The sequence below is a fragment of the Mycetocola saprophilus genome (assembly GCF_000718085.1).
GTDB classification, from domain to species: Bacteria; Actinomycetota; Actinomycetes; order Actinomycetales; family Microbacteriaceae; genus Mycetocola; species Mycetocola saprophilus.
In genome coordinates, this window is record NZ_JOEC01000001.1 from 744,630 (window position 1) to 802,300 (window position 57,671).

Consider the following 57,671-nt stretch of genomic DNA (forward strand, 5'->3'; position numbering starts at 1 on the left):
AAAGCCCGCAAGCGGGCACTCGATATGCTGTACGGCGCGGACGTCCGCGATCAGCCGATCCACGTGATCCTGACCGCCGAGGCCGCGCGCGCCGCGCACGAACCCGCGCGCGAGGCATCGTGGCTGTACGCACGCGAGATCGTGGACGGTGTGTTTGATCACGCCGCCGAGATCGACGAGCAGCTGGAAACCTACGCGCAGGGCTGGACCCTCGCCCGGATGCCCGTGGTGGATCGTGCGATCCTCCGCATCGGCGTCTGGGAGATGCTGTTCAACCCGCAGGTCCCGGTGGCCGTGGCCATCGACGAGGCCGTGGAGGCCGCCAAGCAGTTCTCGACGGATGACTCCGCCGGGTTTGTGAACGGCCTGCTGGGCAAGATCGCCCAGGCCAACGCAGTCAGCTAGGTATCCCGTACATAACGGCGGGCAGGCGTACGTAGCCGATGCCGCGGAAGCTGGTGAAGGCGGACTCGATACCGGTGGCGGCAAAGAGGCGCTCGCGCAGCCCGTCGGCCTCCTCGCGGGTGGACCCGAGGGTGCCCGGGAGTCGAATCAGGCGCATGGCCGGGGCGGGGTCGGCCACCTCGGGTCGGGTGGAGCCCGCGACATGAGGGGCCAGCGCGGCGGCCACCTGGGCGGCCGCCGCCTCGACCCCGGTGGTCATGGCCGCGCGGGCGCGATCCCAACCGAACGTGTGTTCGATAAAATCCACGGCGATCGGTGAGGCCAGGTAGGAGGTGATATCCAGGGTGCCCTGCATATCGAAGCGCTCGGGATAGGGCAGCTCCGCGTTCCAGGAGTCGATCAGCGGCCACAGGTCGTCGCGGTCCTCAGCGGCGGTCACCAGGAGCGCCGAACCGCGCGGGGCCGCCGGCCACTTGTGCAGGTTTCCAAACCACCAATCCGCTCCGGCTACCCGCGCCGCATCGGCGACCAGCCCGGGTGCGTGGGCACCATCCACGAGCACACGGACGCCGTGGGCGTGCGCCAGCGTGGTGAGCGCGGCGGTGGGGAATACCTTGGCCGTGGCCGAGGAGATCTGATCCACCACGATCAGCCGGGTGCGCGGGGTGATCGCCGCGGTAAAGGTCGCCAGGATTTCTTGATCATCGGCCTCCAGCGCGATCGGCACGATGGTGACCCGGGCTCCGGTGCGCCGGGCCAGTCGGCGCACCCCCATCAGCACGGCACCGTAGCCGTGATCGGTCACCAGGATCTCGTCGCCGGCGGCGAGCCGCAGCGCGTTCAAAACCACCGTGGCACCGGCCGAGGCATTGGGAACAAAGACTGTATCGGCGGGGGATGCCCCCACAAATCCCGCCACGGCCTCGCGCGCCAACCGGGTGCGTTCGGCGGCAAACGGGAACCAGCCCACCGCGCTGAGTTCGGCGGTGCGCTGCAGCTCTCGCTGCGCGGCAATGACCGGGCTCGCGACCGCACCGAACGAGCCGTGATTGAGTGGCACCACGCCGGGGGCGAATGCCCAGGCCGTCCGGGCGGGTGTCCCATCGGCGAGGGTGAGCGGGGACAGGAGGGGGAGGTTCACGCGGTGCTCCAGTGCTGAGTGTGATGCGGGGCCCTCGAATGAGCCCGTCAATTTTGATGCTAAACCACCCGGAGTTACGGTGCGAAATTCGCGATTAGAACATGTGTTCGATGGGTGATTTTCCGGGACCCGGGTGGGCAAAAATAACGAAACTATGGCGATTCTGTGGATCTGCTTTGACGCTACGGAGAGTTTGGATTCCGCGCCATAACCTGATCTCATGCGATCCTCTGCCCTTCTTGCCGCCGGTGTGCTGGCCGCCACCGTTTTTCTGACCGGCGGCTGCGCCGTGCACTCGGAAACCATGGGGACCCCCTCGTCCTCCGGCTTGCCGTCGGCAGGTCCGAGCGACCAGCCCTCGGGTTCCCCCTCGCCCTCGGATACCCCGATTGCGCAGCTCCCGCTGCCCACGACAAAGGCGCCGCTTCCCACCGGTGCGATTACCGGGCTGCCCAAGGGTGGGAACTATCTGGCGTGGACGGTGGATGACGGCGCGGATCCCGAAACCGTCGAAAAGTACGTGGACTTTGCCCAGCGCACCGGCACCCGGCTGACGTTTTTTGTGAACGGCCACTATCCCTCCTGGACCCAGGTGGCCGATAAGCTGCGCCCGATGGTGCAATCGGGGCAGATTCAGATTGGCAACCACACCTGGGACCACCCGGCGCTGACCAAGATCAGTGATCAGCAGATCAGGGATGAGCTGACCAAAAACGACGAGTTCATCGAAAAGACCTTCGGGGTGAGCGCCAAGCCCTACTACCGTCCGCCGTTTGGCTACCACAACGCGCACACCGATGCGGTGGCCGCGAGCATCGGCTACACGGTTCCGGTGCTCTGGTACGGGTCGCTTTCGGACTCGGGGCTGATCACGCCCGACCAGGTGGTGAGTTTTGCTGATCAATGGTTCCTGCCCGGACACATCGTGATCGGTCACGCCAACCATACGCCGGTGACCGAGGTGTTTGATCAGCTGGAGAAGATCGTCCAGGAGCGGGGTCTGCGCACGGTGACCCTGCGCGATATCTACCAGGGCTAGCGCCCCACGCGTGATCTCCCCGCGCGTGGGCGGACGAGCCTCGGAAGGGATTGAGCGGGCATCCGCGGCTGAGCCGTTCGGGTGGGATGCCCGCTCTGTTCTAGGGAGGTGAACCTCCCTCCCTGTCTACTGGGAATGGATCACCGCGTGCCGGGGCGCTGCGCGAAACGACAGCCGGTCTGCGCTAAATGGCGCCGAGCGCATCTCGGTCCCCGGCATCATCGCGCAGCGCACGGAACAGGGCCGAGGCGGATCCGAACCCGGTCGCGTGAGCAATCTCGCTCATCGAGAGTCCCGGATTGGCGCTCCGCAGCGTCCGCGCCTCGCTCACCCGGGCTCGACGCAGCGCCCCGCTGACGGTGTCCCCGCGCCGGGCAAACTCGGCCTGCAGCGTGCGCGGGGCCACACCCAGGCGGCGCGCAATCTCGGCGATGCGCAGCGACTGGGCATGGTACTCGACGGCGATCAGGTCGAGAGCGCGTGCATAGGGATCGTCCCGGGCCGGGGCATCGCCGCTGATCAGGCGCACCAGCGATCGGGTGACCTCCTCGGCGACCAGGCGCAGCGGTGCCATCAGCGGTGCCTGCTCGGAATCTACCGCAAACAGTCCGGTGGTGAAGGCCAGCAGCGGTGCCAGCAGCGAGGGGTCCAGGGAGGGAACGTGGGCGCTCGCCGTGGCCAGCGGAATGTCGGCGACCAGTCCCGCGGGCAGGCTGATGTAGAGCACCTCGTTATCGGTGTCGAGAACGTCGATCCACAGCGGCTCGGTGCCCGGCGGAATATAGAACAGTCCGGGCTCACGGGTGAGCAGCGCCCCCTCGGTTCGAACATGTATTCGACCGCCGAGAATGATGACGATGGCTGCCCGATCCGCCGACTGCGCATCCCGGGGCCACTCCATCCGGATGGCCGGCATCGCGACCCGCACGAAGCTCAGCTGCGGAAACTGCGCCAGGCGTAGGCGCAGGGGCGCGTTGTCGTCGAGCTCGTGCAGTACCACGTTGGCCGCGCGCAGGTAGTTCGCCAGCCCGGTATTGGCCGCGAGGGCGCGGGATCCGTGGACGGTGAGGCGCGCGGCATAGAAATCGAGCCCGTCAAAGGTGCGGGCCCAATCCTCACGCCGCCCCGACACGCGCGTCTCGGGGGAAGTTCAGGGGGGTGGGGGCAACCCCGGCGCGTGCCGCCGCGATCACCGCGAGCACCCGTGCGCGGATCGCGTTCGAGCGCTCGGTGAACCCGCGCTGGGCACGCACATACTCGGCCTTGCCCGCATCGGTCTCGATAGTGACGGCCGCATGCCCGTAGGAGGACACGTCGTAGGGGGAGGCCTGCATGTCCAGCGTGCGGATATCCCGGGCCAGCTCGAATGAGTCCAGCAGCAGTTCGCCGGGGACCAGGGGGCCCAGCTTGGCGATCCACTTATAGAGGTCCATGCCCGCGTGCAGGCAGCCGGCCTGCTCCATCTCGGGCTGGTTCTCCCGGGTGGGGGAGAGTCGATTGAGGGGCTCGGCCTCGGGGGTGAAGAATCGATAGGCGTCAAAGTGGGAGCAGCCCACCCGGTGGGATTCGACCACCGCGTCGGTGGCCGACGGGGAGAGGCGCAGCGGGACGCCGTTGTGCCGGATCTGTTCGGGATCCTGCTTATAGACCATCGCCCACTCGTGCAGGCCGAAGCAGTCGAAGCGGGCGGCGCGCTCGCCGGTGCGGGTCAGCAGGAACTCAACAAAGTCGATCAGGCGGGCACGGTCGCGCAGCAGCGAGGTCGCATCCACCGTGATGGTTCCATCGGCCAGGCGCATATACCGAGTGGGAAGCTCGCGATCCTCGGGCCACTCGATCGCGGTGCCCACGCCCGGATGCCAGCGCCGCAGGATGCTGGGCTTGATCGGATAGTACGTGAAGAGGAAGTCCTCGATCGCGTGTTTTTCCCCGCTCTGACGTCGCGCGCGCCAGCCCGCGGTGAGCGTGTCGGCGCGGGTCTCATGGGCGAGGGTGCGCTCACGCTGCACGCCCGGTTCCAGGCGCACCGGCGTGGGGAGCGAAGTCTCGGTGGGCATGGCTCAATTCTACGCCGAGTGCGACGCACGCCCACCCGGATCGCGCACAATCGTCCACCCCGGAGAGCCGAGTGTGCGAGCGCCGAGGTGCTCGGCGGTGCTAGGGTAGAAACGTTGTACACCAGTCAACCTTTAAGGTCGTCCAGAGAGGCGAAGAAGGGAGGCCCTATGAGTGCACGTATCGTGCTTCAGCAGGCTGACATTTCCCGGGCGCTCACCCGTATCGCACACGAGATTCTCGAATCCAATCGTGGCGCGGGTGATCTGATTCTGCTCGGCATTCCCACCCGCGGCGTGTACCTCGCGGCCCGCCTGGCGGCGCTGCTTGAGGAGTTCTCCGGGCAGGAGGTTCCGGTGGGATCGCTGGATATCACCATGTATCGCGATGACCTGGGCCGGATCCCGACGCGCTCGCCGCAGCCCACCAGCATTCCCGCCGGCGGCATCGACGGCAAGACCGTGATCCTTGCCGATGACGTACTCTACTCGGGCCGCACCATCCGTGCCGCCCTCGACGCCCTCGGCGACATCGGTCGCCCCCGCGCCGTGCGCCTGGCCACCCTGGTCGACCGCGGGCACCGCGAGCTGCCCATCCGCCCCGACTTCGTGGGTAAGAACCTGCCCAGCTCGAAGTCCGAGCGGATCAACGTGGAGCTGGTCGAGATCGACGGTGAAGACCGCGTGACCATCGGGGAGAGCCTCTAGTGCGTCACCTCCTGGACACCCGCACCCTCTCCCGTGCCGACGCCCTGAGTATCCTCGATGTGGCCGAGGATATGGCCGACACCCAGCTGCGCGAGGTCAAGAAGCTGCCCACGCTGCGCGGTAAGACCGTGGTGAACCTCTTCTTCGAGGACTCCACCCGCACGCGCATCTCGTTCGAGGCCGCCGCTAAGCGCCTGAGCGCCGACGTCATCAACTTCTCCGCCAAGGGCTCCTCGGTCTCCAAGGGTGAGAGCCTGAAGGACACCGCCCAGACCCTCGCCGCGATCGGTGCCGACGCCGTGGTGATCCGCCATGGTGCCTCGGGGGCCCCGCACACCCTGGCCGCCTCCGGCTGGATCGACGCGGGAATCCTCAACGCCGGCGACGGCACCCACGAGCACCCCACCCAGGCGCTGCTGGATGCCTTCACCATGCGCCGCCGCATCCACGGCGCGGGTGCCTCCCGCGGCCGCGACCTCGACGGCGTGCACGTGGTGATCGTCGGCGACATCCTGCACTCGCGGGTCGCTCGCTCGAACGTCTGGCTGCTGTCGAGCCTCGGTGCGCAGGTCACGCTGGTCGCCCCGCCCACCCTCCTGCCCGTGGGCATCGAGGGCTGGCCCGCCTCGGTGTCCTACGACCTGGACGCCGTGCTGGCAGAAAACCCCGACGTGGTCATGATGCTGCGCATTCAGGGGGAGCGGATGCACGATGCGTTCTTCCCCAATAGTCGAGAATATTCCCGCCGCTGGGGCCTGGACGATGAGCGTCTGGCCCGCCTCACAGGCGATAGCATTGTGATGCACCCCGGTCCGATGAACCGCGGACTGGAAATCTCCTCCGGCGCCGCGGACTCGCCGCGTTCGACGGTGCTTGAGCAGGTGTCGAGCGGGGTATCCGTCCGGATGGCCGCCCTGTACCTGCTGCTCTCGGGAGAACGCGAGGACCAGCGATGACCACCCCCACTCCCACGACTTCGAAGGACACCGCCGTGCAGAACGAGACCTACCTGATCCGTGGCGCACGCCTGTCCTCGGGCGAAACCACCGACCTGATCCTGGAAAACGGCGTCATCGCCGAGCTGGGCAACGGACTCACCCGCGCCGGTGCCACCACCGTGGACGCCGAGGGCCTGATCGCCCTCCCCGGTCTGGTAGACCTGCACACCCACCTGCGCGAGCCCGGCTTCGAGCACAGCGAGACCGTGCTGACCGGCACCCGCGCCGCCGCCTCCGGTGGCTACACCACGGTGTTCGCGATGGCCAACACCTCCCCGGTGGCCGACACCGCCGGCGTGGTGGAGCAGGAGCTCTCCCTCGGTGAGCAGGCCGGTTACGCCCGCGTGCAGCCGATCGGCGCGGTCACCGTGGGCCTGGCCGGAGAGCGCCTGGCCGAGCTCGGCGCGATGGCCGAGTCCCGCGCCAAGGTCCGCGTCTTCTCCGACGACGGCCTGTGTGTCTCCGACCCGCAGCTCATGCGCCGCGCGCTGGAATACGTCAAGGCGTTCGACGGCGTCATCGCCCAGCACGCGCAGGACCCCAAGCTCACCCCCGGTGCGCAGATGAACGAGGGCTCGGTTTCGGCCGAGCTGGGCCTGACCGGCTGGCCGGCGATGGCCGAGGAGTCGATCATCGCCCGCGACGTCCTGATCGCCGAGCACGTGGGCTCACGCCTGCACATCTGCCACCTCTCCACCGCCGGTTCGGTCGAGGTGATCCGCTGGGCCAAGGCCCGCGGCATCAACGTGACCGCCGAGGTTACCCCGCACCACCTGCTGCTCACCGAGGAGCTCGTGCGCTCCTACGATGCACGCTATAAGGTCAACCCGCCGCTGCGTCGCGCCGAAGATGTCCTCGCGCTGCGCGAGGCCCTGGCCGATGGTACCATCGACATCGTCGCGACCGACCACGCACCGCACCCGGCCGAGGCTAAGGAGTGCGCGTGGGCCGAGGCCGCGAACGGCATGGTGGGCCTCGAATCCGCGCTCAGTGTGGTGCACGAGTCGATGGTTGAGACCGGCCTGATCGGCTGGGCGGATGTCGAGCGGGTCATGTCCCGCACCCCCGCCCAGATCGGCCGCATCTCCGGCCAGGGCCTCGCGATCGCGGTGGGCAACCCCGCCGAGATCACCCTCTACGACCCCGCCGCCCGGTCCGACTTTGCCGTCGCAGACCTGCGCGGGCGCTCGATCAACTCCCCGTACCTGGGAACCAGCCTTCCGGGCCGGGTCCAGGCCACCTTCCACCGCGGATACGCCACGGTGCTGGGTGGGGAGCTGGTACCGCTTGAAAAGATCCAGGAATTGGTAGCATCGCATGCCTAACCCGCTCGTCCCCACGCTGATCATCGTTGCCTTCCTCGCGGGACTGTTTGTCCTGATGTGGCTGGGCTGGCGAAAGCGATCGCGACGAGACGGGGGAATCACCCTGAACGGCGTGATTCCCGGAAACCTCACCGAGCTGGCCTCAGCCGACGCGTTCTACGTGGCCTCCACCCGGCCCGGCGCCCCGCTGGAACGACTCGCCCTGAATGGCCTGTCCTTCCGCGCTCGCGCCCGGATCACCGTGAATGCGGAGGGTATTCTCCTCGAAGCCCGAGGTGGAGCCCCCGTGTTCTTTGCCCCCGACACCGTGTACGGCGCACAGACCGCCACCTGGACGATTGACCGCGTGGTCGAACGCGACGGTCTGATCGTGCTCGCCTGGCGCGCACCCGAGCAGGATGTGGATAGCTACATCCGGGTCATCGACCAGGCCGACCACGCCAACATTTTGGCCGCGATTGAAAAGATCGCCGCCGCCCCCACTCCCACCCCCACCGAGAGCGAGATTTCAGCATGACCACCACCGCATTCGGCTCCGCCGAACCGGCCGTCCTCGTCCTGGAGGATGGCACCCGCTTTGAGGGTGCCGCCTATGGCAAGACCGGCACCACCCTCGGCGAGGTTGTTTTCACCACCGGCATGTCCGGCTACCAGGAAACCCTGACCGACCCGTCCTACGCGGGTCAGATCGTCGTGATGACCGCCCCGCACATCGGCATCACCGGCGTCAACAAGACCGACATGGAATCGGATCGGATCTGGGTCTCCGGATACGTCGTCCGCGACCCTTCCCGTCGAGTCTCCAACTTCCGCTCGGAGGGCACCCTCGACGACAACCTGGTCGAGGACAACGTCGTCGGGATCTCCGGCATCGACACCCGCGCCCTGACCCGCCACATCCGCTCGGCCGGTTCGATGCGCGGCGGTATCTTCTCCGGTGCCGACTACTCCGCAGACGCCGAGGCCCTGGTGGCCCAGGTGAACGCGGGGGAGCAGATGGCTGGCCTCAGCCTCTCGGCCACCGTCTCGACCACCGAAAACTACACCCTGCCCGCCACCACCGAGCGGATCGGCTCGATCGCCGTGCTCGACCTCGGTGTGAAGCGCGCAACCCTCGGCTACCTCGCCGACCAGGGCTTCGACGTGATCGTTGTCCCGCAGGACATCACCCCCGATGACCTGCTGGCCCTGAAGACCGACGCGTTCTTCTTCTCCAACGGACCCGGCGACCCCGCCGCGGCCTCCGGCCAGGTGGAGGTGCTGCGTGCGGGTCTGCGTGCGGGGCTGCCCTACTTCGGGATCTGCTTCGGTAACCAGCTGCTCGGCCGCGCCCTGGGCTTCGACACCTATAAGCTGCCCTTCGGCCACCGCGGCATCAACCAGCCCGTGCTCGACAAGGCCACCGGCAAGGTCGAGATCACCTCGCAGAACCACGGATTCGCCGTGGACCTGCCCATCGAGGGCTCGCACGAGTCGCCCGAGGGCTTCGGTCAGGTCGAGGTGAGCCACTACAGCCTGAACGACAACGTCGTGGAGGGCCTGCGCTGCCTGGACATCCCGGCCTTCAGCGTTCAGTACCACCCGGAGTCTGCGGCCGGACCGCACGACGCCCACTATCTTTTTGCACGTTTCCGCGAGGTAGTTCTCGCCGGTAAGGGAGAGTCCAAGTAATGCCCAAGCGCGACGATATTAACTCCGTCCTCGTCATCGGCTCCGGCCCGATCGTCATCGGTCAGGCCTGTGAGTTCGACTACTCCGGCACCCAGGCGTGCCGCGTGCTGCGCGCCGAGGGAATCCGGGTCATCCTGGTCAACTCGAACCCCGCCACGATCATGACCGACCCCGACTTCGCCGACGCGACCTACGTCGAGCCGATCACCCCCGAGGTCATCGAATCGATCATCGCCAAGGAGCGTCCCGACGCGATCCTGCCCACCCTGGGTGGACAGACCGCGCTGAACGCCGCGATCCAGCTCGACGAGCTGGGCATCCTGGAGAAGTACAACGTCGAGCTGATCGGCGCCAAGATCGAGGCCATCCAGAAGGGTGAGGACCGCCAGCTCTTCAAGGAGCTCGTGATCGAGGCCGGCGCCGACGTTGCCCGCTCGCACATCGCGCACACCGTGGAGGAGGCCGTCGAGTACGCCAAGGACCTGGGTTACCCCCTGGTTGTGCGTCCGTCCTTCACCATGGGTGGCCTGGGCTCGGGCTTCGCGTACACCGAAGAGGAGCTCATCCGCATCACCACCGACGGCCTGCAGTCCAGCCCGACCACCGAGGTGCTCCTGGAGGAGTCCATCCTCGGCTGGAAGGAGTACGAGCTTGAGCTCATGCGTGACGGCAGCGACAACACCGTTGTGGTCTGCTCGATCGAGAACGTCGACCCCGTGGGTGTGCACACCGGTGACTCGATCACCGTGGCCCCGGCCCTGACCCTCACCGACCGTGAGTACCAGCGCATGCGCGACATCGGCATCGACATCATCCGCTCCGTGGGTGTGGACACCGGTGGCTGCAACGTGCAGTTCGCGATCGACCCCAGCAACGGCCGCATCATCGTGATCGAGATGAACCCGCGTGTGTCGCGCTCCTCGGCGCTGGCTTCGAAGGCCACCGGCTTCCCGATCGCCAAGATCGCCGCCAAGCTGGCCATCGGCTACCGCCTGGACGAGATCCCCAACGACATCACCAAGGTGACCCCGGCCAGCTTCGAGCCGACCCTCGACTACGTCGTGGTCAAGGTTCCCCGCTTCGCGTTCGAGAAGTTCCCGGCCGCCGACGCGACCCTGACCACCACCATGAAGTCGGTGGGTGAGGCCATGGCCATCGGTCGTAACTACACCACCGCCCTGCAGAAGGCGCTGCGCTCACTTGAGAAGCGCGGATCCTCCTTCCACTGGGGTACCGAGACCCGCTCGGCCGAGGAGCTGCTGACCGTGTCGGCCACCCCGACCGACGGTCGTATCGTCACCCTGCAGCAGGCCCTGCGCGCCGGTGCCACCGTCGAGCAGGCCTTCGAGGCCACCGGCATGGACCCCTGGTTCATCGACCAGATCGCCCTGATCAACGACGTCGCCGACTTCGTGGCCGGTGCCGCCGAGCTGACCGAATCCGTCCTGGCCCAGGCCAAGGACCACGGCTTCAGCGATGCCCAGATCGCCCAGCTGCGCGGCCTCACCGAGGCCGAGGTTCGCGGCATCCGCCACGGTTTCGGTCTGCGCCCGGTCTTCAAGACCGTCGACACCTGCGCCGGCGAGTTCCCCGCCCTCACCCCGTACCACTACTCGAGCTACGACTTCGAGACCGAGGTGGCACCGTCGGACCGCAAGAAGGTTGTGATCCTCGGATCCGGCCCGAACCGCATCGGCCAGGGTGTGGAGTTTGACTACTCCTGCGTGCACTCCTCCTTCGCGCTGCACGACGCCGGTTTCGAAACCATCATGATTAACTGCAACCCCGAGACCGTGTCCACCGACTACGACACCTCGGACCGCCTGTACTTCGAGCCGCTGACCCTCGAGGATGTCCTCGAGGTCATCCACGCCGAAAGCCAGTCCGGCGAGCTCGTGGGTGTTGTGGTGCAGCTCGGCGGCCAGACCGCGCTGGGCCTCGCCCAGGGCCTCAAGGACGCCGGCGTGCCGATCCTCGGCACCACCCCGGAGAACATCGACCTCGCCGAGCAGCGTGGCGAGTTTGCCCGCATCCTCGATGAGGGTGGCCTGCTGGCCCCGCGCAACGGCATCGCCCACAACGTGGAGGAGGCCATCGAGGTCGCCGAGACCATCGGTTACCCGGTCCTCGTGCGTCCGAGCTTCGTGCTCGGTGGCCGCGGCATGGAGATCGTCTACTCGACCGAGGCCGTGCGCGACTACTTCGTGCGCCAGGAGGGTCAGGCCCTGATCGGACCGGATCACCCCCTGCTGGTGGACCGCTTCCTCGATGACGCGATCGAGATCGACGTGGACGCCCTCTACGACGGCAACCGCCTCTACATCGGTGGTGTCATGGAGCACCTCGAGGAGGCCGGTATCCACTCCGGTGACTCGTGCTGCACCCTGCCCCCGGTGACCCTGGGCCGCGCCCAGATCGACCGCGTCCGCGAGGCCACCGAGGCCATCGCCAAGGGTGTGGGCGTGCGCGGCCTGCTGAACGTTCAGTTCGCGATCAGCGCCGGCATCCTCTACGTCCTCGAGGCCAACCCCCGCGCCTCGCGCACCGTGCCGTTCGTCTCCAAGGCGCTCGGCATTCCGCTGGCCAAGGCCGCCTCGCTGCTCATGGTGGGCAAGACCATCGACGAGCTGATCGCCGAGGGTATGCTGCCCGAGGTCGACGGCTCGCGCGTCCCGCTGGACTCCCCGGTTGCCGTCAAGGAGGCCGTGCTGCCCTTCAAGCGCTTCCGCACCAAGGAGGGCAAGGTTGTGGACTCGCTGCTCGGCCCGGAGATGCGCTCGACCGGTGAGGTCATGGGTATCGACCGCGACTTCCCGCGTGCCTTCGCCAAGAGCCAGGCCGCGGCCTCGAGCGCTATCCCGCTGAGCGGTACCGTGTTCGTCTCGGTCACCGACGAGGACAAGCGCGCGATCGTGCTGCCCGCTCTGCGCCTGCAGGAGCTCGGCTACGAGCTGCTGGCCACCGAGGGAACCGCCGAGATCCTGATCCGCAACGGCATCCAGGCTCGCACCGTGCGCAAGCACAGCGAGGGCTCGGTGGACGGCGACCCCACCATCGTGGACCTGATCAACGCCCGCAAGATCGACGTGGTCATCAACACCCCGTCCGGTTCCAGCGCCCGCGCCGACGGCTACGAGATCCGCGCCGCCACGGTGGCCGCGGACAAGCCGCTGTTCACCACCATCGCCGAGCTCTCGGCCGCGGTGAACTCGATCGAGGCCATCCGCAACGGCTTCGAGGTGCGTTCGCTGCAGGACTACGCGATCGACCGCGCCGAGCGCCTGGCGGCCTCGGCTCCGGCCTCCGCGTGAGCGCGGCCGTGACCCCCGGCGGCGAGGGCACCCTCGCCGCCGGGGCAACCGGCACCGGCTTCGGCCAGCGGCTGGCGGAAGTGTTTGCCAGCCGCGGCCGCCTGTGCGTGGGCATCGACCCGCACTCCTTCCTGCTGGAGGAGTGGGGCCTGGCCGACAGCGCCGCCGGTGTGCGCGAGTTTGGTCTGCGCGTGGTCGAGGCCACCGTGCAGGGTGGCGCCGGGATCGTCAAGCCGCAGGTGGCGTTCTTTGAGCGTTTCGGCTCGGCCGGCTACGCGGCGCTGGAGGAGGTCATCCAGACGGCCCGCGCCGCCGGCATCCTGGTGATCGCCGACTGCAAGCGCGGGGACGTGGGTACCTCGGTTGAGGCCTACGGACAGTCCTGGATGGCCGAGGGATCACCGCTGGAATCCGATGCGATGACCATCAGCGCCTTCCAGGGCGTCGGCTCGATCCGAAAGCCCATGGAGCTCGCCCGCGAGCGCGGCAAGGGCCTGTTTGTGCTCGCCGCGACCTCCAACCCCGAGGGTCGCGCGATCCAGCGCGCCCGCGTGGAGGAATCCGGACGCCGGGTATCCCGCCAGATCGTGGACGAGATTGCCGCCTGGAATCTCGCCGAGCCGGGCCCCTTCGGCGGCGTGGGCCTGGTTGTTGGTGCAACCCTGAATTTGGCCGACTTCGATCTGTCATATGATGAAGCTCCCGAGCCGGCGCTGCCGATCCTCGCGCCGGGCTTCGGTGCGCAGGGTGCGCGCCTCGCGGATACCCGTGAAATTTACGGCCCGCTGGCACCCGGTGTGATTGTTTCGGCTTCGCGCAGCGTTCTTGCGGCCGGACCAGGTAACATCACGGGAGCAATTGTTTCTATGACCCAGGAAATCGCCGTGGAGTATGACCGTGCCTAGTACGACCCCGCATCGGCCTCGCCGAGTAGCCCCCCAGTCTCTCGTGGCGTTCGCCGCGGTCGCCACCGTGGTGGTGTCAGCATGAACGCCGCCGAGGCTTCGGCGGTCACCCGTGACCTGCCCGAGGTAGACCGCGTCGCCGCGTCGCGTGCCGCCGTGGCCGCCCGCCGTGCGCGCGCGGCCGTGAAGGCCGAGATCGCCTCGGGTGCTCGTCGCCCGCTGGACGTGCTGGCCGCCGCGACCGCCGAGCCCGAGGGTGTCGAGGGTCGACTGCGAATCACCGACTTCCTGCTGGCCATTCCGGCCATTGGTCGCACCAAGCTCGGTCGCATCCTGGAGGAGCTGAGCATTTCCCCGGCCAAGCGCCTGGGCGGCCTCGGTCGTCACCAGCGTGTACGCCTGGAGGAGTTCCTGCACCAGCGTGCGGCTCTCGGGCGTCACCCGGTCAGCAAGCTCCTGGTGATCGCCGGACCCACCGCCGTGGGCAAGGGCACCGTGGTGCGCCACATTCGCGAGAACTACCCGCAGGTTCAGCTGTCCATCTCGGCCACCACACGCGAACCGCGTCCGGGGGAGACCCACGGCGTGGACTACTACTTCGTGGACAACGCCGAGTTCGACTCGCTGATCGAGCGCGGCGAACTGCTCGAATACGCCACCGTGCACGGCGTGCACCGCTACGGCACCCCGCGCGGCCCGGTCCGTGAGGCCCTGTCTCGCGGAACCAGCGTGATCCTGGAAATCGACATCCAGGGGGCACGCCAGGTCAAGGACGCCATGCCCGAGGCGGCGCTGGTCTTTTTGGCCCCGCCGAGCTGGGAGGAACTCGTGCGTCGACTGACCGGTCGGGGCACCGAATCCGCGGAGGAACAGGCGCGCCGCCTGGAGACCGCCCGCACCGAATTGGCGGCCGCGGATGAGTTCGATTATCAAATTGTCAACGGTGAAGTCGCCGAAGCGGCGGCCGAGGTCGTAGACTTGATTCAGCTTCGCGGTGTCGCCGCGCGCTGATCCGCGCCCGCCGCACCGTTCACCACCGCGCTAACCCCGCGTAAACCACACGAGGAGTGTGAACCACATGGTTGAAAAGCCCAAGGGAATTATCGATCCGTCGATCGACGACCTGCTCACCAAGGTTGAGTCCAAGTACGCTCTGGTGATCTTCGCCTCCAAGCGTGCCCGTCAGATCAACGACTACTACACCGACCTGCACGAGGGTTCGCTGTTTGACAACGTTGGTCCGCTGGTCGACTCGACCATGGAAGACAAGCCGCTGTCGATCGCGATGCACGAGATCAACGAGGACAAGCTCACGATCAAGCCGATCGCCGAGTAACAATCTCCCAATGACCTCCGCGCTCAACATTGTTGTCGGGGTAACGGGCGGCATCGCTGCGTATAAGGCAGTCGGTGTCGTCCGTTTGTTGGTTCGTGCGGGACACCGTGTTCAGGTCATCGCGACCGAGCACGCGCTGAACTTCGTGGGTGCGCCCACCTGGGAGGCAATCTCGCGCCAGCCGCTGGCCACCGATCTGTACACCGACGTGTCCGAGGTGCGTCACGTGGCCCTGGGCCAGCGTGCCGACCTGGTGATCATCGCCCCGGCCACCGCCAACACCCTCGCCAAGCTGGCGGCGGGTATCGCCGATGACCTGCTGGGCAACACCATCCTGGCCACGCGTGCGCCGGTGCTGGTCGCCCCGGCGATGCACACCGAGATGTGGCAGAACCCGGCGACGGCGGCGAACGTGGCGACACTGCGCGAGCGGGGGATTCACGTTGTGGGCCCCGAGAGTGGCCAGCTGACCGGCACCGACAGCGGTCCCGGACGGATGAGCGAGCCGGAGGACATCGTGGATGCGGGCCTCGGCCTGGTGCCCGATGCCGCCGGCGACCTGCGTGGTCGTCGCATCCTGATCACCGCGGGTGGCACCCGCGAACCCCTCGACCCGGTGCGCTACCTGGGCAACCGTTCCAGTGGCAAGCAGGGTATTGCCCTGGCCACCGCCGCCCACCTGCGCGGGGCCGATGTGGAACTGATCACCGCCTCGATCGATGAGGCACTGCCGAATCACGTGCCGAGCCACGGTGTGCAGACCGCCGCCGAGCTGCAGCGCGCGGTGCACACCTCACTGCCCGCCGCCGACATCGTGATCATGGCCGCCGCCGTGGCCGATTACCGTCCGGTGCAGGTGAGTGAAACAAAAATCAAAAAGGAGGAGCGTGGGGACACGCTCACCCTGGAGCTGGAAAAGAACCCGGACATCCTGGCCGGGCTGGTTCCGCTGGCGCGTCCCGAGCAGATTATCGTCGGGTTTGCCGCCGAAACCTCGCGTGACCGGGAGCACCTCCTGGAGCTCGGCCGAGCCAAGCTCGCACGCAAGGGCTGCGACTTCCTGTGCCTGAACGCCGTGGGCTGGAATGACGGATTTGGCGCCGACCGTAACACGGTCATCATCCTCGATGCCACCGGCACTATAGTTGGGGAAGCTTCCGGTTCGAAGCGCGAGGTGGCCGACGCCATCCTCACCGCGATCACCGCCGGATAGCCCGAGTTAACCACCGCGATTTTTATAGTCTCGCAGCACCTTTGAGGAGTATCACCATGACCGATCTGCGCCTGTTTACCTCCGAGTCCGTGACGGAGGGGCACCCCGATAAGATCTGTGATCAGATCTCCGACTCCATCCTCGACGCCCTGATCACCGAGGACCCCACCGCCCGCGTGGCCGTGGAAACCCTGGTCACCACCGGCCTGGTCCAGGTCGCCGGCGAGGTCACCACCTCCGCGTATGTGGAGATCCCGGCCATCGTGCGCGATGTCATCCTGGGCATCGGTTACAACAGCTCGGAGACCGGTTTTGACGGTGCCTCCTGTGGTGTGAACGTCTCCATCGGCGCGCAGTCCCCGGATATCGCCCAGGGCGTGGACACCGCGTTCGAGACCCGCGAGGGCACCAGCGCCGACGCGCTGGACCTGCAGGGCGCCGGCGACCAGGGCATCATGTTCGGGTTCGCCACCACCGAGACCCCGCAGTACATGCCGCTGCCCAGCTGGATCTCGCACCGCCTCGCCGAGCGCCTCTCCGAGGTGCGCAAGAGCGGGGAGCTGGACTACCTGCGTCCCGACGGCAAGACCCAGGTCACCATTGGGTACGAGGGCATCATCCCGCGCACCGTGGAGACCGTGGTCCTCTCGACCCAGCACCGCGACGAGGTGACCACCGAGCGTCTGCGCCGCGAGGTTGAGGCCCTGGTCATCGACCCGGTGCTCGCCGAGCTCGAGCTCGACACGTCGGGCCGCAACACCCTGATCAACCCCACCGGTCGCTTCGTGATCGGGGGACCGATGGGTGACGCGGGACTCACCGGTCGCAAGATCATCATCGACACCTACGGTGGAGCCTCCCGTCACGGCGGCGGTGCCTTCTCCGGTAAGGACCCGTCGAAGGTGGACCGCTCGGCAGCCTACGCGATGCGCTGGGTCGCCAAGAACGCCGTGGCCGCCGGTTTCGCCGAGAAGCTTGAGGTCCAGGTCGCCTATGCGATCGGCAAGGCCGCCCCGGTGGGCCTGTACGTCGAGACCTTCGGCACAAACCACGTGCCCGACGAGAAGATCGTCGCGGCCATTCGCGAGGTCTTCGACCTGCGTCCCGGCGCGATCGTGCGCGACCTCGACCTGCTGCGTCCGATCTACCGTCAGACCGCGGCCTACGGCCACTTCGGTCGCGAGCTTCCCGACTTCACCTGGGAGAAGCTCGACCGGGTCGCCGACCTGCGAAGCGCCGCCGGAATCTAAATGACCTCGGCCAGCATCGCCAGGGTGCTGATCGACTCGCCCCTGCCTCAACTCGACCATCCGTTCGATTTCCGCATTCCGCCGGAACTCGCCGATGTCGCGCTGCCCGGGGTGCGGGTCGTGGTGCCCTGGCGGTCGCTGAAAAATGGGGCCGCCGGCTATATCGTCGAGGTCACCAGCGACGCCGAATTCACCGGCAAGCTCAGCGACCTCGGCGAGGTGGTCTCCCCGGCGCGGGTGCTTACCCCCGAGGTGTGGGCGCTCGCGCGGCGGGCGGCCGATCGTGCCGCGGGCTCCGCCAACGGAATCCTGCGCCTCGCGGTGCCCGGACGTCAGGTACGCGTGGAGCGCGCCTGGATCGCCGAGCACGAGGAGCAGGGTGCGGATGTGGCGCCGCCGGCGCCACAGGTCTCGGCGGTGCCGATTACCGGGTATCCGGACACCCTGGCCGAGGCCCTGGCGGCCCATGAGCGAATCGCGCTGGACGCGCTGCCCGGCGTGCTTCCCGGTCCGCAGGAGGCCCCGGTTGGACGCTGGGCGATCACCCTGGCCGAGGCGGCGCTGGATCGCTATGCGGCGGGGGAGAGCGCGATCCTGGTGGTCCCCGACTATCGGGACCTCGACCAGCTGCTGCTCGCCCTCGAGGAGCGGGTCCCGATCGTGGATATTCTGCGGATGGATGCCAAGCAGCCCAACCCCGACCGCTATCGGGCGTTCCTGGCGGCGCTGGAACCACGGCCGCGGATCATCATCGGCAACCGCTCGGCGGTCTACGCCCCCGCCCACAACCTAGGCCTAATCGCCCTCTGGAACGACGGCGACCCGCTGCACGCCGAACCGCTGGCCCCCTACGTGCACGCCCGGGACGCGGCGCTGATTCGGCAGGAACAGTCGGGGGCGGCGCTGGTGTTTGCCGCGCACTCGCGCAGCGTCGAGACCCAGCGTCTGGTCGAGATGGGCTTTATTCGCCCGCTGGATCCTCAGCCGCGTCAGCGCCCCAAGATCATCGTCACCGAGCAGCAGGATCAGGGTGAGGGTCCGGCCGCCGCCGCGCGTATTCCCTCGGCGGCATGGAAGGCGATCGCCGATTCCGTGCGCGAGGGCCCGGTGCTGGTGCAGGTCTCGCGTCCGGGGTATGCGCCGATGCTCTCGTGCAAGCGCTGCGGGGACGCGGCGCGCTGTACCGCGTGCCACGGTCCGCTCGGTATTCCCTCGCGCGGGGCGACGCCCGCCTGTACGCTGTGTGGTCACCTGGCCGCCGGTTGGGTGTGCGCGACCTGCGAGGGCACCGAGTTCCGCCTGGTGACCCGGGGGACCGGACGCACGGCCGAGGAGCTGGGGCGCGCATTCCCGGCAACCACCGTGATCGTGGCCGACGGGGAGAAGACCGTGCTCACGGTCCCGGATCGCCCGGCGCTGATCGTGGCCACCCGCGGTGCCGAACCCATCGCCCATGGCGGCTACCGCGCGGTGCTGCTGCTGGACGGGGATCGGATGCTCGCCGCCGAGTCGCTGAGCATCGCCTCGGACTGCCTGCGCTGGTGGTCCCATGCGGCGGCCCTCGCCGCGCCCGGGGCGCAGGTGCTGCTGGTGGGGGTGGGCGGGGACCTCGCCCGTGCCTTCGCGACCTGGAACCAGGCGGAGTTTGCCAGCGCCGAGCTCAACGACCGTCGCGCGCTGCGCTTCCCGCCGGCCGTGCGCCTGGCCACGATCACGGGCCAGACCGATGCGATCGGCGAGGTGCTCACGAGCCTGGAGGGCCTGCCCGCGGGTGACATCCTGGGGCCGGTTCCGGTGATCCTGGAGGAGACCGGACGCCCCACCGGGGAATCCCGCGCCGTGGTGCGATTCGACTATGCGGCGGGTGCTCGGGTGGCCAAGGAGCTGCGCGCCGCGGTCATCGAGTACGCGACAAAACGCCGCGCACCGCGCGCGGGTGCGCGTCCGGGCCGCGCGGCCCCTACACTTAAGGTTCGGTTCGATGACCCGGAGATCAGGCTCTAGCCGCCCGGATCGAACCCCGATGCGTGAACTAAATCAGGAGTTTTTACCGTGAAGATCATTTTCGCCGGCACCCCCGAGGTGGCCCTGCCGAGCCTGAAGGCTCTGCTGGAGGGACCCCACGAGGTGGTGCACGTGGTGACCCGACCGGATGCTCCGCTCGGACGCAAGCGCGTCCTGACCCCCTCGCCGGTCGCGGCCCTGGCCGAGGAAGCCGGGGTTCCGACCACCCGCGCCGCCCGCCTGGGTGGCGAAACCGGGGAGGCCCTGGCCCGGATCGAGGCCGACCTGGGTGTCGTGGTGGCCTATGGTGGCCTCATCCGCGAGCCCCTGTTGTCCTCTCCCACACACGGATGGATCAACCTGCACTTCTCCCGGCTCCCCGCCTGGCGTGGGGCGGCCCCGGTGCAGCACGCGCTGATCAACGGCGATACCGAGATCGGCACCGACATCTTTAGGCTCGTGGCCGAGCTCGACGCGGGCGAGATCATCTCCAGCGAGACCCACCCGGTGGATCCCGACATCACCGCCGGCGAGCTGCTGGCGGCCCTGGCCAAGACCGGTGCGGCCCAGCTGGCGCGCACGGTCGATGCGATCGCCGACGGCAGCGCGACCTCCGCTGTGCAGCAGGGCGAGCCGAGCTTCGCCGGCAAGCTCGGCCTGGACGATGCGCTGCTGACCTTCGATACTCCGGCGCACGAACTCTATAACCGCTATCGCGGGGTCACTCCCGAGCCCGGTGCCTACACCCTGGTGGATGGCGCACGCTTCAAGATCCTACGCGCGGCCCGCGCCACGGAAACCGATCTGGAGGCGGGAGCAATCCGCCTGGTCGGCAAGCGCGTGCTGGTGGGGACTCTCGACGGGGCCCTGGAACTGCTGCGGGTTCAGCCCGCCGGGAAGCAGGCGATGGACGCCGGCTCCTGGTGGCGCGGCCTCGGTGCCGATCCCACCCCGCGCGCAGCGCTTTCCTCAGACCTTTCTGCAACCACTTCTACCGAGGGGGAAACCCGATGAGCGAGTACGACGGACGCCCAGGCTCCACCCCCGAGGGCCGCGGCCCCGAGCGACGCGGACCCCGCGGCACCGGACCCGCCCGCCGCGGCCCGAACTCCGGCAAGCCCACCCGCTCAGGTGAGGGCGGCAACGGTTCCGGCGAGCGTCGGGGACCCCGCGGTGCCGGCCAGCGTCGCCCCGGACACGCTCCCGCCGCCAATGAGCGCGCCGGGGACGCCGTCCAGCCCGCCCGCCGGGTCGCCTATGACGTGATCGTCGCCGTGCGCTCGGATGACGCATATGCCAACCTGCTGCTGCCCGTGGCGATCCGCCGCGCGGCCCTCAGCTCGGCCGACGCGGGCCTCGCGACCGAACTCTGCTACGGCAGCCTGCGCCTGCGCGGCTACTACGACCGGGTGATCGAGCTCGCGGCCAACCGCGCCGCCGACCAGATCGATCCCGAAATCCTCGACGTCCTGCGCCTGGGCGTGCACCAGATTCTCGGTACCCGGGTCGCCGCCCACGCGGCGGTAAACGAGTCGGTGTCGCTGGCCCGCGAGGTCGGTTCGCGCTCCTCGACCGGGTTTGTGAACGGCGTGCTGCGCGGCATCACCCGCACCTCGCCCGAGGAGTGGCGTGAGCGCGTGGCCGCGTCGGCCACCAGCGAGGACGAGCGCCTGAGCCTGCTGCACTCGCACCCCGAGTGGATCGTACGTGCGCTGCGCCAGTCGCTGCGCGCCGAGGGCCGGGTCGACGAGCTTGAGGCGGCCCTGGCCGCCGATAACGAGGCCCCGAAGGTTACCTATATCGCGCTGCCCGAGCGGGTCGAGAAGCCCGCCGAGGCCGAGCCCGCCGCCTATTCGCCGCTGGCGTTTACGCTGGGCGGGGGAGACCCCGAGGCCGTCATTCGTGCCGCCGCCGGGCTGATCCGGGTGCAGGATGAGGGCTCGCAGCTCGCGGCCCTGACCCTGACCCGCACACGCGAAATCGCCGCCGGGGAAACCTGGAGCGACCTGTGCGCCGGGCCCGGAGGCAAGGCCGTGCTGCTGGCCACCGAGGCGCTCAACGCCGGGGCCACCCTGGTGGCCAACGAGGTGGTGCCCGCCCGCGCCGACCTGGTGCGCCGCGCCCTCTCGGTGCTGCCCGAAGAGGTTGAGGTCAGCCGTTCGGACGCGCGCGACTGGGGCGAGCGTCACCCGCAGGGCTTCGATCGCATCCTGGTGGATGCCCCGTGTACCGGACTCGGCGCGCTGCGTCGTCGTCCCGAGGCGCGCTGGCGCAAGACCCCCAAGGACCTCGCCGAGCTCGGCGTGATCCAGCTGGACCTGGTGAATTCTGCGGTGGCAGGCACCAAGCCCGGCGGTCTGCTGGCCTACGTGACCTGCTCGCCGCACATCGCCGAAACACGCGGTGTGGTCTCCGAGATCCTGCGCCGTCACCCGGAGGTCACGCTGCTGGACACCCAGGCGCTGCTGAACGGCGTGACCAACACCCCGCTGGACCTCGGCGAGGGGCTGGTCGTGGGGGATGGATCCACCGTGCAGCTCTGGCCGCACCGCCACGGAACCGACGCGATGTTCATCGCGCTGTTCCGCGTGGGGGAGTCCGTCACCGCCTAGCGATCACTCGGTTCGATTCCGGGTCGATTAATTGGGTTAGGTTAGGCTACGCTTAACCGTCCCCCGTTATTTGACCCGGAAGTTACCGTGCCAATTTCTCGTACACTCTCCGCGTGGAGCGCCGCCGGCGTTGCCCTCGCGCTGTTTGCCGGAGGCGCGGGTGCCGTCCTGGCACCCGCCACCTCGGCCCTCGCCGCCCCCGGCGAGGAATCCCCGATCACCACCGCGACCTTCGAGTGGGGCGTTAATGCCGTCTCCCAGGGCACCAGTAACAGCGGTGCCTGCTCGTATTTCGTCGCGGGTATTGCCGACGGCACCGACGCCGACTACCGCACCACCGAGGGCAATGTGACCCTGCTTAAGCGTGCGGCAAACGGCGACGCGCTGAAGGTCACCCGCGACAACCGCTGCCTGCCGATGGTCGGCGATGACTCCCGCCAGCGCGCGCTGTTCACCGCCGGCACCGGCCAGCACAACACCGCGACCGGAGAGGCGCATATCGCCTGGACCGGCGCGTTTACGATCTACTCCTACGGCGGCCTGGTGCCCTGGTACATCCAGGACCCCGTGCTCGACGTGGATGCCTCCGGACACGGTGTGATTCGGGCGACCCTGGGCGGCTCGGCCGGCGATCCCGGCGGATCCGGCGCGACCACCCCGCTGACCCCGGTGAAAAACGCGGTCATCCTGGAGCTGGATAACGTGAGCATCTCGGGCAATCAGATCCGCTCGACCCCGCACTATGCGGGCGTCGACTACTTCCCGCTGACCGACCCGAAAAACCCGGCGTCCCCGCGCAGTAAGGACTCGGCGATCTCCCCGGCCACCAAGGCCGCAAACCCGACCGGCTGGGGATCCTGGCCCACCGACATGGTGGACTTCCACTACCGGTCGGGCCTCACCACCTACTGGCACTCCAGCGGTGGATCGGGGGATGCCAAGAAGGTGCCCTACGGCGTGACCGTCAACCTGGCCGGGGGAGTGCCGGACTATGCCGACATTCAGCCGATCAAAATCACCCAGCAGCCGAGCGGCGTGCAGGCGCTGCCCGGAGATACTGTGACCCTCACCGGCGCGGCCACAACCAACATCCCGATGACCTATCAGTGGCAGCGGGCAAATAGCTGGCGCGGCCCCTGGAGCGACATCGACGGCGCCACCGCCACCAGCCTGGTGTTGGCCGATCGCAAGGTGGGCGACGCCGCCTACTATCGCCTGAGCGTTCAGGCGGGATCGCTCTCGGCGACCACCTCCGACGCGTTTGTGGATGTGCAGGCGCTCGTGCTGCCCTGGGAGGACTCCAAGCCGCGCGACCGCGTGGTCTACGCCGGGTCCCAGGCGTTTGTCACATCGGGCTTCACCGGCTATCCAACCCCGGTTTATGTGCCGCAGCTCAGCCGTGACGGCGGGGCCACCTGGAACAACGTCCTGCCCGGCGACGGCGTGCTGGAGTCGCGCTCGATGGTCGTGGACGCCGTGCCCGCCGACTGGGACGGTGCGCAGTACCGCACCCTGGCTCGCAACGGGCACGGCCCCGACGTGGTGAGCAGCATCGGCCACTTCACCGTGCTCCCCGCCCCGACCACGCCCACCCTGCGCTTGAACGTGGAGAGTCACCCCGTGGGAACCCGGTTCGACGTGACCAAGAACAACGACATCAACGTGCTCGGCGGCGGTTTTGGCACCCCCAAGACCAACCTGATCTACGGCATCGTGCCCACCGCGAGTTGGAACGCGCGCGAGGCCAACTATCTGGCCGAGGATGCGGTCACCAAGGTCGAGATCGAGCCGGGCTGGAACCTGCGCAACGGGTTCTTTGACCGCTCGGTGCGTCCGGCCGCGGGCACCATGAAGCCCGGCGTGGACTACTCGGTGGTGCTGCTCAGCGCGACCCCGGGGGACCGCAGCCTGGATGCGGCCCTCGCGCTGCCGCTGCTGGCGGCCGCCCCTGAGCCGACCGCTACGCCCGAGCCGACCGCGACGCCTGAGCCGACCGCTACGCCCGAGCCGACCGCTACCCCCGAGCCATCCACGAGCCCCGAACCGACCACGCAGCCCACCGCTCAGCCGTCGACGGATCCCACTGCGGGACCCAGCACGGAACCGACGGCAACCGTGGACCCGAGCACCGACCCCTCGGGTGTCCCGAGTGCCCGGCCTGGCGTCGGCGGTCAGCCGGGATCTTCCGCGACCGTTCCCGGAACCCCCACGGGGAACCAGGCGGGAACAGCAGGTGGAGGGCTCGCCCACACCGGCACCTCCTCGCTGCTCGCACTCGGCGGTGCCGGCCTCCTGCTGGCCTGTGGTGCCGTGGTGGCGCTGCGTGCCCGACGTCGGGACGCGATCTAGCCGCGCCAACCCCGCAAAACCCATCGCGGCGGGCGCCGATCCTGTAGTGCACGCCGCGGCGTGCGCCGACCCCGCACCAGGGTCCCGCCCCGCACACCGACCCTTCGGTGCGCACCGGACGCCCCGCGTGCATAACCGGCGTGCATCCCGCGACACCCGCCCCGCGCCTCGACCCGGTTCCGAGGCGCGGGGTCGTGCTTTCAGCAAGCAGAGGGGTTCCCGAACGCTCGCTGGGACCGCCCCGAGAACCGAACGCGTGAATCGAGCCTGTGGATGCGCTCATAAACTGGCGACACGCCGAGATGTCCCAGATTCGTTCAATGAGGCCGCGTTAAGGGTTTAACGCGCAAAAGTCCCGAAAATTCGCCGCACGGCTACCCACCGTCCATAGCACGGATGTAACACTTGTGTTTCGGCCGCGCGGAGGAAGGCCCGGGGGCCCGAAACATTAGGTAACGTTTGGCACAGACCCTCGCGATCGGCGAGGACGCATTCTGGAGGTCTAACCCGTGACTATTTCCGTTCGTAAGGCGGCCGCCGCCGGTATCGCCGGGCTCGGCGTTATCGCGCTTTTGGCTGGCTGTGGCCAGGCACCCACCAAGCCTGCTGAGGGCGGTGCTGCCGACAGCAAGTTCCTGCCCTGCATCGTTTCCGACTCCGGTGGATTCGATGACAAGTCGTTCAACCAGTCCAGCTACGAGGGCCTGGTTGAGGCCGCGAAGAAGCTGGGCGTCAAGCCCAAGGAAGTGCAGTCGGACAAGGACGACGACTACGCACCCAACATGACCAGCCTGGTTGATCAGAACTGCTCGATCATCTTCAGCGTTGGTTTCAAGCTGTCGGACGCCACCAAGGTTGCCGCTACCGCTAACCCGAAGATCCACTTCGTGACCCTTGACGACAACCAGGTTGACCTGCCCAACGTCAAGCACATGATCTATGACACCGCCGAGGCTTCCTTCCTCGCCGGCTACACCGCCGCCTCCTACTCGAAGACAGGCGTTGTCGGCACCTTCGGTGGTATGCAGCTGCCGACCGTGACCATCTTCATGGATGGCTTCGCCGATGGCGTGAAGTACTTCAACGAGCAGAAGGGCAAGGACGTTCAGGTCCGCGGCTGGAACGTTGACACCCAGAACGGTTCGTTCACCGGTGACTTCGCCGCCAACGACACCGCCAAGCAGGTTGCCGCCGGTCTGATTGAGCAGAACGTCGACGTCATCATGCCCGTGGGTGGACCGGTCTTCCAGTCCGCAATCACCGCGATCAAGGACTCCAAGAAGGACGTCGCCATGATCGGTGTGGACGCGGACCTCTACGAGACCGCTCCGGCCGACAAGGACCTGTACCTGACCTCGGTGCTGAAGCAGATGAAGTCCGGAACCAATGACATCGTGACCCAGGCCGGCAAGGGCAAGTTCGACGCCACCGCCTACATCGGTACCCTGGAGAACAACGGCGTTGGCCTGGCTCCGTTCCACGACTTCGAAAGCAAGGTTGACCCCAAGCTGCAGGACGAGCTGGACACCATCAAGAAGGGCATCATCGACGGCTCGATCGTCGTGAAGTCCCCCTCGTCGCCGAAGAAGTAATTTTCGGCACGTAGTACAGCCGCGTCCGGGGGAGCGAAACACCATTCGTTCCCCCGGACGCGTGCCCCGTTATTCGGCCAGACCCCGGTCGAATTCGCCTTGTACCCCGCTGTACTGAGAAGGACAGAATGAAACTCGAACTTCGCGGGATCACCAAGAAATTTGGTGCCTTTACCGCAAACGACCGGATCAACCTGGTGGTTGAACCCGGTCAGATTCACTGCTTGCTGGGCGAAAACGGCGCCGGCAAGTCCACCCTGATGAACGTGCTCTACGGTCTGTATCAGGCCGATGGCGGCGAAATCCTGCTGGACGATGAGGTTCAGCAGTTTGCCGGTCCCGGTGACGCCATGCGCGCCGGCATCGGCATGGTGCACCAGCACTTCATGCTGGTGCCGGTCTTCACCGTCGCCGAGAACGTCATCCTGGGTCACGAGCAGGCCGGGTTCGCCGGCGTGCTCAAGATGAAGGAGGCGCGCGCCCGCGTGCGCGAGATCTCCGCACGCTTCGGATTCGATGTGGACCCCGACGCCCGAGTGGGAGACCTCCCGGTTGGTGTGCAGCAGCGTGTGGAAATCATCAAGGCGCTCTCCCAGGATGCCCGCGTGCTGGTCTTCGATGAGCCCACGGCCGTGCTGACCCCGCAGGAAACCGACGAGCTGATGGCGATCATGCAGCAGCTGCGTGCCGAGGGTCGCTCGATCGTGTTCATCACCCACAAGCTGCGCGAGGTGCGCGAGGTGGCCGACGCCATCACCGTGATCCGCCTCGGCAAGATCGTGGGCGAGGCGGACCCGACCGCGAGCAACGCCGAGCTGGCCGCGCTCATGGTGGGCCGCTCGGTGGACCTCACCGTGCACAAGGAGCCCGCCAAGCCGGGCAGTGAGGTGCTCAAGGTCTCGGGCCTGACGGTCCTGGACGAGAACGGCCTCAAGGTTGTCAACGACGTGTCCTTCTCGCTGCGTCAGGGCGAGATCCTCGCCATCGCCGGCGTGCAGGGCAACGGTCAGACCGAGCTCACCGAGGCACTGCTGGGACTCCAGCAGAAGGTGTCCGGCAGCATCACGCTGAACGGCAGCGAGATCCTGGGCACCAGCGTGCGCAGCATCCTGGATGCCGGCGTGGGATTTGTCCCCGAGGACCGCAACCGGGACGGCCTGATCGCCGAGTTCACGATCGCCGAAAACCTGATGCTCGACCGCTCGACCGGTGCCCCCTTCGTGAAGGCCGGCAGCGTGCAGCGCGAGTACCGCGATGCCTTCGCCACCGAGAAGCGCACCGAGTTCGACATCCGCTCGGGCAGCATCAACTCGTTTGCGAGTGAGCTGTCCGGTGGTAACCAGCAGAAGGTTGTGCTGGCCCGCGAGCTCAGCCGCGACCTGGCCCTGTTCGTGGCCGCCCAGCCGACCCGCGGCATCGACGTGGGTTCGATCGAGTTTGTGCACAAGCGGATGGTTGCCACCCGTGACGCCGGCGTGCCGGTGATCGTGGTCTCGACCGAGCTGGATGAGGTGGTGGCCCTGGCCGACCGCATCGCCGTAATGTATCGGGGAGAGATCGTGGGCATCGTGCCCGCGAACACCCCGCGTGAGGTTCTCGGCCTGATGATGGCCGGCGAACGTCACGCCGAAGAAACCGACGCGAGTGCCGAGGTGTCCGCGTGAACGAGGAGCCCATGAACCCCGAAAACGAGGCCGAGCAGCCCGCGACGCGCGCCGAGCGCCGTCGTCAGGAAGCCGAGAGCGCCGAGGCACACCAGCACCACGTGGAGGAGGTTGAGGAGGCAATCCTCGCCGCCACCGAAACCGAGCCGGTCGCCTCCGAGGCGGCCTCCGCTCCCGTAGCCTCGGCTCCGGTAGCTGCTCCTGCGGCCAAGGCCGCGACCAAGGCACAGCAGAAGGCGGCGGCCAAGGCCGTTGCCGAGGGGGAGGCCAAGCCCTCCGCCGATGAGCCGGCCACCAACCGCGTGCTGCGCGAGATCATGAACGGCCCGATCGTCCTGACGATCCTCGCCGTTCTGGTCTCCTTCATCATCGGTGGCATCCTGATCGCGCTGACCAACAGCGAAGTCCAGGAAACCGCCGGATACTTCTTCGCCCAGCCCGGAGACTTCTTCGGTGCCGTGTGGAACGCGGTGTCCGGTGCCTACAGCTCGCTGTTCCAGGGCGCGATCTACAACTTCGGTCGGGATGACTTCGCCAGCGGCATTCGTCCGCTGACCGACACCCTGACCTACGCGACCCCGCTGATCGCGGCCGGTCTGGGCGTGGGCCTCGCCTTCCGCGTGGGCCTGTTCAACATCGGTGGTCGTGGCCAGATGCTGGTGGCCGCCGCTGCCGCCGGCTGGGTCGGATTCTCCTTCCCGATGCCGATGTGGATCCACCTGCCCGTCGCAATCCTCGCGGGTCTGGCGGCCGGCGCAATCTGGGGTGGCATCGTCGGATTCCTCAAGGCGCGCACCGGCGCGCACGAGGTGATCCTGACGATCATGCTCAACTACATCGCCTTCTACCTGATCTCCTTCATGCTGCGCACCCAGGGCCTGCTGCAGGCACCGGGTTCGGTCAACCCGAAGTCGCCCCCGATGCTGGAGACCGCGGTTCTGCCGGCGATCCTCGGCCCCAACTACAAGCTGCACGCCGGCTTCATCATCGTGGTCCTGGCGACCGCGGGTGTGTGGTGGCTGCTGAACCGCTCGAGCACCGGTTTCCGGTTCCGTGCGGTGGGTACCAACCCCAACGCCGCGCTGGTGGCCGGTGTCAACGTCAAGTCCACCTACATGTGGGCGATGGCCCTCGCCGGTGGTCTGGTTGGTCTGGCCGGTGTGATGCAGATCCTCGGCACGACCCCGGATGGAATGACCTCCGGCATCGACGCCGGTATCGGATTCGATGCGATCACCGTGGCCCTGCTGGGACGCTCGCGTCCGTGGGGTATCTTCGCCGCCGGTATCCTCTTTGGTGCCTTCAAGGCCGGCGGGTTCGCCATGCAGGCCGCCGAGGGTGTCTCGGTGGACATCGTGGGAGTGGTTCAGTCGCTCATCGTGCTGTTCATCGCCGCACCGCCGCTAATCCGCGCCATCTTCTTCATCCCCTCGGCCGACGGCAAGCTCAAGCGCCGTCCGCTGCGTCGCAACTCTAAGGCGGTCTCGGCATGAGCGCACACAACAACAACGGGGTCGTGACCCCCGCGGCCGACGCCGCGATCAGTGAGGTGCTGGAGAAGAAGGAGCTGCGCAGCTGGAAGGCGGCAATCGCGCTGGGCGTGTTCAGCCTCGTGTCGATCCTGCTGTTCCTGGTGTTCCCGCGTCACGGTGAGACCGGGTTCCGCTGGTCCAATAAGGACGACCTGATCAGCCTGCCGACCTGGAATACCGATGCCGCCCTGACCGGGCAGGTGGTGACCGTCCTGCTGATCATCCTGACCGCGGTGGTGGTCTGGGCAACGCTCAAGACCGGAACGCTGATCCCGCGCACCCGTCGCATCATCGTGACCGCCGCGGTCATCGTCTTCGCCGTCGCCTTCATGGTGGCCTTCCTGGCCTGGGCCATGGTGGGCAACAACGTGCCGGTGACCGGCCTCCTGCTGGGTACCGTGAGCCTCAGCGTGCCGCTGATCTTCGGTGCGATGGGTGGCGTGATCTCCGAGCGTGTGGGTGTGGTCAACGTCGCCATCGAGGGTCAGCTGCTGGCCGGTGCGTTCTGCTCGGCCATGGTCGCCTCGCTGACCGGTAGCCCCTGGGTGGGTCTGCTCGCGGCGATGGTCGCCGGCGTGCTGGTGAGCTTTGTGCTCGCCGCCTTCGCGATCAAGTACCTGGTGGACCAGGTCATCGTCGGTGTGGTGCTGAACGTGCTGGTCACCGGGCTGACCTCGTTCCTCTACTCCTCGGTGTTGACCAAGGATGCCGCGACGCTGAACACCGCGCCGCGTCTGTCTCCGGTGGCCATCCCCGGCCTGAGCGAGATTCCGGTCATCGGACCGGTTCTGTTCAACCAGTCGGCCCTGGTCTACGTGATGTACATCGTGGTGGCCCTGGTCTTCCTTGGACTGTTCAAGACCCGCTGGGGCCTGCGCCTGCGCGCCGTGGGTGAGCACCCCAAGGCCGCCGACACCGTGGGTATTAACGTGGCTCGCACCCGGTTCTGGAACGTCTCGCTGGCAGGTGCCATCGCCGGTCTGGGTGGTGCCTACTTCACCCTGGTGTCGGTGGGCTCGTTCCAGAAGGAAATGGTTGCCGGTGCCGGATTCATCGCCCTTGCGGCCGTGATCTTCGGTCGCTGGGACCCGATCCGCGCGACCCTGGCCGCGCTGCTGTTCGGGTTCGCCTCGAACCTGCAGAACGTGCTGGCGGCCGTGGGATCCCCGGTTCCCAGCGAGTTCATGCTCATGCTGCCCTACGTGGTGACCATCCTGGCGGTGGCCGGTCTCGTGGGCCAATCGGTGGGCCCGGCCGCGTCCGGCAAGCCCTATATCAAGGGATAGTCATGTCCGACGCTATTGACTGGGATGCCCTGCACGCACACGCGGTGGCGGCGATGGAGCGCTCCTACAGCCCGTACTCGAAGTTCCCGGTGGGCGCCGCGGCGATCACCGATGGCGGCCGGATCGTCTCCGGTTGCAACATCGAGAACGCCAGCTATGGGGTGACCCTGTGTGCCGAGTGCTCGCTGGTTTCCGACCTGATCATGGGGGGCGGCGGCAAGCTTGTCGCGTTCGCCTGTGTGGATGGGAACGGCGCGGTACTGATGCCCTGCGGTCGCTGCCGGCAGCTGCTGTTTGAGCACTCCGCCGAGGGCATGCTGCTCAACACCCTCTCGGGGATTCGCACCATCGAGGAGGTGCTGCCCGATGCGTTCGGGCCGCGCACCCTGGTGGAGTACGCGGGCGAGTAGCCCCTCCGTTTCACCTCAATTTCACAGTGCCTCCAGCGGCGATCCGACACAATCGGGTCGCCGCTGTGTGGCATCCGGGCCGAAATACTCGGCACAAATAAAGGAGCGAAGATGACCATCAACAACGCCGTAGAGGCCTTCGACGCGGTAGACCTGATTCGCCAGAAGCGAGATTCGGGCACCCTGAGCACCGCCCAGATCGACTGGCTGGTGGACGCGTTCACCCGCGGCTATGTGGGCCAGGAGCAGATGGCCGCGATGGCCATGGCGATCTTCCTGAACGGGATGGACCGCACCGAGATTCGCGATCTGACCCACGCGATGATCAACTCGGGGGAGCGGATGAGCTTCGAGGGCCTGGGCAAGGTCACCACCGATAAGCACTCGACCGGGGGAGTCGGGGACAAGATCACCCTCCCGCTGATGCCGCTGGTGGCCAGCTTCGGTGTGGCCGTGCCGCAGCTCTCGGGTCGCGGGCTTGGTCACACCGGTGGGACCCTCGACAAGCTCGAGGCGATCCCCGGCTGGCGGGCGGATCTCGAACCCGAGGAGATGACCCGGCTGCTGCGCGAGGTGGGTGGCGTGATCTGCGCCGCCGGTGCCGACCTCGCCCCGGCCGATAAGAAGCTGTATGCGCTGCGTGATATCACCGGAACCGTGGACTCGATCCCGCTGATCGCCTCGAGCATCATGTCGAAGAAGATCGCCGAGGGTACCGCCTCGCTGGTGCTGGATGTGAAGTTCGGCGGCGGCGCGTTCATGCGCGACTTCGACCGCGCGCGCGAGCTGGCCCAGACGATGGTGGACCTCGGCCGCGACTCGGGCGTGAACACCACCGCGCTGCTGACCCGGATGGATACCCCGCTGGGCCTGGCAATCGGTAACGCCAACGAGGTGCGCGAGTCGATCGAGGTGCTGGCCGGCGGCGGTCCGGCCGACATCGTGGAGCTGACGGTTGCGCTGGCCAAGGAGATGCTGACCCTCGCCGGTCACCCCGACGCCGACGTGGAGGCCGCGCTGCGCGATGGCCGGGCGATGGATACCTGGCGGGCGTTTGTCGCCGGCCAGGGCGGCGACCCGGATGCGGCCCTGCCCGTGGCCCGGGAAACCCACACCGTATACGCCGAGACCGCGGGTGTGCTGACCCGGCAGGACGCTCTGCCGTTCGGCATCGCCGCCTGGCGCCTGGGCGCCGGCCGCGCCCGCGCCCAGGACCCGGTGCAGCACGCGGCCGGCGTGGACCTGCACGCCAAGCCCGGCGACACCGTGAAGGTGGGCGACCCACTCTTCACCCTCTCCGCCGATGAGCCCGCCCGCTTTGCCCGCGCGCTTGAGGCGATCGACGGTGCCTTCGAAATCTCCGCCGACGCCGCCGGCTGGACCCCGCCGGCGCTGATCGCCGAGAAGATCGGATAGCGCGTCGTAACACTCGCGGGGTGAACGGGGAAGTTCCCGTTCACCCCGCGGTGTTTCACGAAATGTGGGGGAGTGCCCCCGTTAGACTGAGCGGGTGACTAACACTACTATTCCCTCGCTTGATGGCGTCGATCTGGCCCGTCTGCCCAAGGTTTCGCTGCACGATCACCTCGACGGCGGCCTGCGTCCCCAGACCATCATCGATCTCGCCCGTGAGATCGATCTTGAACTCCCCGCCGACAACGCCGAAGACCTTGCACAGTGGTTCCTGGACCAGTGCAACGCCGGCAACCTGGTTGACTACCTGAAGACCTTTGACCTCTCCACCGCCGTGATGCAGACCGAGGCCGGCCTGCGCCGGGTCGCACACGAGTTTGTGCTGGACCTGGCCGCCGACGGCGTCATCTACGGCGAAATCCGCTGGGCCCCCGAGCAGCACCTGACCCGCGGCCTGACCTTGGACCAGGTTGTTGAGGCCGTGCAGGCCGGGCTGGAAGACGGCGTCACCGAGGTGCGCGAGTCCGGCCGGGAGATCGAGGTGGGTCAGCTGATCACCGCGATGCGTCACGCCGACCGCGCGCTGGAGATCGCCGAGCTGGCCGTGCGTCACCGCGACCGCGGCGTCTCCGGTTTCGACATCGCCGGGGCCGAGGACGGCTTCCTGCCCTCGCGTCACCGCGCCGCATTCGACTACCTGGCCGCCAACTTCTTCCCGGTGACCGTGCACGCCGGCGAGGCCGCCGGTCTGGAGTCGATCACCTCGGCGATCATCGATGGCCGCGCGCTGCGCCTGGGCCACGGTGTGCGCCTGGCCGAGGACGTCACCGTCGAGCGCAGTGATGACGACGAGGTCTACGTGAACATCGGACGCCTGTCCGAGTGGGTCAAGGACCGCGAGATCGTGCTCGAGCTGAGCCCCTCCTCGAACCTGCAGACCGGTGCCATCGCCGCCTGGGGCGAGGATCTGGCCGACCACCCGTTCGACATGCTCCACCAGCTGGGCTTCCGCGTCAGCGTGAACGTGGATAACCGCACCATGAGCGGCACCTCACTGACCCGCGAGCTGGGCCTGCTGGTGGAAACCTTCGGGTACGACCTGGATGACCTGGAGACCTTCCAGCTCAACGCCGCCGCCGGCGCGTTCCTCCCGCTCGAGGACCGTGAGTACCTGGTTGAGCAGATTCAGGCGGGCTTCGACGCCGTCCGCGGCTAGACTTCGAACCGGTCCGGCGGCCGTCGTCACCTCGTGTGGCGACGGCCGCCGCCGTATTTAATGGTGCGCGTGTCATCAACCGGGTTCGACTCGTGCAAAGATGGAGTAGCGGGGGCTTTACGGGGGTATTCTTTCTCAGTGCTTAGTTGCGGGATCAGTCGTGTGCGTCCAGCCCCGGCAGCAACTGAGGAGGAATTGAGTGTCAGAGCGCACCGCATCATCGCGCACGCCGAGCAGCCCGCCGGTCATCCCCGGCTATAGCTATGTCCGGCCCCTGGGCTCGGGTGGGTTTGCCGAGGTCTACCTGTACGAGCAGGACATGCCACACCGCGTGGTCGCGGTGAAGGTCCTCAACGGTGTGGGCTCCACCGCCCAGACCCGACGCGGGTTCGAGGCCGAGGCCGATGTGATGGCCCGTCTCAGCGTTCACCCCTCAATCGTCTCGATCTATCAGGCGAGTATTTCCGCCGATGGTCGGGCCTATATCGCCATGGAGTACTGTCCCGACTCGATGCGCTCGCGCATGCGCAGCGCCAACCCGCTGACCCTCGAGCAGGTGCTCGATGCGGGGGTGCGGCTGGCCGGTGCGCTGGAGACCGCTCATCGCAGTGGAGTCCTGCATCGCGATCTCAAACCCTCAAACGTTCTGGTCACCACCCTGGGCCGACCGGTTTTGGCGGACTTTGGTATCGCCGAGGTGCGCGGTGAGGTGGAACCCGGTGCCCAAATCGCGCTGTCCTATCCCTGGGCGGCACCCGAGGTGGTGCAGACATCCACATCCGGCACCATCGCCAGCGAAATCTGGTCTCTTGCCGCCACCCTGTATACCTTTGCCGCCGGGCGTTCCCCGTTCGAATCGGCGGAGCGGGCACAAAATGTGCGCGAAAAACTGGCGGCCCGCATCACGAAGGCCCTCTACATCGGGCTTCCCGGCGGAATGGGTCAGGGACGCCTCGACGATGTGCTCTCTCGTGCCATGCGCAAGAATCCCGATGAGCGGTTTGCCTCGATGCTGGAATTCGCCGAGGCTCTGCGTGCGCTTCAGCGCGAGTTTGGCTATGACCTCACCCCGCTCGAAGTGATGTCCTCCGAATGGGCCGGGGCGTTGCCCTCGGTCAACACCGACCGGCAGCGTGGTCCCGTGGTCAGCTCGGTGCGGTCGAGCTCGCGGAAGACCGAGCGGGCGGCCCTGCGTGCCGAGCAGCCGCGGACCGACCGATCCTCCTCGGTGCAGCGTACCTCTGCACCCACGATGTCTCCGATGACCGCAATGCTGATCGGCATCGGTGGGACCGTCGTAGCCGGCGGCATCATCGTGGGCGTCGTGATGCTGATGCGCGGGGCGCTCTGATGGGCATTCGCGCGACCCTGTCCGCGAGCTGGGGGCTCGGGGGAGCGGATCGTCGCTCGCGTCGCCGTCGGAATCGGGTGATTGCCTGGGTGGGAGGCGGAACCGCGGTTGCGGTCATCGCGACCCTCGCCGTCTTCAGTGAGGGGTATCAGGCGCAGGAACTGCCCCGCACCGAGACCGCCGTCTGGGTGAGCCGGGATGCCGGCCAGTACGCCCGGGTCAACACCGAAACCGGCGAGCTGGATACCGTGCGCAAGGCCACCGAGCCCGCCCAGGTGATCCAGGCCGGACGCTCAAGCGTGCTCTTTGGTGCCGGCCTCAGTCGGGCCTGGCCGATCAACGCCGCGTTCCCCGAGGATCTGGTTGCCAGCGACGGAAACGGCAAAACCTCACCCGAAACCGGCGACTCCGCGGATCCCGAATCCACGGCCGTGTCCGCGCAGGGTCCCGGGGGGAAGGACCCGGGCGGTCCCGCCGCCGAATCCACCCCGTCGGGAACGCGCGAGGTGATCTCCGCCGGTAACTACTTCGCATTCCGGACCGAGTCCGGGGAGGTATTCGCCGGTACGCTGGCCGAAAGCGACGCCGAGGCGTCCCTCGCCGGAACCAGCGCCCCCGCCCCGGCAACCGGGCGTATCACCGGGGCATCGGCGGTCGACCCGCTGGCGGGTAAGGCAACCGCCGGTCCCTCGCCCAGCGCCGATGCCGAGGGCAAACCCGCCCCGCGCACCCACTATGAGGCCACCCAGATTGCGCTGTCCGACGATGGCACGCTGAAAATGTATTCGGCTGGGGAGTCCCGGGTGCGTACCTTTAGCATCGCTCGCGGTGAGTTCGACGGAGGTGGGGATGCGGTCCCCGCCGAGGTCGCGCAGGTTAAGGAACCCCAGCTGACCACCGCGGGTGGGCGCTGGGCACTGCTTGATCCCACCGGCGGATCGCTCTGGCGGCAGGGGGCGGATAAGCCGGTCAAACTGGAGATTGGTGCCGAGGCTCTGCTGCAGACGGGCGTCTCCGAAACCGGTGACGACATTCTGGTCGCCGATGATTCGGGTCTCTGGTCGGTGGCCGAGGACGGCAAGGTTTCCCGCACCGTCACCGCTCGCGGGACACCCGCCCAGCCGACGCGCGTGGACGGAACCGGCTATGGTGCCTGGCTCGACACCGGTGCCGGCACGCTGTGGACCGGTGGATCCAGAACCACCGAGCTCACCTATGACGCCGCGTCCGGTGCCGCCGACCGTCGTCTCGACCCGGTCATCCAAACAAACGGAACCCGCGCGGTGCTGAGCGAACGCCAGACCGGCATGCTCTGGATGCTGCCCGATGGTACCCCGATCCCGCTCTCCCAGTGGACCCTCAACCAGCCTCCGCGCCAGGACACCGGCACCGTCGTCGTGGACGATGCGACCGAGGAGATGCCCCCGATCGCGGTGCCCGATAGCTTTGGGGTCCGCGCCGGGGGACAGACCGAGCTTCTGGTACTGCTCAACGACTACGACCCGAATAAGAAGGACGTGTTGAGCATCGTCCCCGAGTCCGTCACCGGACTCGACCCGGCGGGGTTTGGCCAGATTAGCGTGCTGCCTGGCAATCAGCGGCTGGCGATTCAGGTGGGTGAATCGGCGAGCGGCTCGGCCACATTCGCCTATAAGATCACCGACGGAACGCTCGAATCGGAGTCCGCAACCGTGACCCTGACCGTGCGCACCCCCGAGGAGAACAGCGGTCCGGCCTGGTGTGGGGTGGAGGGCTGTCAGCTGAGTTGGCCAACCCCGCAGCTCACCCCCGGCGGCACCCTCTCCCTCCCCATCATGGAGGGATGGGTCGATCCCGAGGGCGACCCGATTACGCTGCTCTCGGCTCGAACCACCGATCCCGCCGCCCCGATGCGCGCCGTCGCCACCGAGGATGGACGGATCGTGCTGCGGCATACCGACCAGAACGCACCGGACGGGCAGATCCCCGTTGAGGTGACCGTGTCGGACTCCCAGGGCATCGAAACCACCCGGACGCTCAACGTCCAGGTACTGAGTTCCGCCGTCCCGGTGGTGGAACCGATGGTGGTCAGCGTTCCCGTGGGGCAGAACATCGAGGTGAACGCGCTTGAGCGGGTGAGTGGCGGATCGGGTTCGTTCGCGTTGGTGGATGCCGCACAGCCGCAGGGATCCTCGGCCGGGCTGCAGGTGGTGCCGCAGCAGGCTCGCGGCACGGTCGCCGTGAGCCCGTCGCAACCCGGATCGTACCTGGTGCAAACCTCGGTGCGGGACACTATGACCTCCACCGAGCAAACGGGCGTGATCCGTGTGGTTGCTCCCGAAACGTTGCCCGCGCTCACCCTGCCGCCCACCCGAGCCTATGTCCGGCCGCTGCAGGACACCGTGGTGAGCGTGTTGGACGTGATTCCCCGGATGGCCGATCGCGTTTTCACCGTCGAAAAGGCTACGGTGCTCTCCGGATCGCTGAACGTCGCGCCGATCGAACGCGAATCTCTGCGCGTATCGGGGACCACGAGCACCGGCGCCGCCGGGCTGGTGGGAACCGCCCAGATCACCGTATCCGATGGCCAGGGGCAGACCGCCACCGGCCAGATGACGGTATTCCAGGTGCCCGAAACCGGGACCGATCCGGTCATTGCCCTCCCCGATTTTGCCACCGTGCGCGCCGGCAACGTGGTGGATATCAACGTCTTGGAAAACGACGTTGTGGGCAGCGGCGAGCGCCTCAACCTCGACCCGACGATCACCGGTTCCGGAGCCGAGGGTGAGCTGGCGTTTGCCTCGGGCAACACCCTGCGTTACCTGGCACCGCAGTCACCCGGGACCTATACGGTCAGCTACACCGCGTATCAGGAGAGCGCCCCGGAAAAATCCGATATCGGACGGGTGCAGATTACCGTGCTTCCCGAGGGCAATAACCGCCCACCGATCCCGGCCGCGCTGGTGGCCCGGGTCCTGCCTGGCCAGGAGGCAAGGGTCCGGGTTCCGCTGAGCGGGGTGGATCCCGATGGGGATCGGGTGCGCCTGGTCTCGGTGGAGTCCAAGGACTTCGTGTCCTCCACCGTAGGAACCTCGGATAATGAGGTTGTGCTCTCGATTGCCGAGACCGCGAAGCCGGGCCTCGTGACCATTGGATATACGGTTCGCGACCCCGAGGGAGCCGATGGAACCGGGACGATTCGGGTATCCGTCGGAGACATTGCCCCGGACCCGGGGGCGCCGATTACGATCTCCGACTCGGTTCGACTGGTGCGCGGTTCCGGCGCGCTCACCACCGTGGAACCCCTGCTCAATGACGTTGATCCCGCCCAGGGGAAGCTCGAGCTGCTCGGCGTTGTGCCCGAGACCGGTGCCGACCCGCAGAGCGCGGAGTACCGGGAGCTGGCGTCGCTCCTGGACCTGTCGGAGATGAAGCGTGGTCGGGTGGGAATCTCTTCGAGTCCCAACGGTGGCAGCTTTTCGTTCCGTTACACCGTGCGTTCTTCGGCCAGCAAGAGCACGGCCGAGGGGCGAATCAGCGTGTTTGTCTCCGACCGGGTGGGCACCCAGGCTCCGATCGTGGCCGACACCACCCTCACGGCCCGGGACCGTTCGGTCCTGGCCACCACCGGGGTGGATGTGCGGACCGACCGCGTGCGCTGGTCCGCGGGAGACCCGAATAAGCTCGAGCTCAGCCCCTGGGGCAGCGGTTCGGAGCGCTTCAGCGCATCCGGGCCCAAGCTGGTGGGTGAGTACCGCCCCGAGGGTGGCGTGGTCCCGTTCAAGCTTGCCGGTCCCGACAATAACGGCGGCCAGACGGTTGCCTACGGGCTGTTGATCATGCCGTCCCTGGATGAGCTGCAGGTCACGCTGCGTCCGGGACTCGCGCCGATCAGCGTGGACGAGAATAAGTCCGTGGCAACCTCGGTGGACGATGTGGTCGAGCGCATCCCCGGTGAGCGGATCGAAATACGATCGGGGGATCTGCCCACGCAGCGTCCCCAGGCTACCTGCTCGGCCGCCGGAAACGATATTCGCTACGCCGCCGGAGCCGAGGCTCCGTGGCAGGATCGCTGCATGATCGAGGTGCGCCTGCAGGGCCAGAAGATCTGGACCAAGCTCGCCGTGCCGTATCTGATTGTGCCACGCGAGCCGAAGGCCGAGCTGCAACCGCTCAGCCGGGTGGTGCGGCCGGGATCGGATGAGACGATCAACGTGGCCGCCGACATGCTGCGCTGGCAGGGTGACCGCGCCGGCGACGTCGGTAAGCTGCGATTTGCCCTCGGCGGTGCCGGGCGCGTGTTCCAGGTCAGCCAGGAGGGGAGCCAGATCAGGGTCACCGCCCGTGCCGATGCGCCGCCGGGCACCGAGGAACGCTTCAACATCGATGTGAGCGGCGCCGGTGAGGCCCGCTCGACCCTGACTCTCCGGGTGGGGGATGTGCCGCGCGAGCTTCCTCGTGGGGCCACCGTGAATAAGCAGTGCACCGTGGGAGCCGGCGGATGCCGGGTGACCGCGGTGGGGATCCCCGGGGAGTTTGATCCGTTTGCCGGCAAGGTGGGGGGCGGCCTGGTGTTGGATTCGATCAGCGCTAACGCGTGCCCGCTGGCCCGGTTTGGACGTTCGGGAACCGCGGATATCGACATCACCTGGCCCGCCGGCCAGAGCGCCGGTGGCACCTGCACCGTACCCTTCCAGGTGCGCGATGCTCAGGGCCGTCTGGGCGAAGGACGGCTGGAATTTGATGCGCAGGGACTGCCGGCCGCCCCGGCCAGTATCACCACTGTTGCCTATACCGGCAACAGTGTGAGCCTCGAGGTGGCGCTGGGCGAGGCCCAGGCCGCTCACCCCGCGGTGACCGGGGTGAGCCTGAGCGCCGATGGCCGTGCCGGCGCTGGGCGATGCGCCCCGAGTACCCCGGGGAGCTATCGGTGTGAGGTGACCGGAATGACCAACGGGACCAAGCAGCGCTTCAGCGCTCGTGCGGTCAATGCGGTGGGCGAGTCCCCGGAGACCACCCCGGTGACCTCCTGGGCGTACCAGGTTCCCACCGTGTCTAGCGTGACCGCCACCACCCGGTACGACGCCCAGGCAACCACCCCGGGCACGGGCATCGCGGTGGTGAGTATCGCCGCGGCGGCGGATGCGCGCGCGTTCCGCATCGAGGGACAGCAGAATGAGATCGCCCGTTCGGGACCGAATACCCAGCTTGAGCTCACCCTTCCGGTGGGATCCCAGACCATTCGGGTGACCCCGCTGAGCACGTTCGAGCCGCCGATTCCCGGGGGACCGACCGAGGGAACCCGAGGCGAAGCGACGGTATCGGTGGGGGGCAGCCCGAGTGTGATCGGCGACGTGGCGTTGCGTCCACAGGACAACTCGACCCTGCTCGCCACCGGCGTGCAGGTGAACATGAATGGTGCGCCGGGTGGCGGCACGGTCGTCTATCGACTGAAGATTCGCTTCGCCGGGGAACCGGCGCAGTGTCGGGTGGATGGCTCCGGTAATCTCATCCCCGAAAGTGGCGATAGCACAAGCGGCCAGTTCGGCGGGCTCAACCGGTTCTTCACCTATGGCGTCCGCGCGTGTGTGAGTAACGGGTTCGGGGTTGCCGGAACGGGAGTGAACTATTTGAGTCCGGGTGGTGAGCTTCCCGCCCCCGACGTTACGGGTGGATACGGGGTGAGCCCCGAGTACACAAAGACTCCCGCGGGGGACTATGAGTATCGGCTGACCACTCAGCCCATCGTCCAGGCCCAGGAGGGCATGTTCCTGATGTATCGGGTGGATGGTGCTCCGGCGAGCCGAACCTTTGCCCTGGATCCCGCGCGCGTGATCAATTCCGTCAGCGTGTATCAGTGCCTCAACGATGAACCCGAAAACTGTTCGCGTGATCGCCGGATCGATCCGATTACCTCGACCAACGAGGTGACCGTGACCAAGGTTCCCAAGTGTCTGGCCGCCGACGCCAGTGACGCCGAGGACCTGACGGTGAGCGAGAGCGCGATCCGCGATGCCCGCATCAGAATTCTGCCGCCCACCGTGGCGGATCCCACCAAGGTGACTATCGAAATCACCTGGATGGGAAACTTCCAAAAACTCAAACCCCTGACGATCCCGGTGCCCCTGTGCGCGGCACCGCCCGCCGGCGACGGCTCCACTGAAAGGACCACCCCATGACTAGCGCAGCCCTCACCCCCGAGCAGGCCAACTGGGTACAGGATGTGAGCCGTGCCGTGGTGGACAACATGGAGGAGGCCATCCACGGCAAGCGCCGCATCCTGGAACTCGTCTTCGCCACCTCGTTGGCCGGCGGACACGTGCTCCTGGAAGACGTGCCGGGCACCGGCAAGACCGCCCTCGCCCGCGCCCTGGCGCAGTCGGTGGAGGGGGTGGATTCGCGGATTCAGTTCACCCCGGACCTGCTGCCGGGGGACGTGACCGGGATCACCGTATTCGATCAGAAGACCGCGAGCTTCGAGTTTCACCCGGGCCCGATCTTTGCCAACGTGGTGTTGGCGGACGAGATTAACCGGGCGAGCCCCAAAACCCAGTCGGCGCTGCTTGAGGTGATGGCCGAGGGGAGCGTCACGGTGGATGGGACCACGCGTGAGGTGGACCGCCCGTTCCTGGTGATCGCCACCCAAAACCCGGTTGAGCAGGCCGGAACCTATCGACTGCCCGAGGCGCAGCTTGACCGCTTCATGGTCAAAACCTCGATCGGGTATCCCGATGCCGCCGCCATGATGCGGATCCTGCAGGGCCTGACCGACGATAACGGACCGTTGCGCCCGGTCGTGGACACGGCCACGATGGTTCGCGCGGCCGATCTCGCCCGTCACACCCACATGAGCCCGCTGATCGCCGACTATGTCATGCGCCTGGTGGATGCAACCCGGTTGGCCTCCGAGGTGCGCCTGGGTGCCTCCGTTCGTGGCGGAATCGCGCTGTCCCGTCTGGCCATGGCCTGGGCGGCCACCCGGGGACGCGAGTACGTGCTGCCCGAGGACGTTCGCGACCTGGCCGTGCCCGTTCTCGCCCACCGTCTGGTTCTCGAACCCGAGGCGGAGTTTGAAGGGGTGCGTCCCGAGGACGTGGTGGGTCAGGTACTCCTGGACGTTCCCGTTCCCGAGGAGAACCGCGTCTAGTGAGCACCGAAACCGGAAGAAATACCGGGACCAGTCAGCGTACCTATACGCGCCACACCGAGCTGGGGTCCACGGTCACCAGCACCAGGTTTGAACGCCCCACGCGGCGCGCACGATTGCGCCGCGGACTGCGGCGAACCCTGCGTCGCGCGCGGCGACGCCTGCTGCGGCTGCGTCGTTGGCTCGGCGAGACGATCACCGCGACCGGATGGCTGATCCTGGGGGCGGGGGTGTTGGGGATCCTCGGGGGTGTTCTGCTCGGCTGGATCGAGGGGTGGTATCTGGCGTGTGTGGCCGTCATCCTGGTGCTGTGCGCCAGCCCATTCCTGATCGGTGTGCGCGCCTATAAGATGACCATTTCTACGGATCGCGATCGAGTGTTTGCCGGTTCCGAGGTGGCGGTGGCGCTGAACGCCGAAAACCTGGCGACTCGCCCGGCGCTCGCATCGACGGCCGAGCTCACGGTGGGGGACGCGGTGGTTGAGGTGCCCGTGCCGCTGCTGGGACCCCGGGGGGAACGTTCGATCCCACTGCCGCTGACCGCGCCCAACCGCGGGGTGATTTGGCTGGGTCCGGTGACGGTGTCCAAGCGAGACCCGGTGGGGCTGTTTCGGCGGGAGATGACCTGGCGTAAGCGCCTGCGGCTCTGGGTTCATCCACGAATCGTGTTCCTGCCCCAGCACACCGCGGGCATGGTGCGAGACCTGGACGGTCAGACCAGCCGCATCCTGACCGACTCGGACCTCTCGTTCCACGCGGTACGGGACTATGCCCGGGGGGATTCCTACCGGCACGTGCACTGGCGCTCGACGGCAAAAACCGGTGCCCTCATGGTCCGACAGTATGAGGAGAGTCGCCTGGCTCGTGTGGCCCTGGTGTTTGATGCGCTGCGCTCCGAATACGTGGATACCGAAGAATTTGAGCTGGCCGTGAGCGTGGCCGCCTCCATATCGGTGCAGGCCATTCGTGATGGCCGAGAACGATACGTGGCCTCCGCCTGGCATCCCGAGGGATCGCGGGCGGGGGTGGGGGAGCTCAACGAGCTTCCCTCGCGCACCGCCACGATGATGCTGGATGCATGGGCCGAACTGGAGGCGCTCACCGAGGGGCCGAGCCTGGAATACCTGGCGCACCGCGTCTCGCATACGCGCGATCAGCTCTCGATCGTGTACCTGATTGTGGGGTCGCACACCGATCCGCTGCGTCTTCGCCGCGCGGCCTCGCTGTTTCCGGCCTCGGTCCGGGTCATGGTCATTCGAGCCGAACGTCTCGCGGATCCGCGTAGCGTGGTGTCCGGGGAGACGATGGTGTTGACGGTGGGTGCCCTGGGCGATCTGCCGCAGCTTCTGGTGCGGGGGAGTAAGGGATGAGCGCCCCCGTGTCCGAGAATCAGGGTCACCCCGAATCCACCACCCGCTTCACCCCGAGCGCGCTGGCCGGACTCGCACCGGCGCTCGTCCTGGGCCTGCTGAGTGTTGCGGCCGTCTGGCCGATCTATCGCACGCCGCGGGTGTGGCTGGTGTGTGGTGCGGCGCTGGCGATCGCCGTGTTGCTCTGGGTGCTTCGTCTCGCGCTGCGCTGGAGCGGGGCGCGTATCGCACTGGTATGGCTGGGACTGTTTGTGCTCAGCGCTGTTCCGGTTGCCACCCCGCGCCTGGTGGGTGCGGATGTCTCCCGGATCCCCGGGGCCGAGCGTGACGCGCTGCTCGCGGTGGTCACCGGATGGAAGCAGCTGCTGACCCTTACCCTTCCGGTGGGCGACTATCAGGCCATGCTGGTGCCGTATTATCTCCTCCTCTCGGTGACGATGATGGTTTCGGTGCTGCTGGTGACCGGACGTCGTCGCCTGGTGCAGTGGGCGGTGGCCCCGCTCATGCTCCCGCTGCTTTTTGGACTGATCTGGGGTCCCGGGCAGGTGAGCGCGCCGCTGAGCCTGCCGCTGTTGGGGTGGAACCTGGTGGCTCCCACCGAGCTGATGATCTGGTCCGTGGCCCTTCTCTCTGCGCTTCTCTGGGTGCGCTGGGGCGCCGATTCGGATCGACGCGCCGCCCTCAAGCGGGGCCGCGGGCTGAGTATGGGCTCCGGGGTGAGAATTCACGCGGAGGGGGAGACCGGAGCTGCAACGCCCGCCGCCCCTCGGCGTCATCGCTGGGGAAGACGGATCACCGGGGGCGTTCTCCTGGTCGCGGCCCTGGGCGGCTCGGCGCTGGGTGCTCCCGCACTGACCGCGCTCGGGCAGCGTGAGGTGCCGCGGGCGTATGTGGATCCCAACCTCATCATTCAGGCCGAGCCCACCCCGCTGGGTAGCTACCGGCAGTGGAAGCGTGACACGGTCTTCAACGAGGATCTGTTTCGGGTGACCTCCCCGGGTGAGGGGCCCGAGCGCCTGGGGCTCGCGGTCCTGGACGGATATGACGGAACCGATTTCCACGTGGCCTCCCCGGCGGAGGGTGGAACCCGGTTTACCCGCTTCCCCGGGGCCGTCAGTGGCGGTGCAACACAACGCGTTCAGGTGGAGATCGATGCGGGGTACTCCCAGCTCTGGCTGCCCCTGCCCGCGCAGATCGCCCAGCCGCCGCGCTTCATGGGGAACCGTGCCGACGTGTTGGAGGACTCCTTCTATCTCAACCGGGACACCGGGACCGGCGTGGTCACCCCGCCGAGTGACCCCCTCGATCACGGCGGTGCCGTGGGCGTGCGTGCCGGGGACGGCTACGAGGTAGAGTTTGCGCGAAACCCGGTGGACGCTACCTCGCCCGCCGACCCGGCCGCGAAACAGCCCCGCTTTCCCACCCGCGAGATGCCCGAGCTGACGGCCTGGTTGCGTGCTCAGGCTCAGCCGCAGAACGCTGCGGGATTCGAAACGCTGGTGAAGCGGCTGCGGGATCGCGGGTATCTTTCCCACGGTTTGGCGGATGACCGGGTGAACTCCGCCTGGATCGCCGGACTGCGCGAGAGTGGCGGATATCAGTTCAGCCCCAGCTCCGCCGGCCATAGCGGGGCGCGAATCGAACAGATGTTCGAAGAGTTGAATCGGCAGCAGCGTGCCGCCGGTCCCGAGGCCGATGAGCGCGCGCTGATTGCCGCGGTGGGTGATGATGAACAGTTCGCCGCGGCCGTGGCGATCATCGCCGATACGTTTGGGTATGACACCCGCGTGGTGGTGGGTGTGCGTCTGGGCGAGGCCCGAGATATCGCCGGTGTTCCCGCCTGTCGGGAGACCTGCACCGGCGCCAATCTGGCCGCCTGGGTCGAGGTGCGCGGGGCTAATGATGAGTGGCACGCGGTGGATGTGACCCCGCAAAGCGCGAACCTCCCCACCGACCTGGTCGAGGGACAGCAGCTTCCCGAGTACGCCACCCGCGCGCAGGACCTGAACGCCAAGAGTGATGACCCCCAGCTCAACGTGGGCGAAGGCGAGAGCACCGATAACCCGGATCAGGATCGGGCGGCCTGGGTCGAGATTCTCTGGACGGTTCTGCGCATCGTGGGGCTGAGCCTGGGGGCCCTGGTCCTGTTGGCGTTACCGATCCTCTACCTGCCCATTGCCAAGCGCCTCCGACGAAAGCACCGCTATGCGCCGGCACCCGCGGAAACGCGTGCGCTGGGTGCCTGGGGAGAACTGCTGGATGGCTACCGTGATGCCGGGGGCACCGTGCCCCGGGGTGTTCCCCGCGTGGACCAGGCTCTCGCCCTGGCCCGGGACGGGGTCTCTCCGGATCCCGGCGATCACACCGAGGCCGAGCGGGAGCAGGAGCGTCTGCTGATCTCGATCGCCCGGCGGGTTGACCGCGCGGTGTTTGCCCGCGGTCGCTCCGGCGAGGATGAGGTCGAGCGCATCTGGGACGATGTGACCGAGGCGCTCGCCACCCTGCGGGCCACCGAGCCCGGGCGGTGGCGCAGACTGCGCACCCGACTGAGCCTGCGATCCCTACTGGCGGATGTGTCCGTCCGGGGGATCGGGGCCCAGCTGTCAACCTGGGGCCGAGCGATCGCCCGCAGACTCACCCCACCCGCTCGCACACGGAAGAAAAAGACGCGTGGTCGCGCCATCAGCGATACGTCCACGCACATTACCCAGGAGGAGACACAGCGATGAGCTATCCCGGTTTTGCCCCCATCCCACCCGGATCCGATCACGGTCAGGTGCCCCCGCCGCTTCCCCCGGTGCCGGATCAGTGGGTGCCTCAGCCGGGATTTGAGCCGGTGGCGCCCGATGAGGGCACCGTGATGATTACCCCGATTGTCGAGCCCGCCGAGCCCGAATACGATCCGGAGTTGGATGGTGCCACGGTCGTGGTGGACCGTACACCCCCGCGCGCCTGGTTCCTCGTGCTGGCCGAGGGCGGCGAGGTGGAGCTCCCGGGGGACGATGTGGTCCTCGGTCGTAATCCGCACGGCGACGGTGTCCAGCCGGCGGTGCGGGTGCCGGATGCGGGCAAGACCATCTCAAAGACGCACGCGAGACTGCGTCGCGTAGAAAATGACTGGTTTGTCACGGACCTCGGATCCACCAACGGAGTGCTGTTCTTCTCGCCCGAGGGGCAGGAGCTGCTGCTTCCCTCGGGGGTGGAAACGCTGATTCAGGGCGACTTCATCCTGGGCACCGTGCGGGTGCTGATCGAGTCGCGCGACGGGACCCCCGCCGTGCGAACCTGGGGTGCGAACTAGCGTGAACGGAACGACTGTATGAGCGAGACCGGCTGGCGTTGGAGCGGCGTCATCACCGAACCCGTGGGGCTCTACTGCGAGGTGGCGGCACACACGGACCAGGGGTTGGCGCGCACCCGAAATGAGGACGCCGTGGTGGTGGGCGGTGCCAGTTTTCTGGTCGCCGATGGGATGGGAGGCTATGAGGCGGGGGACCGGGCGAGTCATGCGGTCGTGACCGCGTTTCAGGCGCAGCTTCCCGCCGATCGGCCCGCGACCCTGGAACAGGTACAGAATGCGCTCGAGCATGCCCGAGCGGGGGTGGCCGCGGTCGCCGCCGAAACCGAGCGCGGGGCCGGGAGTACCGTTTCGGGTATGGTGCTGGTGACGCATGAGGACACCCTGCAGTGGCTGCTGCTCAATATCGGGGATTCGCGGGTCTATCAGCATGTGGGGAGCGAGCTTACCCAGCTGACGACTGATCACTCCCTCTGGGAGGAGGAACACGCTCGCCGTGCTCCCGGCGATACCGCCCCGATGCCCGCCAGGAATGTGATCACCCGCGCCGTGGGGGCCGCCGATAGCGAGCCGGATACCTGGCTGATGCCGCTCACGCCCGGGGTGCGCTATCTGATCTGCACCGATGGGCTGCACGGTCTGGTCACGGATGAGCGGATCCGGGCGGTGCTCACCGTGGCCGGCCGTCCCGAATCCGCCGCGGCAGAGCTGATTCGCTCGGCCAATGAGGCCGGGGGTAAGGACAACATCACCGTGATTGTGCTGGACGTGTTGCGGGTGGTGGAACCGGCGCAGACTCGAAGCGTGTTCCTGGATGATCCGTTGCCGTTTGATCTGGCCGAATCGGTCACCGCCACGCTCCAGACCGGAAGGCACGCATGAGTACCCCGATTGAACCAGGCGAGCCCGCGCACGGTCCGGCCCCGCTTTCTCGGCGGGAACGGCGAGAGCGGGCAGAGGAGGCCACCATCGAGGGTGCGCCGGACACGCGACCTACGCCGGAGGCACAATCCACGCCGGAGGCTTCGGATGTGGGGGAGGACGCTGACGACACCGTTCTGGTTGACCGCCGCGGTCTCGACGCGCTTTTCGCAGCAGAAGACGCCGACGCCGGGAACGACGCCGAGAACGAGCATGACGATGCGACCGTCGTGGTCAGCCGCGCCGTTGAGGTGACGGACGCCCGCGTTGCCGAACAGCGCGAACGGAGAATCCTCGAGCACATCGGTAACCCAGACGATCGAGAACAATCCGCCCCAGCGTCCATCCCCGAGGGGGATGCCGAGGATGCGACGGTGGTGGTGAATCGAGGCCCGGCGCTCGCCGCAGTCGTCACGCCCTCCGTCGAGCCCACGTCCTCCGTCGGGCCCGAACCCACCTCCGATGCGCGTCCCGGCTCGGTTTCCCGGCCCGGCAACATCGTCCCCCCGGTTTCGGTGTCGTCTCCGGCGACCCGATCGGGGAGCGCCGACCCCGCAGGGGCAGCACTCTTGCCCGAAGGCAACCCGTTTCGCGCGGATGCCGGGGGAGTGACGGCGACACCGGAGCGTCGAATCATCCAGCGTCAGTATGGTGCCGAGCCGCCCGCGGGATTACCTCTGGAAACGGCTGACCGCGGCGGGCTGGTGCCCACCGCGGAACGCGACCGTCGATTCCGGCTCGGTGCGATCGCCGGATTTGCCGCGAGTATCGTGGTGGCGATCACCGGACTCAGCGTCCTGGCGTATCTCGCCTTCGCCTGACCAGCACCCATCCCAGGCCCGCGATCGCGAGGATCGCCAGCACGATGGATCCTCCAACCGTGGCGGCGGACATTGCGGTCTTCAGCGGGGTGTCACTGGCGTGTACCTTGAGCTGCGCGGTTTGCTGCTGCGCGGGCGGCCGGTTGGTCTCCACAAACGGGCTGGCCGGTCCGCGGGTGTCGGTGTCGGGGTGCAGGGCGATCGCGTCAAAGGGGCGAATCAGCCCCCACCCGCGCAGGGGGTCGGGCTTATCGGCATTGGGACGATCGGCGGTCGCCATCAGCCGATAGGCCCACTCGCGCGGAGTCTCCGAGGGGTAGGCCTGAGCCACCAGAGCCGCGGCCGCGGCCGCATAGCCGGTGGCGAAGCTCGTGGACGGGGCATCCACCGAATAGCGGCAGTCGCCGGCACCGGTCGCGGTGGTCAGCACATCCTGACCGGGGGCGGCCACCTCGATATGATCGCCGTGGATCGAGCTATCGTTCGGCGCTCCCACGGTGTCCACCGCGGTGACCGCGAGTGCCTCGGGGTACGCCGCCGGGAATCGGGGACTATCGGTGACGTTTCGAGTGGTGGTGCGGTTCCCGGCGCTGGCGACCACGAGCGAGCCCGCGGCCGAGGCCTCGGTGACCGCGGCGCGTAGTTCGGGGGTGTCCAGATCATCGCTGAGGGACACACTGATGATCTGCGCACCGTGGGCGGTAGCCCATCGAATGCCCTCGGCCATGCGTCCGGCATCGAGTCCGAACCCGTCCTTATCGGCTTCCTTATCGGTGTCTCGATACACCCGCACCGAGAGCAGCTTGGCCTCCGGTGCCAGCCCGATGACACCCGACCCCGGTGCCGGCCGGGCGGCGATGAGGCCGGCAATCGCGGTACCGTGTCCGTTGGGATCGCCGAAGCCATCGGGCCGTTCGCCGTCGTTAATCAGTGAGATTCCGCCCACCAGGGCATCGGCGAGCTGGGGCCGGGTGACGTCGATTCCCGAGTCAACCACGGCAATCGTGACGCCGGCGCCGGTCCGGCCGGGGACGGCGGGTGTCGCCTCGAGCTGGGTGAGCGCCGAGGGCGGCCCGGCGATTCTGCCGATCACGCCGGGGGTACACGCATCATCCGCGATGGCCGGAGAAATGCCCGCGGCCGCGGGAAAGACGACGGTGCCGGTGCCGAGCATCGCGGCGCAGCCCACCACCGCCAGCCAGCGTCGAAGCGGTTTCGGCTGCGCTCGTCGCGATCCGTTCCGTGGGAGACGGGACGCGTGCGCGGTCGGCCATGCTCCCGGGTGGATGTCGTGGCTGGAGGGACTCATATGCGCGTTCATCCGCCGGATACCGGGGTGGTCGCGGCAGCCTGGGCGCTGAGCTCGGGCCCGGAGGGAATCATCCGTAACCATGGTGCCGGCACCACGGTCACGTCATTCTTCTCGTAGCCGAGCTGGGTAATAATCTCGTTGGTGGCCCCGGGCACGGCATAGGCGATCCCGGTGGAATCGATGACGGTGATCGTGCCCGCGCGTCCGCCGCGGACGAGCGCACCGCCGCCCCGTGCCACGTCTACGCTGGATTCCACCCGGTCGGCATCGCGCGCCGAGGCGGCGGGACCGGGCTGGGCGAGGACGGTCTTGCGCTCATCCCGATTGGCCGCGAGGGTGGCCTGTACGGTGCCCTGCTCAATTCCCGCGAGCGGGGTCAATACCTGGGCGGGCCAGACTCGACCACCGGCGTTCTTGGCGGTCGGCAGCTCGGCCAGGTCGGCCGGGGGACGCTGGACCTCCTCGCCATAGGCGGCGGCGTTGCCCAGGAGTGCCAGTCGGTAGGCCAGGGGACTCAGCGGTGCCAGGGTTCCGTTCCCCAGCAGCAGGTAGCGGTCCTCCGCCGAGGCTCCCACCTGACGGATCACGCTGCCGGCCGGGAGGTTGATCCCGGCGACCGTGGTGCCCGCGCCCTCGACGTTCAGGGGTGCCAGGGCATCCCCGGCCGCAAACAGATTGAGCCAGTCGCCGGTTACCGGAACCGGCGTCTGGGTATCGAGACCCACGGCGCGAAGCACGGAGGTGGTTTGGGCGGCGTCCACCGGATAGCGGGTGCCGCCGGCAATAACAAAGAGGTCCTGATCGCGGCTCACCACGATGCCCTCGGTGTCCTTGGCCGCCTTGACCGCCCGGCCGCCGATGGTCAATTCAGTTCCCTGACCGACCACGCGCGCCGTCCAGGCGTCGGCCTCCAGGGATTTTCTCGCGGGAAGGACATCGGGGCCGCCGGGGATTCCGATCGTGGAGCCGACTGGAATCTTGTTGAGGGCGCTCTGATCCACCGTCAGAACCCTGAACTCCTTGGCGGGGATCAGCAGGCGAGCACTCACGGTGTTGATGACCGGGTGCAGTGTGCCATCCACCGAGAGATAACGGGCGCCGGAGTCCTTGGCGACGATGAGCCGGTTATTCTCCCAGCCCTGGGGAAGTCCGGGGGTGATCAGACCAAAAAAGAGACCACCCAGTAGCACCATTGCCGACAGCGTGACGCCGGCGATGACCGCGCGAAGCGGCTTTGCCGGTTCAAGTTCCTTGCCCCCGGGTGCGCCGCCGCTGAACGCGGAGAGTAGCCGTCGTCGACTAAATCCCTGGGCTTCGACGAGATCCTTCTTTGTTGCCATGGTTATGCCAGCCCGACGATAATGACGCCCAGGGGCAGGAGCACGGTGAGGAGCACAATCTCGATGCCGTCGGCATAGACGCTCAGTCGGATCCGGACCCGGTCGCTCAGCAGCGTCAGAATGAGGGTGATCGTGGTGGCCACCAGCAGCGCCACGAGCAGGATGACCGCGTTGTCTGGGTGCGCGATCAGGCTGACCCATCCGGTGAGCCCCACGATGGCGGTGCCGCAGGCGAGCAGGGTGAGCACCGAGCCGCGCGCGCCCGCTTGCCGAGACTGGAACATGAGGACGGCACCGCACAGGGCACCGAGCACCGCGCCGAGCCAGGAACCTCCGGCTACCACCGGAATCGAGGTCAGGATCGTGAGCCCCAGCGCCAGGCGCAGCGCAATCAGGGTGCGCTGTCCGCGGGCGACCCGGTCGGCCACGCGTTCGGAATCGATCGGATCAGGGGAGTCAAACATCTCCTGTTCGCTCTGCGGCGTCAGGATGGTGATGCGGGTGCTCGCCAGGGCGAGCCAGGGGAGTGCGCCAGCCAGTGCGCCACAAACGGCCATGGCGACCGCGAAGGACGCCAGCGGAGGCACGTTAAAAAGCCCGCTGACCGTTGCCGGTACGGCGAGGGCGAAGCCCAGTGCAACGGGGGCGAAGAGGTATTCAATCGGGCGCACGGCAATGACGATGGCGATGGCTCCGACGACCATGGCACCCAGTCCGGCGGCGGCCAGCGGCCATCCCCAGAGATCGCCGGCTGGGGTAAGGAGGTAGCCGGCGACGCCGCCAAAGGCCGATGCGGCGATACCAAACGCGATACCGGCACCCTGTTGTCCTAGACGTCCGAGTGCGGCACAGAGTGCGAGGAGGACGATTGCGCCGGCACCCGAGACCAGGGCGGCAAGAAGATTATTGGGGCCAAGCGAGGCGAGGGCAATGCCGCTCAAGCCGAGCAGGGTCAGGCTAACCGCGGTAGCCGTGCGGGCCGCGTCCTCGGGCTTCCAGCCGCCGTGCTGGTCGGCGCTGGCGTCGATGACGGCCTCCACCACATCGTCATAGACCTTAATGGCCGAGACGTTTTCCCCGCGAGTGAGCGTGAGCACTTCACCCTGGGCAATTCCCTGGGGAAGTGCGCCTTCTGTAGGTGTCAGTGACGCACCGCTGGCGCGGGTGAGGCGGTAGCCGCCGTGCACCATCGTCGGGTCAAGGACGCCGAGGCTGCGCGCGATTCCGGGGATCAGCTCGATCAGTGGCAGCCGCCCTGGAATCGCCAGATCGATGCGTCGGTCATCGTGAACAACGGATACTCGAACGATCGTATCCGCATTGGATTGTGTGGCCTGTGGCATGGCAATTATTCCCCCGGTTATTCCTAAAAGAATCTACACCCTGAACGCGGGACAGAAAGAATATCTAATGTGAGGTGCTTTTCGGCGAGATTTTCTATGTAGGCTGTTTGGAGATGGCGGGACCGTTTGGGCTCTGAGAGGGAATTCAGATCCGAGCGGATGGGGGTAATTCTCGTTGCTTCTTCGGTCATCGAATTAATTCGAAAAATCTACGAAGGAGGCAAAGATGGCTGAAACCATCTCCGCAGAAGAGGGAGCCCTGCGCCGCGGAGCGCAGGCTGTAAACACTGCTAAGTCGGGAATCGACCAGCAGGTCAAGAAGGTTCGTGGCGAGATCGAGCAGCTGCGCGGTTTTTGGACCGGCGCCGCCGCCACCTCGTTCACCACCATGATGAACCGTTGGGATGAGGAAGCTCGCAACCTCAACAACGTACTTGTCACCCTGGAAGGTGCCCTCGCGGGCACCGAGCGCGACCAGGCGGCCACCGAAGAGCAGCACCAGCAGGCAATTTCCGGCCTCGGTGCGATGATGGCCGGCTAGTCCGGTACTGAGACGATAAGGAGAAAATCTAATGATGGAATCAATGTCGGTTCAGACCGCCCAGGTCAGCGCGCTGTCGCAGCAGATCCGTGGTGGAGCCCAGGGCATCAAGTCCGAGCTCGATCGCCTCGAGTCCGAGGTTGGGCGCCTGCGCGCATCCTGGAGCGGTGAGGCTCAGAACGCCTACGATGACGCACAGCGTCGTTGGAACGCATCGCTGACCGAGATGCAGCAGCTGCTGGAGCGCATCTCGTCCAGCACCGATCAGATCGCTCAGACGTATACCCAGACGGACAAGAGCGCCGCTGGTCGTTTCGCGGGCTAACCAGGGCCGTGTTCCCGGGCCGGAATGCGTGTGCATTCCGGCCCGGGTCACCCCGGGTGGTGAAGTGGCACCCTCGCAATTCCGTCGCATTTGGTATTCCAGGCCGGAATCGGCGGTGCTATGAACGATATGCCAGTAGGTAGGTGTTCACAGATAGCGTTGTTCCAGAGTCGGGCCCGAGTGGCCAAGAGCAGCTCATCAGCAAGTGGAGAGATGTGCTGCTTCAGTTTATGCGTGGTACGAGTTTTCGCCGTGCTTGAGTGGCCTCAAGATCCATACGAGTGCGATAGCAAATGCTTCGTGGAAATCCTCGCATGAGGACAGGGTGTGGCCATACGACAGCCGGGGCATTAATCATTTTGAAAGGCAACACAGATGACTGAAAACCAAATCGGCTACGGAGATTACTCGGATGCTTCGGCGAAGCAAGTTGGAGAAATCGTCGAACCTATCCCTGGGCCGACATCAATTGCTCAAACTGTAGGCGTTACGGTTGGCTCGGCGAGGGATTATCGTGACACTCTCAAAGCTGTGCTTACGGGTCTTGGCAACGACGTGGAGTCGCTCGTTGCCTCTGTGCACACGTTTTCAGAAAATGCTGTGGGTGCGCTTTCGGCGATTCGTGCAGCTGACGCTGATGCCGAGCAGCGTAGCCTAGAGAGCTTTGCCGAAATGGATCGTCAACCTGACACTCGTGCTGGCAGCGTTGTGAAGGATTCGTCAAACACAACTGAATCTAAGCAGAACGCGAAAGCGCCTGCTGGCGACCGAAAATTCTCGAACTAACGCATGAAAGCAGAGTTTTCAATTTTGAACTTTGACGGCCAAACATTCAATCATGTATTGCGTCGGGTGCTGGTGGTTACCTGTGCGCTTACTGCATTAGTTGCGAGCTCAGTCACTTTACCTCCGACCTCCGCAATAGCAGCGGCCTCGACTGCTGTCTTGCCCCCAGATGCTCGTGTCGAAGGGCTCTGGTACCTGGATGCAATTGGGGTGCCGGCAGCTAGGACTAGCGGGTTGACGGGCAAGGGAGTTCGAATTGCCGTAGTGGACACCGGAATCAATCTAAATGCTTCTGAACTACGGGGAGCGAACATAAAGGTTCATGATGGATATTGTGTGAGCCAAGATACCGGAGCCCCTTTCCCCGGGAACTCTACGGACCCAAGCATTTCCGCTCATGGGACGAGCGTCACAGCTATGCTCGTGGGTAACGGGCAGGCTGTGGATGGCGGTAAAGGCACCGTGGGCGTCGTTCCTGATGCGCAAGTTGATTTTTACGCAGTGGGACCTTTGGTGACCGAAGACCAAAAACTAAACGGTTGGAATTCGGTTTGTCCTACTACGAAAGCGAAAGATGGAGCTTTTTCCGGCGATTCTTGGGAAGCGGCCTTCGCTGCAGCCGTGGCATCTGGTGCTGATATCGTTTCGGTCTCGCTTTCCGGACAACTCGTCACTTTCCGCGATCAACTCGCAAAAGCTGCAAGCCGAGGAGTTACTGTCGTGGCATCGATTCCAAATCCGGGAGACGCATCGGTTGGGGTTGGATCGTTTCCGGCAGCAGGTAACGGATCGGTAGCTGTTAACGCTGTCGGATCAGATTTGAAAATTATTGGTGAAAGTGCCAAGTCGGTGCCTGAGCTTCCCAACGCGCTAAACAGCATGGGCGTCACTGCACCCGGTGTCAACATTCTCTCGATCGGGACTGACGGGAAACCAAAGCTCGAGAGTGGCACTTCGGCTGCCGCACCCCTGGTCGCGGGAGTACTCGCTTTGGCATCAGAGAAGTTCCCCGATGCGTCCCAGAACCAACTGTTGCAAGCACTGATTCATTCAACTGATAACGGATCCAGAAATGGCAAGTTGTCCTGGGACCGATATTTTGGCTATGGCATTGTCTCTATTCCGGCGTTGTTGGAATCCAATCCGACATCGTATCCTGACGAAAACCCGTTGTTTGCGGATTCCCCCAGCGATCCACGTTGCAAGGCGGAGGACATGAAGCTACAGCCCAAATCTATGGATGACTGTGCATGGGCCAAAACTCCCACTACGGAGGAAGTTCGGTCGGCAGGATTGGCTTTGAACACTCCCGGGAGCTCAGTCGGAACTGAGTCACCAGAGGCCGAAAGCAATGACGTAGTGGTGATTGCCCTCGTTGTGACCGTTGGGGCTTTGTTGATCGCGGGGGCGGTGCTAGCAATGGTTTTGGCTTCACGTCGTAGGCACCGTCGTTCCGACGAACGCAATGTAAACGCACTCTAAAACACAACTCATCATTAGCAAATGCGAGAGCTTTCACAGACAACGTTCTATTAGGAAAGTAGTTCACATGTGTTGGCCGCGGTAATAGGGAGGAAAAGATAATGGTGGCAATGGGGGAATCCGAGAAAAGGCTTCGTGAACTGGCAACGGGGCGTGACTGGGCGGGACCGATTCTGGCCGATCTGAGGCGCGAGCTTTCTCAAGCACGCGAGGGCCTGATTGCGCGTGGCGCAGATTTGTTCGCTGGCTGGGATGGAGAAGCATCTGAAGCCGCACGGGCGGCGGCTTCTAGACTTGTCGATCGATTCGCGACCTTGGAACAGCAATGCTTGGAGATTGAACAGGTTGTTCGAAACGATAACCTAGCACGCCAGCACGACGCAGAAGTATCGCTAAGGCAGCTACCGTCTGGTGCGATCCCCGATCCGATGATTCGAGCTTTGCTTCAAGGCGCGTCAATTATTTCTCCGCTTGGCGGCGTCATCACGGCCGCGACCCAGGGCTTTTTTGCAAACCAGCTTGCCGAAGAACGCGAACGAATAGCTTCTGCGGCTCTTAGAAAAGTGGAAGGAAAGATTAGAGCAGCCGCTCAGGACCTAGGCCATAGGACAACGGACTTAGTTACTGTCAACGAAAAGTTTAATAAGGGTGATTTTGGTACTACAAATGATCCGCGGAACATCAGCAGCCCCTCCCGGTCGCGACCGTGGGGAGGAGCGGATGGTGGAAGCCAGAACAAAAACGAATCTTCCCAAACTTCGCGCGGCGGTGGTTCAGGAGCTGTCCCGGCCGCTGGTAATAATGTCAGACTTGGACCTGGGTCGGGAAACGAAGGGAGCACGGGGCTTCCCGAGCAAGGGGATCTGCCGTCACGGCCAGTGTATCCGACAATGCCGCCAGCTATAGGTGGGCCCGCAGCAGGCGTTTTACCCGGGAGCGCTGGTAACGGCGATGAACCAGCGCACGGGAATAACCTCGGACCTGGTGGCGGAGTAGGTGCCGGTCGTGGTCCCAGCCAAGACTCCAGCTTGAATGGAGTTGTGGGCGGTCCTGGTGTTGGTTTGCGTGGTGGCCTTGCTGGTGCAGTTGGTTTGGCTGCCGGTGCGAAGCTCGCTGGTGGTGGAAGCGGTGCTAGGCTCCTCAGGGCGTCCGGGCGGCAGTGGTTTGCTTGGTGGCGGTCAGGGAGCCGGTGGGACGAGTTCTGAGAAGAAGCGTTCAGGTTCTGGTGGGTATATCGCGCCCAAGCTTGAAGAAGAGGCGGAGCGGGGACCTGCGTCCCTTGCCTCGCGTGCGGGTAAGCGTGTGAAGAAACCGTCCGCAGATCAGTAGCATGATCGGCCGTCAACAGTCGTGTTTTTGGGCAAATGCGGGGCGTACTCGAGTCACCCAGTAGGGGGGATTTCTGCGAGGTGGTGCAGCACCGGAGCGGGGAGGTGTCGCGCGTTTAGGTTTTTGGGGGCAGGACGAGACGAGGAAGTTTCGTTCGGGTGCTCCAGGGGACTTTCGCCGTGATGCTGTTGATGCGCGGGAGTCGTGGGTTTGGGGTTCTGTATTTGCTCTGTATCGAAAGCTGATTTGGTCTTATTTCACTGGGCCGATCGTGAAAGGAAAAGACAATGTCTGATGGTCAAATCAGTTACGGTGACTACTCGGAAACAACGGCAAAGCTTCTCGCTGAATCTGTCAAGGACCTACCTGAAAATTCAGCAATTGTTGAAAATGTCGGAGTCCAAGTGGGAGGCGCAAAAAAATACAGGGCCGCAATGACATCTGTGCTCAAACAGCTAAGCAGCCAGGTGGATGAGCTTGTCAGTGATATTGACAAACTCTCTGCGAACGCTGCAGGTGCAATTAGTTCAATTCGTGACGCGGACGCTGCCGCAGAGGAGCAATACAAGCAATTCTTTGAGCAGATTATTGAAGCTGAAACAGTGATTCACGGTCAAAAACCCGGAAGTGCTGAGCCCGGAACAACATCAAACTCGGATGGAAAATGAACTCTATGAACAAGAAGTTCCGCAATTTTCGTTCAGCATCATTCAAAGGATTTGTGGCCGCTAGCGCATTCGCTGCGCTCATGTTGGGGAATGGGATGGCTGCGCAAGCGTCACCTCCCTCCGCACAAGACCGAGCTTTGGGACTTTGGTATGCAGATGCCCTTGATCTCCAAACGGTGCACGAATCTGGTCTCACTGGAAAAGGCGTTCGGATTGCGGTTGTG

General features: G+C 66.4%; 44 protein-coding genes (2 of these 44 cut by a window edge). 38 read left to right on the forward strand and 6 right to left on the reverse strand.

Annotated elements, in window-relative coordinates; all coding sequences use genetic code 11:
• Positions 1-405: the 3' portion of a transcription antitermination factor NusB gene (nusB, locus tag IE92_RS0103375; RefSeq protein WP_030143465.1), read on the forward strand. Its footprint begins 15 nt before the window's first position; the window shows 405 of its 420 coding nt (coding positions 16-420); its start codon lies off the left edge, out of view; the stop codon is at positions 403-405.
• Here nusB and IE92_RS0103380 read toward each other — a convergent pair.
• Positions 398-1,546: an aminotransferase class V-fold PLP-dependent enzyme gene (locus IE92_RS0103380; RefSeq protein ID WP_030143466.1), complete on the reverse strand. Its 1,149-nt coding sequence runs from the start codon at positions 1,544-1,546 to the stop codon at positions 398-400. The genes nusB and IE92_RS0103380 overlap by 8 nt on opposite strands.
• 220 nt (positions 1,547-1,766) lie before the next feature.
• On the opposite strand from IE92_RS0103380, the gene IE92_RS0103385 reads away from it, so the two are divergent.
• Positions 1,767-2,585, forward strand: a complete 819-nt coding sequence (locus IE92_RS0103385) for a polysaccharide deacetylase family protein (protein WP_030143467.1) — start codon at positions 1,767-1,769, stop codon at positions 2,583-2,585.
• A gap of 184 nt (positions 2,586-2,769) precedes the next feature.
• Here the strand turns inward: IE92_RS0103385 and IE92_RS16380 are convergent, their stop codons facing one another.
• Together IE92_RS16380 and IE92_RS0103395 are read right to left on the reverse strand one after the other, a co-directional pair.
• Positions 2,770-3,717 (reverse strand): AraC family transcriptional regulator, encoded by a 948-nt coding sequence (locus tag IE92_RS16380; protein ID WP_030143468.1) that lies wholly within the window; start codon positions 3,715-3,717, stop codon positions 2,770-2,772.
• Positions 3,701-4,642, reverse strand: coding sequence for a hypothetical protein (locus IE92_RS0103395; protein WP_051701897.1), 942 nt, complete (start codon positions 4,640-4,642; stop codon positions 3,701-3,703). The genes IE92_RS16380 and IE92_RS0103395 overlap by 17 nt, the downstream gene beginning before the upstream one ends.
• A 168-nt stretch (positions 4,643-4,810) precedes the next feature.
• Between IE92_RS0103395 and pyrR the strand changes: the two genes are divergently transcribed.
• The 30 genes from pyrR to IE92_RS0103550 all read left to right on the forward strand — a co-directional run bounded on the left by pyrR (position 4,811) and on the right by IE92_RS0103550 (position 48,321).
• Positions 4,811-5,347 carry a bifunctional pyr operon transcriptional regulator/uracil phosphoribosyltransferase PyrR gene (gene pyrR, locus IE92_RS0103400; protein WP_030143470.1) on the forward strand — a complete coding sequence of 179 codons (537 nt, stop codon included), beginning with the start codon at positions 4,811-4,813 and terminating at the stop codon, positions 5,345-5,347.
• Positions 5,347-6,303, forward strand: a complete 957-nt coding sequence (locus tag IE92_RS0103405; RefSeq protein WP_030143471.1) for an aspartate carbamoyltransferase catalytic subunit — start codon at positions 5,347-5,349, stop codon at positions 6,301-6,303. Before pyrR ends, IE92_RS0103405 begins: the two co-directional genes overlap by 1 nt.
• Positions 6,300-7,670 carry a dihydroorotase gene (locus IE92_RS0103410; RefSeq protein ID WP_051701896.1) on the forward strand — a complete coding sequence of 457 codons (1,371 nt, stop codon included), beginning with the start codon at positions 6,300-6,302 and terminating at the stop codon, positions 7,668-7,670. The genes IE92_RS0103405 and IE92_RS0103410 overlap by 4 nt, the downstream gene beginning before the upstream one ends.
• On the forward strand, positions 7,663-8,187 hold the full coding sequence (locus tag IE92_RS0103415) for a PH-like domain-containing protein (protein WP_030149847.1): 525 nt from the start codon (positions 7,663-7,665) through the stop codon (positions 8,185-8,187). Before IE92_RS0103410 ends, IE92_RS0103415 begins: the two co-directional genes overlap by 8 nt.
• Complete coding sequence (gene carA / locus IE92_RS0103420; protein WP_030143474.1) at positions 8,184-9,341, forward strand: glutamine-hydrolyzing carbamoyl-phosphate synthase small subunit; 1,158 nt, start codon at positions 8,184-8,186, stop codon at positions 9,339-9,341. The genes IE92_RS0103415 and carA overlap by 4 nt, the downstream gene beginning before the upstream one ends.
• A complete protein-coding gene (gene carB, locus IE92_RS0103425; protein WP_030143475.1) occupies positions 9,341-12,652 on the forward strand; it encodes a carbamoyl-phosphate synthase large subunit in 3,312 nt (1,103 codons plus the stop codon). Before carA ends, carB begins: the two co-directional genes overlap by 1 nt.
• A gap of 71 nt (positions 12,653-12,723) precedes the next feature.
• Positions 12,724-13,557 (forward strand): orotidine-5'-phosphate decarboxylase, encoded by an 834-nt coding sequence (pyrF, locus tag IE92_RS0103430; RefSeq protein ID WP_081864112.1) that lies wholly within the window; start codon positions 12,724-12,726, stop codon positions 13,555-13,557.
• Positions 13,558-13,638: 81 nt separating this feature from the next.
• Complete coding sequence (gmk, locus tag IE92_RS0103435; protein WP_030143477.1) at positions 13,639-14,568, forward strand: guanylate kinase; 930 nt, start codon at positions 13,639-13,641, stop codon at positions 14,566-14,568.
• A gap of 67 nt (positions 14,569-14,635) precedes the next feature.
• A complete protein-coding gene (rpoZ, locus tag IE92_RS0103440; protein WP_030143478.1) occupies positions 14,636-14,893 on the forward strand; it encodes a DNA-directed RNA polymerase subunit omega in 258 nt (85 codons plus the stop codon).
• Between the two features lie 10 nt (positions 14,894-14,903).
• A complete protein-coding gene (coaBC, locus tag IE92_RS0103445) occupies positions 14,904-16,106 on the forward strand; it encodes a bifunctional phosphopantothenoylcysteine decarboxylase/phosphopantothenate--cysteine ligase CoaBC (RefSeq protein WP_030143479.1) in 1,203 nt (400 codons plus the stop codon).
• A 56-nt stretch (positions 16,107-16,162) separates the two neighbouring features.
• Positions 16,163-17,356, forward strand: coding sequence for a methionine adenosyltransferase (gene metK, locus IE92_RS0103450; RefSeq protein WP_030143480.1), 1,194 nt, complete (start codon positions 16,163-16,165; stop codon positions 17,354-17,356).
• Complete coding sequence (locus IE92_RS0103455; RefSeq protein WP_030143481.1) at positions 17,357-19,360, forward strand: primosomal protein N' family DNA-binding protein; 2,004 nt, start codon at positions 17,357-17,359, stop codon at positions 19,358-19,360.
• A gap of 48 nt (positions 19,361-19,408) precedes the next feature.
• Entirely contained in the window at positions 19,409-20,374 is a 966-nt protein-coding gene (fmt, locus tag IE92_RS0103460; RefSeq protein WP_030143482.1) for a methionyl-tRNA formyltransferase, read from the forward strand.
• Entirely contained in the window at positions 20,371-21,972 is a 1,602-nt protein-coding gene (locus tag IE92_RS0103465; RefSeq protein WP_081864089.1) for an RsmB/NOP family class I SAM-dependent RNA methyltransferase, read from the forward strand. Before fmt ends, IE92_RS0103465 begins: the two co-directional genes overlap by 4 nt.
• 87 nt (positions 21,973-22,059) lie before the next feature.
• Positions 22,060-24,321, forward strand: coding sequence for a hypothetical protein (locus IE92_RS18700; protein ID WP_030143484.1), 2,262 nt, complete (start codon positions 22,060-22,062; stop codon positions 24,319-24,321).
• Between the two features lie 509 nt (positions 24,322-24,830).
• The gene (locus IE92_RS0103475; protein ID WP_030143485.1) at positions 24,831-25,913 is read left to right on the forward strand and encodes a BMP family lipoprotein; all 1,083 of its coding nucleotides are present in this window, start codon (positions 24,831-24,833) and stop codon (positions 25,911-25,913) included.
• Positions 25,914-26,041: 128 nt separating this feature from the next.
• Positions 26,042-27,577, forward strand: coding sequence for an ABC transporter ATP-binding protein (locus IE92_RS0103480; RefSeq protein WP_030143486.1), 1,536 nt, complete (start codon positions 26,042-26,044; stop codon positions 27,575-27,577).
• Positions 27,574-29,070 carry an ABC transporter permease gene (locus tag IE92_RS0103490; RefSeq protein WP_245601208.1) on the forward strand — a complete coding sequence of 499 codons (1,497 nt, stop codon included), beginning with the start codon at positions 27,574-27,576 and terminating at the stop codon, positions 29,068-29,070. The genes IE92_RS0103480 and IE92_RS0103490 overlap by 4 nt, the downstream gene beginning before the upstream one ends.
• Entirely contained in the window at positions 29,067-30,395 is a 1,329-nt protein-coding gene (locus IE92_RS0103495) for an ABC transporter permease (protein WP_030143488.1), read from the forward strand. The genes IE92_RS0103490 and IE92_RS0103495 overlap by 4 nt, the downstream gene beginning before the upstream one ends.
• Before the next feature lie 2 nt (positions 30,396-30,397).
• Complete coding sequence (locus IE92_RS0103500; RefSeq protein ID WP_030143489.1) at positions 30,398-30,805, forward strand: cytidine deaminase; 408 nt, start codon at positions 30,398-30,400, stop codon at positions 30,803-30,805.
• Positions 30,806-30,916: 111 nt separating this feature from the next.
• On the forward strand, positions 30,917-32,221 hold the full coding sequence (locus IE92_RS0103505; RefSeq protein WP_030143490.1) for a thymidine phosphorylase: 1,305 nt from the start codon (positions 30,917-30,919) through the stop codon (positions 32,219-32,221).
• A 94-nt stretch (positions 32,222-32,315) separates the two neighbouring features.
• The gene (locus IE92_RS0103510) at positions 32,316-33,434 is read left to right on the forward strand and encodes an adenosine deaminase (protein ID WP_030143491.1); all 1,119 of its coding nucleotides are present in this window, start codon (positions 32,316-32,318) and stop codon (positions 33,432-33,434) included.
• A gap of 199 nt (positions 33,435-33,633) precedes the next feature.
• On the forward strand, positions 33,634-34,785 hold the full coding sequence (locus tag IE92_RS0103515) for a serine/threonine-protein kinase (RefSeq protein ID WP_030149845.1): 1,152 nt from the start codon (positions 33,634-33,636) through the stop codon (positions 34,783-34,785).
• On the forward strand, positions 34,785-40,943 hold the full coding sequence (locus IE92_RS0103520) for an Ig-like domain-containing protein (RefSeq protein WP_156027378.1): 6,159 nt from the start codon (positions 34,785-34,787) through the stop codon (positions 40,941-40,943). Before IE92_RS0103515 ends, IE92_RS0103520 begins: the two co-directional genes overlap by 1 nt.
• Positions 40,940-41,911: an AAA family ATPase gene (locus tag IE92_RS0103525; protein WP_030143494.1), complete on the forward strand. Its 972-nt coding sequence runs from the start codon at positions 40,940-40,942 to the stop codon at positions 41,909-41,911. The genes IE92_RS0103520 and IE92_RS0103525 overlap by 4 nt, the downstream gene beginning before the upstream one ends.
• Positions 41,911-43,281 (forward strand): DUF58 domain-containing protein, encoded by a 1,371-nt coding sequence (locus IE92_RS0103530; RefSeq protein ID WP_030143495.1) that lies wholly within the window; start codon positions 41,911-41,913, stop codon positions 43,279-43,281. The genes IE92_RS0103525 and IE92_RS0103530 overlap by 1 nt, the downstream gene beginning before the upstream one ends.
• Entirely contained in the window at positions 43,278-46,010 is a 2,733-nt protein-coding gene (locus tag IE92_RS0103535) for a transglutaminase domain-containing protein (protein WP_051701894.1), read from the forward strand. The genes IE92_RS0103530 and IE92_RS0103535 overlap by 4 nt, the downstream gene beginning before the upstream one ends.
• Positions 46,007-46,582 carry an FHA domain-containing protein gene (locus IE92_RS17120; protein WP_051701893.1) on the forward strand — a complete coding sequence of 192 codons (576 nt, stop codon included), beginning with the start codon at positions 46,007-46,009 and terminating at the stop codon, positions 46,580-46,582. Before IE92_RS0103535 ends, IE92_RS17120 begins: the two co-directional genes overlap by 4 nt.
• 18 nt (positions 46,583-46,600) lie before the next feature.
• Positions 46,601-47,461, forward strand: coding sequence for a PP2C family protein-serine/threonine phosphatase (locus IE92_RS0103545; RefSeq protein ID WP_081864088.1), 861 nt, complete (start codon positions 46,601-46,603; stop codon positions 47,459-47,461).
• Complete coding sequence (locus IE92_RS0103550) at positions 47,458-48,321, forward strand: hypothetical protein (RefSeq protein WP_156027379.1); 864 nt, start codon at positions 47,458-47,460, stop codon at positions 48,319-48,321. Before IE92_RS0103545 ends, IE92_RS0103550 begins: the two co-directional genes overlap by 4 nt.
• On the opposite strand, the gene IE92_RS0103555 is transcribed toward IE92_RS0103550, so the two are convergent.
• Genes IE92_RS0103555 through eccD form a run of 3 tightly spaced genes read right to left on the reverse strand, consistent with a single transcriptional unit; the run spans position 48,290 to position 52,316 of the window.
• Positions 48,290-49,630, reverse strand: coding sequence for a S8 family serine peptidase (locus IE92_RS0103555; protein ID WP_162178480.1), 1,341 nt, complete (start codon positions 49,628-49,630; stop codon positions 48,290-48,292). The genes IE92_RS0103550 and IE92_RS0103555 overlap by 32 nt on opposite strands.
• Before the next feature lie 8 nt (positions 49,631-49,638).
• Complete coding sequence (gene eccB / locus IE92_RS0103560) at positions 49,639-50,973, reverse strand: type VII secretion protein EccB (protein WP_030143501.1); 1,335 nt, start codon at positions 50,971-50,973, stop codon at positions 49,639-49,641.
• 2 nt (positions 50,974-50,975) lie between these two features.
• Positions 50,976-52,316, reverse strand: a complete 1,341-nt coding sequence (gene eccD, locus IE92_RS0103565) for a type VII secretion integral membrane protein EccD (protein ID WP_030143502.1) — start codon at positions 52,314-52,316, stop codon at positions 50,976-50,978.
• 226 nt (positions 52,317-52,542) lie between these two features.
• Here eccD and IE92_RS0103570 point away from each other — a divergent pair, with 226 nt between their 5' ends.
• The 6 genes from IE92_RS0103570 to IE92_RS17705 form a co-directional block, all read left to right on the forward strand.
• On the forward strand, positions 52,543-52,857 hold the full coding sequence (locus IE92_RS0103570; RefSeq protein WP_030143503.1) for a WXG100 family type VII secretion target: 315 nt from the start codon (positions 52,543-52,545) through the stop codon (positions 52,855-52,857).
• Between the two features lie 31 nt (positions 52,858-52,888).
• The gene (locus tag IE92_RS0103575) at positions 52,889-53,182 is read left to right on the forward strand and encodes a WXG100 family type VII secretion target (RefSeq protein WP_030143504.1); all 294 of its coding nucleotides are present in this window, start codon (positions 52,889-52,891) and stop codon (positions 53,180-53,182) included.
• A gap of 375 nt (positions 53,183-53,557) precedes the next feature.
• Positions 53,558-53,968 carry a hypothetical protein gene (locus tag IE92_RS18140; RefSeq protein WP_156027380.1) on the forward strand — a complete coding sequence of 137 codons (411 nt, stop codon included), beginning with the start codon at positions 53,558-53,560 and terminating at the stop codon, positions 53,966-53,968.
• A 3-nt stretch (positions 53,969-53,971) separates the two neighbouring features.
• Entirely contained in the window at positions 53,972-55,450 is a 1,479-nt protein-coding gene (locus tag IE92_RS17700; protein ID WP_081864085.1) for a S8 family peptidase, read from the forward strand.
• Between the two features lie 1,616 nt (positions 55,451-57,066).
• Positions 57,067-57,447 (forward strand): hypothetical protein, encoded by a 381-nt coding sequence (locus IE92_RS18145; RefSeq protein ID WP_156027381.1) that lies wholly within the window; start codon positions 57,067-57,069, stop codon positions 57,445-57,447.
• A gap of 5 nt (positions 57,448-57,452) precedes the next feature.
• Positions 57,453-57,671 carry the beginning of a S8 family peptidase gene (locus tag IE92_RS17705; RefSeq protein WP_162178481.1) on the forward strand. The gene runs 1,344 nt beyond the window's last position, so 219 of the gene's 1,563 nt are visible here — the first part of the coding sequence; its start codon is at positions 57,453-57,455; its stop codon lies beyond the right edge, outside the window.

Bases quoted from the DNA above. Each gene is read 5' to 3' on its own strand.
- IE92_RS0103385 (WP_030143467.1), top strand. From the start codon at position 1,767: ATGCGATCCTCTGCCCTTCTTGCCGCCGGTGTGCTGGCCGCCACCGTT.
- IE92_RS0103395 (WP_051701897.1), bottom strand. From the start codon at position 4,642: ATGCCCACCGAGACTTCGCTCCCCACGCCGGTGCGCCTGGAACCGGGC.
- pyrR (WP_030143470.1), top strand. From the start codon at position 4,811: ATGAGTGCACGTATCGTGCTTCAGCAGGCTGACATTTCCCGGGCGCTC.
- IE92_RS0103410 (WP_051701896.1), top strand. From the start codon at position 6,300: ATGACCACCCCCACTCCCACGACTTCGAAGGACACCGCCGTGCAGAAC.
- IE92_RS0103415 (WP_030149847.1), top strand. From the start codon at position 7,663: ATGCCTAACCCGCTCGTCCCCACGCTGATCATCGTTGCCTTCCTCGCG.
- carA (WP_030143474.1), top strand. From the start codon at position 8,184: ATGACCACCACCGCATTCGGCTCCGCCGAACCGGCCGTCCTCGTCCTG.
- carB (WP_030143475.1), top strand. From the start codon at position 9,341: ATGCCCAAGCGCGACGATATTAACTCCGTCCTCGTCATCGGCTCCGGC.
- gmk (WP_030143477.1), top strand. From the start codon at position 13,639: ATGAACGCCGCCGAGGCTTCGGCGGTCACCCGTGACCTGCCCGAGGTA.
- rpoZ (WP_030143478.1), top strand. From the start codon at position 14,636: ATGGTTGAAAAGCCCAAGGGAATTATCGATCCGTCGATCGACGACCTG.
- coaBC (WP_030143479.1), top strand. From the start codon at position 14,904: ATGACCTCCGCGCTCAACATTGTTGTCGGGGTAACGGGCGGCATCGCT.
- metK (WP_030143480.1), top strand. From the start codon at position 16,163: ATGACCGATCTGCGCCTGTTTACCTCCGAGTCCGTGACGGAGGGGCAC.
- IE92_RS0103455 (WP_030143481.1), top strand. From the start codon at position 17,357: ATGACCTCGGCCAGCATCGCCAGGGTGCTGATCGACTCGCCCCTGCCT.
- IE92_RS0103465 (WP_081864089.1), top strand. From the start codon at position 20,371: ATGAGCGAGTACGACGGACGCCCAGGCTCCACCCCCGAGGGCCGCGGC.
- IE92_RS0103480 (WP_030143486.1), top strand. From the start codon at position 26,042: ATGAAACTCGAACTTCGCGGGATCACCAAGAAATTTGGTGCCTTTACC.
- IE92_RS0103495 (WP_030143488.1), top strand. From the start codon at position 29,067: ATGAGCGCACACAACAACAACGGGGTCGTGACCCCCGCGGCCGACGCC.
- IE92_RS0103500 (WP_030143489.1), top strand. From the start codon at position 30,398: ATGTCCGACGCTATTGACTGGGATGCCCTGCACGCACACGCGGTGGCG.
- IE92_RS0103505 (WP_030143490.1), top strand. From the start codon at position 30,917: ATGACCATCAACAACGCCGTAGAGGCCTTCGACGCGGTAGACCTGATT.
- IE92_RS0103520 (WP_156027378.1), top strand. From the start codon at position 34,785: ATGGGCATTCGCGCGACCCTGTCCGCGAGCTGGGGGCTCGGGGGAGCG.
- IE92_RS0103525 (WP_030143494.1), top strand. From the start codon at position 40,940: ATGACTAGCGCAGCCCTCACCCCCGAGCAGGCCAACTGGGTACAGGAT.
- IE92_RS0103535 (WP_051701894.1), top strand. From the start codon at position 43,278: ATGAGCGCCCCCGTGTCCGAGAATCAGGGTCACCCCGAATCCACCACC.
- IE92_RS17120 (WP_051701893.1), top strand. From the start codon at position 46,007: ATGAGCTATCCCGGTTTTGCCCCCATCCCACCCGGATCCGATCACGGT.
- IE92_RS0103545 (WP_081864088.1), top strand. From the start codon at position 46,601: ATGAGCGAGACCGGCTGGCGTTGGAGCGGCGTCATCACCGAACCCGTG.
- IE92_RS0103550 (WP_156027379.1), top strand. From the start codon at position 47,458: ATGAGTACCCCGATTGAACCAGGCGAGCCCGCGCACGGTCCGGCCCCG.
- IE92_RS0103555 (WP_162178480.1), bottom strand. From the start codon at position 49,630: ATGAGTCCCTCCAGCCACGACATCCACCCGGGAGCATGGCCGACCGCG.
- eccB (WP_030143501.1), bottom strand. From the start codon at position 50,973: ATGGCAACAAAGAAGGATCTCGTCGAAGCCCAGGGATTTAGTCGACGA.
- eccD (WP_030143502.1), bottom strand. From the start codon at position 52,316: ATGCCACAGGCCACACAATCCAATGCGGATACGATCGTTCGAGTATCC.
- IE92_RS0103570 (WP_030143503.1), top strand. From the start codon at position 52,543: ATGGCTGAAACCATCTCCGCAGAAGAGGGAGCCCTGCGCCGCGGAGCG.
- IE92_RS0103575 (WP_030143504.1), top strand. From the start codon at position 52,889: ATGATGGAATCAATGTCGGTTCAGACCGCCCAGGTCAGCGCGCTGTCG.
- IE92_RS18140 (WP_156027380.1), top strand. From the start codon at position 53,558: ATGACTGAAAACCAAATCGGCTACGGAGATTACTCGGATGCTTCGGCG.
- IE92_RS17700 (WP_081864085.1), top strand. From the start codon at position 53,972: ATGAAAGCAGAGTTTTCAATTTTGAACTTTGACGGCCAAACATTCAAT.
- IE92_RS18145 (WP_156027381.1), top strand. From the start codon at position 57,067: ATGTCTGATGGTCAAATCAGTTACGGTGACTACTCGGAAACAACGGCA.